The organism is Streptomyces sp. NPDC006430, from assembly GCF_040612395.1.
In the GTDB taxonomy this organism is placed as follows: Bacteria; Actinomycetota; Actinomycetes; order Streptomycetales; family Streptomycetaceae; genus Streptomyces.
The window spans coordinates 1-56656 of record NZ_JBEXQA010000025.1 but is presented as its reverse complement, the minus strand read 5'-3'; the positions used below and the strand labels follow the sequence as shown (position 1 = coordinate 56656).

Genomic DNA, 56656 nt, shown 5'->3' with positions numbered 1-56656 from the left:
GGAGTTCGTGCCGTGCGCGCTCACTTCTGCAGGGCCGCCTTCGCCTTCAGCGGCTCCCACCAGGCGCGGTTCTCGCGGTACCAGTCGATGGTGGCGGCGATGCCGTCCTCGAAGGTGACCTGCGGGGCGTAGCCGAGCTCGGAACCGATCTTGCTGATGTCGATGGAGTAGCGGAGGTCGTGGCCCTTGCGGTCCTCGACCTGCTCGACCATGTCCCAGCCGAGGCCGGCCGCCTCCAGCAGCACGCCGGTGAGTTCCTTGTTGGTGAGCTCGGTGCCGCCGCCGATGTTGTAGACCTCGCCGGCGCGGCCCTTGCGCATCGCCAGGTCGATGCCGCGGCAGTGGTCGGAGACGTGCAGCCAGTCGCGGACGTTGCCGCCGTTGCCGTACAGCGGGACCTTCTTGCCGTCCATCAGGTTCGAGACGAACAGCGGGATGACCTTCTCCGGGAACTGGTAGTGCCCGTAGTTGTTGGAGCAGCGCGTGACGACCACGTCCATGCCGTGCGTCCGGGCGTAGGCCAGCGCCAGCAGGTCGGAGGAGGCCTTGGAGGCGGAGTACGGGGAGTTCGGGACCAGCGGCCACTCCTCGGTCCAGGAGCCCTCGGTGATCGACCCGTACACCTCGTCGGTGGAGATGTGGACGAAGCGGCCCACACCGTGCTTGCGGGCGGCGTCCAGCAGCACCTGCGTGCCCACGACGTTGGTCATCACGAACGGGCCGGCACCGGCGATCGAGCGGTCCACGTGGGACTCGGCCGCGAAGTGCACCACGACGTCGTGCCCGGCCATCACCTGGTCGACGGCCTCGGCGTCGCAGATGTCGCCCTTGACGAACGTGTAACCCGCGTGGTCGGCGACCGGCGCGAGATTGGCTTCGACTCCGGAGTAGGTCAGCTTGTCGAAGACCGTGATCTGGGCCGATGCGTCTGCACCGAGCTGCTGGCGGACGAATTCTGAACCGATGAAGCCGGCGCCGCCGGTCACGAGGATGCGCATAATACGAAGAGTCTAGCCGCTCGTACACCACCGATCCGGCCCGGACCACGGCGCCCGGAAGCTCTCGCATAGGGTTGTCCCCATGCGTGGAATTCTCTTGGCCGGTGGCACCGGATCCCGACTCTGGCCGCTGACCCGGGCAGTCTCGAAGCAGCTGCTCCCCGTCTTCGACAAGCCGATGATCTACTACCCGCTCTCCACCCTGGTCATGGCCGGAATCAGCGAGATTCTCGTCATCACCACGCCGGAGGACCGTGCACAGTTCGAGCGACTGCTCGGCGACGGCTCCCAGTTCGGCATACGGCTGGAGTACGCGGTCCAGGAGCGCCCCGAGGGCATCGCCCAGGCCTTCGTGCTCGGCGCCGACTTCATCGGTGACGAGTCCGTCGCCCTGATCCTCGGCGACAACATCTTCCACGGCAGCGGCCTCGGCACGCGGCTGGCGGCGCACACCGAGTCCAAGGGCGGCCGGGTGTTCGCCTACCCGGTGGCGGACCCGACGGCGTACGGCGTCGTCGAGTTCGACGAGAACGGCCAGGCCATCTCCATCGAGGAGAAGCCGGTCAAGCCCAAGTCCCGTTACGCGGTGCCGGGTCTGTACTTCTACGACAACCGCGTCGTGGAGATCGCCCGCGACCTGAAGCCCAGCGCCCGCGGCGAACTGGAGATCACCGCGGTCAACGACGCGTACCTCCAGGCCGGTGAGTTGAATGTCACCATCCTCGACCGCGGTACCGCCTGGCTCGACACCGGGACCTTCGTCTCGATGGTCCAGGCCTCGGAGTTCGTCCGGGTGATAGAGGAGCGTCAGGGCTTCAAGATCGGCTGCATCGAGGAGGCGGCCTGGCGGGCCGGCCTGATCGACTCCGCGCAGCTGCGCGAACTGGCCCAGCCGCTCCTCAAGAGCGGTTACGGCGACTACCTGCTGAGCCTGCTCGAAGAGGAGACCTCCCGGTGAAGTTCCGCCAGCTGTCCATCGAGGGCGCCTACGAGATCACCCCGCAGCTGCACGGGGACCCGCGCGGCCTGTTCACCGAGTGGTACCGCTTCGACAAGCTGTCCGAGGTCGTCGGCCACCCGCTGAACCTGGCGCAGGCGAACCTCTCGGTCTCCTCGCGCGGTGTGGTCCGCGGCATCCACTTCGCCGACGTCCCGCGCGGCCAGGCCAAGTACGTGACCTGCGTGCGCGGGGCTGTGCTCGACGTCATCGTGGACCTGCGGGTCGGTTCCCCGACCTTCGGCACGTGGGAGGGCGTCCGGCTCGACGACGTGGACCGCCGCGCGGTCTACATCCCCGAGGGCCTGGGCCACGGGTTCTGTGCGCTGAGCGACGACGCCACGCTGTCGTACCTCTGCTCGGAGACGTACAACCCGACCGGCGAGCACTCGGTTCACCCGCTGGACCCCGATCTGGGCATCGAGTGGCCCGCGGACGTCCCGCTGCTGTCCGCCCGCGACGAGGCCGCCCCGTCGTTGGCCTCGGCCATCGAGACGGGTCTGCTGCCCGACTACGCCGTCTGCAACGAGTTCACCGAGTCGCTCCGCGTGAGCTGACCACGGCCGTACGAGCCGTACGCAGGAGGGCCGCACCCCGCCCGGGGGTGCGGCCCTCCTGCCGTTCCGCCCCTGCCGTTCCGCTCCCGCCGTTGCCTGGCCGGACCGGGACGCGGGTACCGCGTCCCGGCTGACCGCTTCACGGTCGCCTTAGACGTATTTGCTGGGCAGTACCGGAAGCGAAAGAACCGTGCCGAACCCCTCCAGCCTCCCACCGGGGGCCCGTAGCTCACACGGGTGAACCGGGCCAACTGGGCTGGCTTTCAAGGGGGTTCGCTGGCATATGCTCGCCGCGACAACCCAGACATACGTCGGCCCCCGGCGGGACTCGCAATCCCGGCCGAGGGCCTGGCCAACCAGGAAGTAGCACCTTCCCGATGGATGCCCCGCAGCCTACCGTCATCGCGCGCGCCTCGGTCCGGAATCCCGACGAGACCCCCCGATCCGGTGTGGTCCACGTCAACGCCCGGCACACCCGCCGCTTCACGGTCGTCGGCAACCACCTCGCCCAGCACCCCGAACTGTCCCTGACGGCCCGCGGTCTGGCCCTCTACATCCAGTCCCTACCGACCGGCGCCCGCATCGGCATCAAGGACCTGGCCCCGCAGTTCCCCGAGAGCGAGCACCGGATCGCCGGAGCCCTGCGCGAGCTGGAGACGTACGGCTACCTGCGTCGCACCCGGGAGCGGCTGCCCAACGGCCGGATGGTCACCCGTACGGTCTCCTACAACCGCCCGGGCTGCCTGCCCGAGGACCGGGAACCAGCCGAACCAGCCGTACCGGCCCCCGTACCGGCGTCCGAGGCAGCTCCCTCGCCACCGCCGCCTCCCCCACTGCCCGAGCCGCGTGACCCCGTGGACCCGTTCCGGCGGCAGGTGGCCGCCGCTCTCCTCGCCGAGCTGCGTCGCGTCGACCACCGGCTCCTGCTGGGCACCGAGGACATCGACCGGCTCGCACCCACCGTCGAGGCCTGGCTGGAGCGCGGAGCCCGGCCCGAATCCGTCATCGCCGTCCTCACGGCGAACCTGCCGCCGCAGATCCGCAACCCCGCCGGTCTCATCGTCCACCGGCTGACCGCCCAGCTCCCACCGCCACTGGAGCCCGTACGCCGCGCGCCGGCCTTCGTCCCGCCCGATCCCTTCCAGACCTGCCAGACCTGCGACCTCGCGTTCCGCGCCCCGGCCCCGGGCCACTGCCAGAGCTGCCACCCCGATCTGAAGGAGACTGCCTAGCATGAAGGTGATGACTCGGCCCCAAGGGACCAGACGAGGAGCCAGCGCCATGACCGTCACGTCGAACGAGGAGCGGCAAAGCTCTCCCCAGTACCGCGCCCTGCGCGACACCGTCGACAGCATGCAGCACAGAGTTCCGGGAAAGTTGGAGATCACTAAGGAAGGGATCGTGCACGACATGATGTCCCCGGGGCGTCCTCACGAGTTCACCGCCGGCCTGGTGAGCCGTCGGCTGGAACGACTGATGCCGGAAGGGACGTGGGCGTTCACAGGGACACCCGACGTGGAGGTCGAGCCAGAAGGCATCAGGCGGCACCCCGACATCATGGTCATCCCCCTGGAGGACATGGAGGGTGAAGGTTCCTTCGACCCCCGCACCCTCATCGCCGCCATCGAAATCGTCTCCCGCTCCAACCCCGACAACGACTGGATCGGCAAGATGCGGGACTACCCGCTCCTCGGCATTCCCGTCTACGCCGTCTTCGATCCGCGTACCGGCAGTGGCGCCGTCATGACGGACATCCACAGCACACCCGACGGCCCCCGGTACGCCACCCGCAAGGACTTCGTCTACGGCGAGGACGTCACCATCGCCGAATGGACCATCTCCACCGAGGGACTCCCCCGCTACGCCTGAGCCGCCCCGGGCACGACGAAGGGCCCCGCCCCACCGCCGAAGCAGTGGGACGGGGCCCTCCCGTCAAACATGGTGCCCGCTCGCGCGAGCTACCAGGTCAGAACACGAATTACTTCGTGATCTTGGTGACCTGGCCGGCGCCGACCGTACGACCACCCTCACGGATGGCGAACTTCAGGCCCTCCTCCATGGCGACCGGCTGGATCAGCGCGACCGACATCTCGGTGTTGTCGCCCGGCATGACCATCTCGGTGCCCTGCGGGAGGGTCACGACGCCGGTCACGTCCGTGGTACGGAAGTAGAACTGCGGGCGGTAGTTGTTGAAGAACGGGGTGTGACGGCCACCCTCGTCCTTCGACAGGATGTAGGCCTGGGCCTCGAACTCGGTGTGCGGCGTGACCGAACCGGGCTTGATGATGACCTGGCCGCGCTCGACGTCCTCGCGCTTGATGCCACGGAGGAGCAGACCGACGTTCTCACCGGCCTGGCCCTCGTCGAGCAGCTTGCGGAACATCTCGATACCGGTGACCGTGGTGGTGGTCTTCTCTTCCTTGATACCGATGATGTCGACGGTCTCGTTGACCTTCAGGACACCACGCTCGATACGGCCGGTGACGACCGTACCGCGACCGGTGATCGTGAAGACGTCCTCGACGGGCATGAGGAACGGCTTCTCGGTGTCACGCGGCGGGGTCGGGATGGCCTCGTCGACGGCGTCCATCAGGCCGAGGAGCTTGTCGCCCCACTCCTTGTCGCCCTCGAGCGCCTTCAGCGCGGAGACGCGGACGACCGGCAGGTCGTCGCCCGGGAACTCGTACTCGGAGAGGAGCTCACGGACCTCGAGCTCGACGAGCTCCAGGATCTCCTCGTCGTCCACCATGTCGGCCTTGTTCAGGGCGACGACGATGTACGGAACGCCGACCTGGCGGGCCAGGAGCACGTGCTCCTTGGTCTGCGGCATCGGGCCGTCGGTGGCGGCGACCACGAGGATCGCGCCGTCCATCTGCGCGGCACCGGTGATCATGTTCTTGATGTAGTCCGCGTGACCCGGGCAGTCGACGTGGGCGTAGTGACGCGCCTCGGTCTGGTACTCGACGTGCGCGATGGAGATGGTGATACCGCGCTGGCGCTCCTCAGGAGCCTTGTCGATCTGATCGAAGGCCGAAGCCGCGTTCAGGTCCGGGTACTTGTCGTGCAGCACCTTGGTAATGGCGGCCGTGAGGGTCGTCTTACCGTGGTCAATGTGACCGATGGTGCCGATGTTGACGTGCGGCTTAGTCCGCTCGAACTTCGCCTTCGCCACGGGGGTCCTCCTGAGAGTGGTTCTGTACGCCTTGAATCATCGGCGCCAGGTGATCTTTGCTGGATAGCCGGTTCCCCCGGGGCAACGGGAGGTTTACTCCTGTTGCCCCAGAGGCTCCGGTGGCAAGCCTAAAGCGTGAACTCGGAAGAGTTACTCGCCCTTGGCCTTCGCGATGATCTCCTCGGCGACGTTCCGCGGAACCTCGGCGTAGGAGTCGAACTGCATCGAGTAGCTGGCGCGACCCGAGGTCTTGCTGCGGAGGTCGCCGACGTAGCCGAACATCTCCGAAAGCGGCACGAGGCCCTTCACGACGCGAGCGCCGTGACGCTCCTCCATGGCCTGGATCTGGCCACGGCGGGAGTTGATGTCGCCGATGACGTCACCCATGTAGTCCTCGGGCGTGGTGACCTCAACGGCCATCATCGGCTCAAGGAGCACGGGAGAAGCCTTGCGCGCGGCCTCCTTGAAGGCCTGCGAACCGGCGATCTTGAACGCGAGCTCGGAGGAGTCGACCTCGTGGTAGCCACCGTCGAGAAGAATGACGCGGACGCCCGTCATCTCGTAGCCCGCCAGGATGCCGAACTGCATGGCCTCCTGCGCACCGGCGTCGACCGAAGGGATGTACTCCTTCGGGATGCGGCCACCGGTGACCTTGTTCACGAACTCGTACGCCGGACCATCGGCGTCCGTGATCGGCTCGATCGCGATCTGCACCTTGGCGAACTGACCGGTACCACCGGTCTGCTTCTTGTGGGTGTAGTCGTGACGCTCGACGCCCTTGCGGATCGTCTCGCGGTAAGCGACCTGCGGCTTGCCGACGTTGGCCTCGACCTTGAACTCGCGCTTCATACGGTCGACCAGCACCTCAAGGTGCAGCTCGCCCATACCGCCGAGGATGGTCTGGCCGGTCTCCTCGTCCGAGTGAACGTGGAAGGAGGGGTCCTCCTCCGCGAGACGCTGGATGGCGACACCCAGCTTCTCCTGGTCACCCTTGGACTTGGGCTCGATGGCGACCTGGATGACCGGAGCCGGGAAGTCCATGGACTCCAGGATCACGGGTGCCTTGTCGTCACACAGCGTCTCACCGGTGGTGGTCTGCTTCAGGCCCATGACGGCGACGATGTCACCGGCGCCCACCGCGGCGATCTCTTCACGCTTGTTGGCGTGCATGCGGTAGATCTTGCCGATGCGCTCCTTCTTGCCCTTGACGGAGTTCAGCACCGAGGTGCCGGCCTCCAGGCGGCCCGAGTAAACCCGGACGAAGGTGAGCTTACCGAGGTGCGGGTCGCTCATGATCTTGAACGCCAGCGCCGCGAGGGGCTCCTCGTCGGACGGCTTGCGCTTCACGACGACCTCGGCGTCCTTGACGTCGTGGCCCTCGATGGCCTCGATGTCCAGGGGCGACGGCAGGTAGCGGACGACGGCGTCGAGCAGGGGCTGAACACCCTTGTTCTTGAACGCCGTGCCACAGAACACCGCAGTGATCGTGGGCTCGCCCTTGCCCTTGCCGGAGCCGAGGATGATGCGACGGACGGCGGCGTGCAGCTGCTCCACGGACGGCTCGTCGCCGTTCAGGAAGAGCTCCATGATCTCGTCGTCGTTCTCGGCGACGGTCTCGACCAGCTTGCCGCGCCACTCTTCAGCAGCCTCGGTGTGCGTGGCCGGGATGTCGACGATGTCGTACATCTCGCCCTTGGTCGCCTCGGCGGACCAGACGAACGCCTTCATCGTGACGAGGTCGACGACACCCTGGAAGTCGGCCTCGGCACCGATGGGGAGCTGCATGACGATCGGAACCGCACCGAGGCGGTCCTTGATCATGTCGACGCAGCGGTGGAACTCGGCGCCGGTGCGGTCGAGCTTGTTGACGAAGCAGATGCGGGGCACGCCGTAACGGTCGGCCTGACGCCAAACCGTCTCGGACTGCGGCTCCACACCGGCGACACCGTCGAAGACGGTGACGGCGCCGTCGAGGACGCGGAGCGAACGCTCCACCTCGACGGTGAAGTCGACGTGACCCGGGGTGTCGATGATGTTGATGGTGTGGTCAACGTCTTCGAGGGGCCAGTGGCAGGTCGTAGCGGCAGACGTGATGGTGATACCACGCTCCTGCTCCTGCTCCATCCAGTCCATCGTGGCAGCGCCGTCGTGGACCTCACCGATCTTGTACGACACACCGGTGTAGAACAGGATGCGCTCGGTGGTGGTCGTCTTGCCCGCGTCGATGTGGGCCATGATCCCGATGTTGCGGACCTTGGCCAGGTCAAGCGAAGTGGTAGCCATAAGGCTTCGGTCTTCTCTCGGTCTCGATGTGGGGTGGGACTACCAGCGGTAGTGCGCGAAGGCCTTGTTGGACTCGGCCATCTTGTGCGTGTCCTCACGCTTCTTGACGGCCGCACCGAGGCCGTTCGAGGCGTCGAGGAGCTCGTTCATGAGGCGCTCGGTCATGGTCTTCTCGCGGCGGGCGCGGGAGTAGCCCACGAGCCAGCGCAGCGCGAGGGTCGACTGGCGACCCGGCTTGACCTCAACCGGCACCTGGTAGGTCGCGCCACCGACACGGCGGGACTTGACCTCGAGGGACGGCTTGACGTTCTCCAGCGCGCGCTTCAGCGTGATGACCGGGTCGTTGCCGGTCTTCTCGCGGAGGCCTTCCATGGCGCCGTAAACGATGCGCTCGGCGGTGGAGCGCTTGCCGTTCAGGAGAATCTTGTTGATGAGCGAGGTCACCAGAGGAGATGCGTAGACCGGGTCGATGATGACCGGGCGCTTCGGGGCGGGGCCCTTACGAGGCATTCTTACTTCTCCTTCTTGGCGCCGTAGCGGCTGCGGGCCTGCTTGCGGTTCTTGACAGCCTGGGTGTCAAGCGCACCGCGGATGATCTTGTAACGAACACCCGGCAGGTCCTTCACACGGCCACCACGCACGAGCACGATCGAGTGCTCCTGCAGGTTGTGTCCCTCACCCGGAATGTAAGCGGTGACCTCGATGCCGGAGGTCAGACGCACACGCGCGACCTTACGGAGCGCCGAGTTCGGCTTCTTCGGGGTGGTCGTGAACACACGCGTGCAGACACCGCGGCGCTGGGGCGAAGCCTCAAGCGCGGGCGTCTTCGTCTTCTCGACCTTGTCCTGCCGGCCCTTACGGACCAGCTGCTGGATCGTAGGCACTACTTCTCCGGTTTCTGTGTGCCGTGTAGTGAAGCTAACCTGGAACTTTGCCGACCCACGCGGTCGGGTGTGTCGGATCCGGCGGACCTCCGCGCAAGCACGGAAACGCATGGATCGCGGTGGCTGATTCGGCTCGCATGCGGCTCATGGACACGCACGGGAGCCCAGGCACACCCCAGGCACAAGGTCTGAGCGTACCTACCGCATCCACTCCGGTCAAAACAAAAGCCCGGGCACGACGACCGGCACATCCCCGCCGGTCATGTGCCGCACGGGCGAGGGCCGGGTGAGGCCGCCCCGACTCGCGCATGTGGTAAGGGCGTGGTACTCGAACCGGGGGAGGCGACCGTCCTGCGCGAACTAAACTGCCCCAGCGATCCACCCCAAACGCCACGACCTTCAGGGAGCGGGACATTGCGGACGGTCACCTCGGAGCCGACGGCGGCGGACACCCCGGTCGGCCCGTCGCCCCGCAGCCGACACCCGCGCCTCCCCCGTCCGTACCCGCGCCTCGGCCGTCCGTACGGGCCCCTGCTGGCGTTCCTCATCACCTCGGGCGCGTTCTGCGCCGCCTGGGTGACGCGCGGCACCTTCCCCTTCGGCAACACCGGCCGGGCCATCAACGACCAGGCCAACCAGTACGTGCCCTTCCACCGGGCGCTGTGGGACCTGGTCCACGGGCAGGCCGCCGGCGACGTGCTCTTCACCTGGCACTCCGGCTTCGGCCAACAGTTCCTGTCCGACTCCTACACCTACCTGGGCAACCCGTTCTCCTGGCTGACCGTCCTGGTCCCGCGCGCCCACGTCGATCTCGCCGTCTTCGCGATCACCCCGATCACGATGGGCACCGCCGCCGCCGTGATGACCGTCTACCTCGGCAAGCTGCACCCCGGACCGTGGTGGCAGCGCGGGGTCCTCGGCGCCTGCTACGGGCTGTGCGGCTGGGCACTCAGCGACGCCTCGTACATCCCCATGTGGCTGTGGGGCCTGGTCGCGCTCCCCCTGCTCGGCATCGCCGTCGAGTGGTGCCTGGAGGAGCGCCGCTGGCCGGGCGTGGCGCTGTTCGTCGCACTCGCCTGGTTCGGGAACTTTTACACCGCGATGATGGCCACCATGGCGGCCTGCGTCCTGCTCGCCGTCCGCCTGATCACCCGGGACCTGACCGGCCGCCAGCGACTGCGCGTCCTGTGGCGGGCATCGACCGCCACCGCCACCGGCGTCCTCCTCACGTTGCCGCTCCTGCTGCCGTCCTTCCTCTCCAGCGGCTCCGCCCAGCCGACCCAGGCCGGCGCCTTCGATCCGGTGCGGATCGAGGTCTTCCTCGCCGGGATGCTCCCGGCCACCCATCTGTGGGGCGGCCGGCCGCGGCTGTACGTGGCCTCGCTGGGCCTGATCCTCGCCGGATCATTCCTGTTCAACGCCGCCATCGCGAAGAAGACCCGCCTGGTGTGGGCGGCGGCGACCCTGCTCGTCGTCGCCTCGTTCCAGTTCCCGCCGACCCAGTACGTGTGGCACGGCCTGGCGGTCCCGAACGGCAATCCGTACCGCGAGACCTTCGTCTTCAGCGGCATGGTGGTGGTCCTCGCCTGGCTGGCCCTGGCCCACCGCCCGCGCCCGCTCCACCTCGGGCTCACGGCCGCCCTGCTGGTGGCCGCCACCTTCCTACTGCGCCACACCGACGACTTCGGCGGCTGGACCTGGCCGGCGGTACTCCTCGGCACAGCGGTCTCCCTCCTGGCCCTGGTCCTGCTCGCCCTGGGCGAGGAGCGCCGGGTCCTGATCCCGGTGGCCGCCGCATTGATGGTCGGCGTGGTCCTCGCCGAATCCACGGTGGCCGCCGCCAACGCGGACGCCCGCCGCTCCCGCGAACGCTGGGCCAAGCCGGTCGCCACCTCGAACCGCTCCATCGGCGCGCACTTCGACGCCGTCCGGGGCGTGGACGGATGGCCCGCGTACCGGACCGATCCGGGCGCGCCGCAGACCTCGTACAACGACGGCATCGCCCTGCGCGCCGAGGGCCCGCAGTACTACAGCAGCTACCTGCCCGAAGCCACCTACCAGGCGCTCCAGCCCCTGGGCTACGGCTTCAAGAACGACGGCCGGACCTTCTTCGGCGCCGACAACCCGGTGCTCGACGCGATCTTCTCGATCGGTGCCCGCGTCCGTCCGGGCACGGCGAAGGACACCTGGACGGGCAGCCGCTTCCCGGCGCCCCCGCTGGTGACGGTCCGCCCGGCGCCCTTCACCTCGCCCAACCCGGCGGACAGCGTCTACGCCCGCCAGGAGAACGTGCTGGGCGCGACCGTCTACCAGGTCCCGAAGCCCACCCGGAGCGGCAGCGCCGGCGAGCAGACGTACACGGCCCGGTGCACGCCCGGCTCCGAGGCGTACTGGTTCTCCCCCGCCCTCTACGGCACCCTCGCGCACGGCGGCGCGGAGCGCCCGCTGCAGGACGAGACGAGCGGGGTCATGAAGCTGGGCCCGGTCCCCGCCGACGGCACGGTCACGGTCACGGTGCGGACCGGCACCAAGGACGCCACGGCCGGGGAACACCCCATCGGCTGCCTGAACCGCGCCGACCTGGACACGGCGGTCGCCCGGCTCAAGGCCACGGGCGCCACGAAGGTCACGGCGGGCGGCCACACCATCGAGGCCACCCTCCCGAAGGGCGCCACCGGCACGGCGGTCTTCGCGATGACCGACGTCCCGGGCTGGCAGTGCACGGCCCCGATCCGCGATTTCCACGGCCTGGTCTCCCTCCCCCTCCCCCCGGGCACGGAGAAGGTCTCCTGCACGTTCACCCCGAAGGGCCTCATCCCGGGCCTGGCAGCCGCCGCCCTCGGCCTCCTCGCCCTCGCCTCGGTCACCACCACCGCCCTCCGCCGCCGCGGTCGCAGTCGCGTCCGGGGGTAATCCGCCTGTTCCAGCGCCGCCCGAACCGACCGGACGTCCTGCAGCTCATCGAACAGTCCCGGCCCACCACGGCCTGACAGGAGCGGGGCCCGGAGCCACCGCCTGGTGACCGGCCTGCGCGGCCGCCTGCTGACTGGACACCCGCACCCCCGCACCCGCCTGCACCACCTCCGCCCGTACCTGTAGTGGCGGTGGTGGCGGCGCCCGGAAACGCCGCAGGGCGGCCACCCTTTCGGGTGACCGCCCTGCGGTTACTGCTCTGGTCCGACTCAGCCGTTGTACGGGCCGTAGTCGTAGTCCTCCAGCGGGACAGCCTGGCCGGAGCCGGTGCCGAAGGGCGAGTAGTCGATGTCGTCGTAGCCGACGGCCGAGTACATCGCTGCCTTCGCCTCCTCGGTGGGCTCGACCCGGATGTTGCGGTAGCGGGCGAGGCCCGTACCGGCCGGGATGAGCTTACCGATGATGACGTTCTCCTTGAGGCCGATGAGGCTGTCGGACTTGGCGTTGATCGCCGCATCCGTCAGGACTCGGGTCGTCTCCTGGAAGGAGGCGGCCGACAGCCAGGATTCCGTCGCCAGCGAGGCCTTGGTGATACCCATCAGCTGCGGACGGCCGGAGGCGGGGTGACCGCCCTCGGTGACCACACGACGGTTCTCGGTCTCGAACTTCGAGCGCTCGACGAGCTCGCCCGGCAGGAGCTCCGCGTCGCCGGACTCGATGATCGTCACGCGGCGCAGCATCTGCCGGATGATGATCTCGATGTGCTTGTCGTGGATCGACACGCCCTGCGAGTTGTAGACCTTCTGGACTTCGCCGACCAGGTGGACCTGGACCGCACGCTGACCGAGGATGCGCAGCACGTCGTGCGGGTTGGTGGCACCCGCGGTGAGCTTCTGGCCCACCTCGACGTGGTCACCCTCGTGCACGATGACCTTGGCGCGCTTCGAGATCGGGAAGGCGGTCTCGTCGCTGCCGTCGTCCGGCGTGATGACGATCTTCTTCGTCTTCTCGGTCTCCTCGATCCGCACGCGACCGGCGGCCTCGGAGATCGGGGCGACACCCTTCGGGGTACGGGCCTCGAAGAGCTCGACGACACGCGGCAGACCCTGCGTGATGTCGTCACCGGCCACACCACCGGTGTGGAAGGTACGCATCGTCAGCTGGGTACCGGGCTCACCGATGGACTGGGCGGCGATGATGCCGACCGCCTCACCGATGTCGACCAGCTTGCCGGTGGCGAGCGAGCGTCCGTAGCAGAAGGCACAGGTGCCGACCGCGGACTCACAGGTCAGGACCGAGCGGGTCTTGACCTCCTCGACGCCGTTGGCGACCAGGGCGTCGATCAGGACGTCACCGAGGTCGACGTTGGCCGGCGCGATGACCTTGCCGTCGATGACGACGTCCTCGGCCAGCATGCGGGCGTACACCGAGGTCTCGACGTCGTCGGCCTTGCGCAGCACGCCGTCCTCGCCGCGAACGGCGATCTTCAGCTTCAGACCGCGCTCGGTGCCACAGTCCTCCTCGCGGATGATCACGTCCTGCGAGACGTCCACCAGACGACGGGTCAGGTAGCCCGAGTCGGCGGTACGCAGGGCGGTGTCCGCCAGACCCTTACGGGCACCGTGCGTGGAGATGAAGTACTCCAGAACGGTGAGGCCCTCACGGAAGGACGCCTTGATCGGACGCGGGATGGTCTCGTTCTTCGCGTTCGACACCAGACCACGCATACCGGCGATCTGTCGCATCTGCATCATGTTTCCTCGGGCACCCGAGTCAACCATCATGAAGATGGGGTTCGTCTTGGGGAAGTTCGCGTTCATCGCCTCGGCAACCTCGTTGGTCGCCTTGGTCCAGATCGCGATGAGCTCCTGCGTGCGCTCGTCCTTGGTGATCAGACCGCGCTCGTACTGCTTCTGGACCTTCTCGTCCATCGCCTCGTAGCCCGCGACGATGGCCTTCTTGGCCTCGGGCACGACGACGTCGGAGATGGCCACGGTGACGCCCGAACGGGTCGCCCAGTGGAAGCCGGCCGCCTTCAGGTTGTCGAGCGTCGCCGCCACGATGACCTTGGGGTAGCGCTCCGCCAGGTCGTTGACGATCTCGGAGAGCTGCTTCTTGCCCACCGAGTAGTCGACGAACGGGTAGTCCTCGGGCAGCAGCTCGTTGAAGAGCGCACGGCCCAGGGAGGTCTTCAGACGGAAGCTGTCGCCCGGCTGGAACTCCTGCTCGCCCTCTTCGGCGACCGGCGGCACCCAGCCGCGCGGCGGGATGGTGCCCACCGGGAAGCGGATGTCGACGGACGACTGCAGCGCGAGCTCACCGGCGTCGAACGCCATGATCGCCTCGGCCGTGGAGCCGAACGCGCGGCCCTCGCCCTTGGTGTCACGGAGCTCACCGTCGGTGGTCAGGAAGAACAGACCGAGGACCATGTCCTGGGTCGGCATCGTGACCGGACGACCGTCGGCCGGCTTGAGGATGTTGTTCGAGGACAGCATCAGGATGCGGGCCTCGGCCTGCGCCTCCGCGGAGAGCGGCAGGTGCACGGCCATCTGGTCACCGTCGAAGTCCGCGTTGAACGCGGTGCAGACGAGCGGGTGGATCTGGATGGCCTTGCCTTCGACCAGCTGGGGCTCGAAGGCCTGGATGCCGAGGCGGTGCAGCGTGGGCGCACGGTTCAGCAGCACCGGGTGCTCGGCGATGACCTCTTCGAGCACGTCGTAGACGACCGTGCGGCCGCGCTCGACCATGCGCTTCGCCGACTTGATGTTCTGCGCGTGGTTCAGGTCGACCAGGCGCTTCATCACGAACGGCTTGAAGAGCTCCAGCGCCATGGCCTTGGGCAGACCACACTGGTGCAGCTTCAGCTGCGGACCGACGACGATCACGGAACGCGCGGAGTAGTCCACGCGCTTGCCGAGAAGGTTCTGACGGAATCGACCCTGCTTGCCCTTCAGCATGTCGCTGAGGGACTTCAGCGGACGGTTGCCGGGGCCCGTGACCGGGCGACCGCGACGGCCGTTGTCGAAGAGGGCGTCGACCGCCTCCTGAAGCATGCGCTTCTCGTTGTTCACGATGATCTCGGGGGCACCGAGGTCAAGGAGTCGCTTCAGACGGTTGTTGCGGTTGATCACGCGGCGGTACAGGTCGTTCAGGTCGGAGGTCGCGAAGCGGCCACCGTCCAGCTGCACCATCGGACGCAGGTCCGGCGGGATCACCGGGACGCAGTCCAGAACCATGCCCTTGGGCTTGTTGCTGGTCTGCAGGAACGCGGAGACGACCTTGAGGCGCTTGAGCGCACGGGTCTTCTTCTGGCCCTTGCCGGTACGGATGATCTCGCGGAGGCGCTCGGCCTCCTCTTCGAGGTCGAAGGACTCCAGGCGCTTCTGCAGCGCGGCGGCGCCCATGCAGCCGTCGAAGTACGTGCCGAAGCGGTCGCGCAGCTCGCGGTAGAGCAGCTCGTCGCCTTCGAGGTCCTGGACCTTGAGGTTCTTGAAGCGGGTCCACACCTCGTCGAGGCGGTCGATCTCGCGCTGGGCGCGGTCACGGAGCTGCTTCATCTCGCGCTCGGCGCCTTCGCGCACCTTGCGGCGCACGTCGGCCTTGGCGCCCTCGGCCTCAAGCTCGGCGAGGTCGGTCTCAAGCTTCTTGGCACGGCCTTCGAGGTCCGCGTCACGGCGGTTCTCGATCTGCTGGCGCTCGACGGAGACGTGGGCCTCCAGCGACGGGAGGTCGCGGGTGCGGCGCTCGTCGTCCACGAACGTGATCATGTACGCGGCGAAGTAGATGACCTTTTCGAGGTCCTTCGGCGCGAGGTCCAGCAGGTAGCCCAGGCGCGACGGGACGCCCTTGAAGTACCAGATGTGGGTGACGGGAGCGGCGAGCTCGATGTGGCCCATCCGCTCACGGCGCACCTTGGCGCGCGTGACTTCGACGCCACAGCGCTCACAGATGATGCCCTTGAAGCGGACACGCTTGTACTTGCCGCAGTAGCACTCCCAGTCCCGGGTAGGACCGAAGATCTTCTCGCAGAAGAGTCCGTCCTTCTCGGGCTTGAGGGTGCGGTAGTTGATGGTCTCCGGCTTCTTGACCTCGCCGTGCGACCAGGTTCGGATGTCGTCCGCGGTGGCAAGGCCGATCCGCAGCTCGTCGAAGAAGTTGACGTCGAGCACTGTGCGTCAATCCCTCTTTCGGGGTCGAGTCTCAATCATGGTCTGAACGGTCCCGGGGATGACGGGGGGCTCTTGAGCGAGCCCCCCGTCAGGCCCGTCAGACCTCTTCGACGCTGCTCGGCTCACGCCGGGACAGGTCGATACCGAGCTCCTCCGCCGCGCGGAAGACGTCCTCGTCGGTGTCGCGCATCTCGATGGACATGCCGTCCGAGGACAGCACCTCCACGTTGAGGCAGAGCGACTGCATTTCCTTGATGAGCACCTTGAAGGACTCGGGAATGCCCGGCTCGGGGATGTTCTCGCCCTTGACGATGGCCTCGTAGACCTTCACGCGGCCGGTGACGTCGTCGGACTTGATGGTCAGCAGCTCCTGGAGGGCGTAAGCGGCGCCGTAAGCCTCCAGCGCCCACACCTCCATCTCACCGAAGCGCTGGCCACCGAACTGCGCCTTACCACCCAGCGGCTGCTGCGTGATCATCGAGTAGGGACCGGTCGACCGCGCGTGGAGCTTGTCGTCGACCAGGTGGTGGAGCTTGAGGATGTACATGTACCCGATCGAGATCGGGTCCGGGAACGGCTCGCCGGAGCGGCCGTCGAACAGGCGCGCCTTACCGGACGGGAGGACCAGCCGGTCGCCGTCGCGGTTCGGGATGGTGTGCTCGAACAGGCCGGCGAGCTCGTCCTCGCGGGCACCGTCGAACACGGGGGTGGCGACGTTGGTGCCGGGCTCGACGCGGTCGGCGCCGATGGCCTTCAGTCGCTCGGCCCACTCCTCGCCGAGGCCGGAGACGTCCCAGCCGCGGCTGGCGAGCCAGCCGAGGTGGATCTCCAGGACCTGTCCCGGGTTCATTCGGGACGGGACACCCAGCGGGTTCAGGATGATGTCGACCGGCGTGCCGTCCTCAAGGAAGGGCATGTCCTCGATCGGAAGGATCTTGGAGATGACACCCTTGTTGCCGTGGCGGCCGGCGAGCTTGTCACCGTCGGTGATCTTGCGCTTCTGGGCGACGTAGACGCGGACCAGCTGGTTCACGCCCGGAGGAAGCTCGTCGCCCTCCTCGCGGTCGAAGACGCGGACACCGATGACCTTGCCGATCTCACCGTGAGGCACCTTGAGCGAGGTGTCACGCACCTCGCGGGCCTTCTCACCGAAGATGGCACGGAGCAGGCGCTCCTCCGGGGTCAGCTCGGTCTCACCCTTGGGCGTGACCTTGCCGACCAGGATGTCGCCGGCGACGACGTCCGCACCGATGCGGATGATGCCGCGCTCGTCGAGGTCGGCGAGGACCTCTTCGGAGACGTTCGGGATGTCCCGGGTGATCTCCTCGGGGCCCAGCTTGGTGTCACGGGCGTCGACCTCGTGCTCCTCGATGTGGATCGAGGAGAGGACGTCGTCCTGCACGAGGCGCTGCGACAGGATGATCGCGTCCTCGTAGTTGTGACCTTCCCACGGCATGAACGCGACGAGCAGGTTCTTGCCGAGGGCCATCTCGCCCTCTTCGGTCGCCGGTCCGTCGGCGAGGACCTGGGACTCGACGATCCGGTCACCCTCGTTGACGATGACCTTCTGGTTGACCGAGGTGCCCTGGTTCGAGCGGGAGAACTTGGCGACGCGGTACGTGGTGTACGTGCCGTCGTCGTTCGCGACGGTGATGTAGTCGGCCGAGACCTCCTGGACCACACCGTCCTTCTCCGCACGGATCGAGTCGCCGGCGTCGACCGCACAGCGGTACTCCATGCCGGTGCCGACGAGCGGGGCCTCCGCCTTGATGAGCGGAACGGCCTGGCGCATCATGTTCGCGCCCATGAGGGCGCGGTTGGCGTCGTCGTGCTCCAGGAAGGGGATCATCGCGGTCGCGACGGACACCATCTGGCGCGGGGAGACGTCCATGTAGTCGACGTCGTCGCCGGCGATGTAGTCGATCTCGCCACCACGGCGGCGGACGAGGACGCGGTTCTCGGTGAAGCGCATCTCGTCGTTCAGCGCGGCGTTCGCCTGGGCGATGACGAAGCGGTCTTCCTCGTCGGCCGTCAGGTAGTCGACCTCGTCGGTGACGACGCCCTCGACGACCTTGCGGTACGGGGTCTCGACGAAACCGAACGCGTTGACGCGGCCGTAGGAGGCGAGCGAGCCGATCAGACCGATGTTCGGGCCTTCAGGGGTCTCGATCGGGCACATGCGGCCGTAGTGCGACGGGTGGACGTCACGGACCTCGAAGCCGGCCCGCTCACGGGACAGACCACCGGGACCCAGAGCCGAGAGACGACGCTTGTGCGTCAGACCCGACAGCGGGTTGTTCTGGTCCATGAACTGCGACAGCTGGCTGGTGCCGAAGAACTCCTTGATGGAGGCGACGACCGGCCGGATGTTGATCAGGGTCTGCGGCGTGATCGCCTCGACGTCCTGCGTGGTCATGCGCTCGCGCACGACGCGCTCCATACGAGCCAGACCCGTGCGGACCTGGTTCTGGATGAGCTCGCCGACGTTGCGCAGACGACGGTTGCCGAAGTGGTCGATGTCGTCGGTCTCGACGACGATCGAACGACCCGACTCACCAGTGGTCTCGGTCTCGCCCGCGTGGAGCTTCACGAGGTACTTGATCGTCGCGATGATGTCGTCGGTGGTGAGCACACCGGCGTCCAGCGGCTCGTCGGCGCCGAGCTTCTTGTTCACCTTGTAGCGGCCGACCTTGGCGAGGTCGTAGCGCTTCGGGTTGAAGTAGAGGTTCTCGAGCAGCGTCTGAGCGGCCTCGCGGGTCGGCGGCTCGCCCGGGCGCAGCTTGCGGTAGATGTCGAGCAGCGCGTCGTCCTGGCCCTGGGTGTGGTCCTTCTCCAGGGTGGCGCGCATGGACTCGTACTCGCCGAACTCCTCGAGGATCTGCTCGGTGGTCCAGCCGAGAGCCTTCAGGAGGACGGTGACGGACTGCTTGCGCTTGCGGTCGATGCGGACGCCGACCATGTCGCGCTTGTCGACCTCCATCTCCAGCCAGGCACCCCGGGACGGGATGATCTTGGCGGAGAAGATGTCCTTGTCGGACGTCTTGTCGATGGAGGAGTCGAAGTAGACACCGGGGGAACGGACGAGCTGCGACACCACGACACGCTCGGTGCCGTTGATGACGAAGGTGCCCTTGTTGGTCATGAGCGGGAAGTCGCCCATGAAGACCGTCTGAGACTTGATCTCACCGGTCTCGTTGTTCGTGAACTCGGCGGTAACGAAGAGCGGCGCCGCGTACGTGAAGTCGCGCTCCTTGCACTCGTCGACCGAATTCTTCGCCGGCTCGAAGCGGTGGTCGCGGAAGGTCAGCGACATCGACCCGGAGAAGTCCTCGATCGGCGAGATCTCCTCGAAGATCTCTTCCAGACCGGACTTGGTGGGGACGTCCTGTCCACTCTCGAGCGCCGACTCGACGCGAGACTTCCACGCGGCATTGCCGAGCAGCCAGTCAAAGCTTTCGGTCTGCAGCGCCAGGAGGTTCGGAACCTCGAGGGGCTCCTTGATCTTTGCAAAGGAGATGCGCAGCGGGGCGGTGCTGGCACCGATGTTCGTATTGGTCGAGGCGTTGCGCGAGGCGGCCAAGAGGGGGTCCTTCCGAGGGCTCGGACTCACTACGCGCGTACCGGTCCCAGCCGACACAGAAGACAGGCCCCCCAATCCGGCCGAAAGGCCAGGTCAGGGCGTATCAATCAAGTGTGCTCGAGCGTGGGCATGCCCCTGGCGACGGGCAGAGGGCAGCTAACAGGCAGCGCAAAGGGTCAGTGTAGCCACTCGGCTCACTGATGTCCAGACCAGGTTTCCGGAAACCGGCAACAGGCCTTCCCTATGTCGCTCAACACTGCATCCAACGCTGCGGCTCTCGTACACAGAGCGCGTATCAGTACTGCCCTCTTCGTAGTCGATCCATGCCTCGGATCTCCGATCCGTACCCGGATCTCGGATCGAGCGGGTCGATCTCACAACGGGTCTGAGAATTGCGCGCCGCGTGCCGTTCGTCAAGGCCCCCTGCTCCGTGCGGATCAGCTCCGGGCCCGGCCGCGGGGCAACGATGATCACCCTACTCCCCAACGAGACCAGGGCAAGTCAGGCACTACGGGTACGCCAAAGGGCGACCACCCTTACGGGTGATCGCCCTTGGTTGGGGCCTCAGGAAGCCCCAGAGGTGTTACTTGACCTCGACGGCCGCACCGGCGCCCTTGAGGGCCTCGGCGGCCTTCTCGGCGGCGTCCTTGGCAACCTTCTCGAGGACGGGCTTCGGGGCGCCGTCAACGAGGTCCTTGGCCTCCTTCAGACCCAGGGAGGTCAGCTCGCGCACGACCTTGATGACCTGGATCTTCTTGTCGCCGGCACCGGTGAGGATGACGTCGAACTCGTCCTTCTCCTCCTCGGCCTCGGCAACCGGGCCCACGCCGGTCGGACCGGCAACGGCGACGGCCGCGGCGGCGGTGACGTCGAACTTGTCCTCGAAGGCCTTCACGAACTCGGAGAGCTCGATGAGGGTCATCTCCTCGAACTGGGCGAGGAGGTCGTCCTGAGAGAGCTTCGCCATGATGGGCGATCCTTCCACTAAATCGGCAGGTGCCGGATGTATATAGAGGCGGGCGTAACGGCCCGCTACGACCCACGCACTAGGCGGCGTGGATCAGTGCGCGAGCCGAATTACTCGGCACCGCCCTGCTCGGCGAGCTTGACGCGAAGCGCTTCCGCAGTGCGGACGAACTTCGACGGCAGCGCCTGGAAGAGCGAGGCAGCCTGGGACTGCTTGCCCTTGAACGCGCCGGCCAGCTTGCTGAGCAGAACCTCGCGGGACTCGAGGTCCGCAAGCTTCTTGATCTCGTCGGCGGTGAGCGCCTTACCATCAAGGACACCCGCCTTGATGACGAGGTTGGGGTTCTCCTTGGCGAAGTCACGCAGGCTCTTCGCCGACTCCACCGGGTCACCGGTGATGAAGGCGACCGCGGTCGGACCAGCGAAGTGCTCGTCCAGCGCGGTGATCCCGGCCTGGTTGGCCGCAATCTTGGTCAGCGTGTTCTTCACCACGGCGTACTGGGCGTTCTCACCGAGGGAACGACGCAGCGTCTTGAGCTGCGCGACGGTGAGACCCCGGTACTCGGTCAGCACGGCGGCGTTCGAGCTCTGGAACGCGTCCGTGAGCTCGGCTACCGCGGCAGCCTTGTTGGGCGTCGGCATAGTGCGTCGGCCTCCTTCCGGGTGATGAGGACCGCTCAGAAGGGGCTGACATGCAAAACGCCCCGGCGCAGGCGCCAGGGCGTAGCTCAACCGGAACGGAATTCCGGGAACTTTCCTCAGTCACCTGCGCAGGACGCCCGCAGCTAGCGGATCCTTCGGCCACTGAACCCTTGCGGGCACAGCAACGACCAGCGGTCTTTGGCTTCTGGGGAAGACTACGTGACCCGGCACCGGTCAGGCAAATCGGTCAGTGGCCGAGCCCCTGCGGCCCTCAGGCCTCAGGTGGAACCGTCCTCAGGCGGCACCCTCGCCCGCGTCCTTCGGTCTCCTCGCCGATCAGCTTGAGGTCCTTCGCCTGGAGCAGCTCGTTCGCCTGTCCCGCGGGTAGCCGCAAGTCCGCGCGATTTCTACGCCGCCGCAGCGCACGCATGGCGCCGAGAACGGGAAACGGGCCCCCCGCCACCCTGTGAAGGGGGCGAGGGGCCCGTTCAGCCACTCGGTTGAGCCGTGGGCTCAGCGTGGGGCTCAGACAGCAGCCGGGTCTTCCTCGACGAGGAGGTTGCGGGTGCGGTTCGAGTCCAGCTGGATGCCGGGGCCCATCGTGGTGCTCAGGGCGGCCTTCTTGATGTAGCGACCCTTGGCGGCGGACGGCTTCAGACGGAGGATCTCCTCCAGCGCCGCGCCGTAGTTCTCGACCAGCTGCTCGTCGGTGAAGGACACCTTGCCGACGATGAAGTGCAGGTTCGAGTGCTTGTCGACGCGGAACTCGATCTTGCCGCCCTTGATCTCGGTGACGGCCTTCGCCACGTCCATCGTGACGGTGCCCGTCTTCGGGTTCGGCATGAGGCCACGGGGACCGAGCACGCGGCCGAGGCGGCCGACCTTGCCCATGAGGTCCGGGGTGGCGACAACCGCGTCGAACTCGTTGAGGCGGTTGCCCTTGGCGATCTCGTTGATCAGCTCGTCGTCGCCGACGATGTCGGCGCCGGCGGCTTCCGCGGCCGCAGCACGGTCACCGGTCGCGAAGACCAGGACCCGGGCGGTCTTACCGGTGCCGTGCGGGAGGTTCACGGTGCCGCGGACCATCTGGTCGGCCTTGCGCGGGTCGACACCCAGGCGGAAGGCAACCTCGACGGTGGCGTCGAACTTGGTGGTGGAGGTCTCCTTGGCGAGACGGACGGCCTCGAGCGGGGCGTACAGCTTCTCCCGGTCGACCTTGGCGTCCGCAGCGCGGAGAGTCTTGCTGCGCTTCACTTCTGCTCCTGTGTTTTGGCTTCAGGCGTGGAGTCGTGGTGCGGACCAGCGCTTGGCCCTACCACTGGTGGTGCTGGGGGTGGGCTGGATCAGCCTTCGACCGTGATGCCCATCGAGCGCGCGGTGCCAGAGATGATCTTCATGGCGGCGTCGACGTCGTTGGCGTTGAGGTCGGGCATCTTCAGCTCGGCGATCTCGCGGACCTGGGCAGCCGTCAGCTTGGCGACCTTGGTCTTGTGCGGCTCGCCGGAGCCCTTCTCCACGCCCGCGTGCTTCAGGATGAGGCGCGCGGCCGGCGGAGTCTTGGTGATGAAGGTGAAGGTGCGGTCCTCGTAGACCGTGATCTCCACCGGCACGACCATGCCACGCTGCGACTCGGTCGCGGCGTTGTAGGCCTTGCAGAACTCCATGATGTTGACGCCGTGCTGACCGAGCGCGGGGCCGACCGGCGGAGCCGGGTTGGCCGCACCGGCCTTGATCTGGAGCTTGATAAGCCCCGTGACCTTCTTCTTCTTGGGAGGCATTGCTCTCTCCGGGTCCTAGTGAGAGTTTTCGCCGCCAATCCGGTCATCCGGATGGAGGCATACCGCACCACGATAACGGGTATCGGAGCGGGGCTAAAAACCGAGCAGGTCAGACCGCCCTTCAGGGGGCGGTCTGACCTGTCCGGAAGCTTTGACTCAGAAGATCAGTTCTTCTGGATCTGGTCGAAGCTGAGCTCGACCGGAGTCTCGCGACCGAAGATCTCGACGAGGCCCTTGACCTTCTTGGAGTCGGGGTTGATCTCGTTGATCGTCGCCTGCAGCGTCGCGAACGGGCCGTCGGTGACGGTGACCGAGTCGCCGACCTCGAAGTCCAGGACCTCGATGGTGCGCTTGACGGCGGGCGCGGGCAGGCCGGCCTCTTCCGCGGCGGCCTTGGCGGCCTTCTCCTGCGCCTCCGGCGCGAGCATCTTGACGATCTCGTCCAGGGTCAGCGGGTACGGGTCGTACGCGTTGCCGACGAAGCCGGTGACACCGGGGGTGTTGCGGACGACGCCCCAGGACTCGTTCGTCAGATCCATGCGGACGAGAACGTAACCGGGCAGCTTGTTCTGCCGGACGTTCTTGCGCTCGCCGTTCTTGATCTGGACGATCTCTTCCTCGGGCACCTCTGCCTGGTAGATGAAGTCCTCGACGTTCAGCGAGACGGCGCGCTGCTCCAGGTTGGCCTTCACGCGCTTCTCGTAGCCCGCGTAGGTGTGGATGACGTACCACTCACCGGGAAGGAGGCGCAGCTCGTCGCGCAGGGCCTGGATGGGGTCGACGGGCTCGGCGGGCTCGACCTCGGCGGCCTCTTCGGCCTCCTCGTCGGCGTCGGCGGCCTCGGCGTCGTCGGCCTCGGCCTCGGCGTCGTCGGCCTCGGCGTCGACCTCGACCTCGTCCTCGACGTGCAGCGCGGCGTCCTCGGCGGCGACACCCGCCTCAGCGTCGGCGTGCTCGGCCTCGTCGGGGTCCACAGCGTCTGCCGCCTCGACGATGTCGAGCTCGTCCTCGACGGACTCGACGGAGTCGTGGCTCGCGTTCAGGTTCGGGTCAGACACGGTGGCTGCTTCTTCCTGGATACAAAAGGTGGTGGAACATGCGAAAACGGGCGGCACCCATCAAGGCGCCGCCCTCCGCGGGGATCAGCCGAAGACGAACTTGATGGCTTCCTGGAACCCATAGTCAATCACGGTCACCAGACCGATCATGATGACGACGAAGACAATCACCACGGTGGTGTACGTCGTGAGCTGGTTACGGGTGGGCCAGACGACCTTGCGGAGCTCCGCGACGATCTGGCGGTAGAACAGCGCGAGCCGGCCCAGAGGACCCTTCTTCCCGCGCTTGCCGCCCTTGCGGGCCTTCTTCTCGCGGGTGTCGTCCTCGGCGTCAGGCATGTCGATGGAGCCCAGGGCGTCCGTCACGTCTCTCACCTGAATCCGGGTCGTGGCCGTAGCCGCGCCCGGTTGCGCCGCACGGCGTTGCATCGAAGTACGTACCTGCGCACACATCCGAGAAGGAGTGTGGAGCAGGGCCGGAGGGACTCGAACCCCCAACCGCTGGTTTTGGAGACCAGTGCTCTACCAATTGAGCTACGACCCTTTGCGTCCCCCAACCTACCGCATCCAGGCGAGTGCACGGAGTGCTCGCGCTCTGGAGTGACCGGCGGGGTCCAACGACAGGTGAGTGTACGTGGTCCGGGCCCTGACGTCGAACAGAGCGCATTTTCGGCTGGTCCGTCCGATGACTGAAACGGTGTGCGGCGCCTCTGGGGCGTCTGGGACGATTGGCCGTATGACCTCTGCAACGCCTTCCTCCGAGCGCCGGGTGTCCGCCCGTATCGGCGCCATTTCCGAGTCCGCCACCCTCGCCGTGGACGCCAAGGCCAAGGCCCTCAAGGCCGCCGGACGCCCGGTGATCGGCTTCGGCGCGGGCGAGCCCGACTTCCCCACGCCGGACTACATCGTCGAAGCGGCGGTCGAGGCCTGCCGCAACCCGAAGTACCACCGCTACACGCCGGCCGGCGGGCTGCCCGAGCTGAAGGCGGCCATCGCCGCGAAGACGCTGCGCGACTCGGGCTACGAGGTCGACGCCTCGCAGGTCCTGGTGACCAACGGCGGCAAGCAGGCGATCTACGAGGCGTTCGCCGCCGTCCTGGACCCGGGTGACGAGGTCATCGTCCCGGCCCCGTACTGGACCACCTACCCCGAGTCGATCCGCCTCGCCGGCGGCGTCCCGGTCGAGGTCGTCGCCGACGAGACCACCGGCTACCGCGTGTCCGTCGAGCAGCTCGAAGCCGCCCGCACCGAGCGCACCAAGGTCGTCCTCTTCGTCTCCCCGTCGAACCCGACGGGCGCGGTCTACAGCGAGACCGACGCCCGCGCGATCGGCGAGTGGGCTGCCGAGCACGGCCTGTGGGTCCTGACGGACGAGATCTACGAGCACCTCGTCTACGGCGACGCGAAGTTCACCTCGCTGCCCGTACTGGTCCCGGCCCTGCGCGACAAGTGCATCGTCGTCAACGGCGTCGCCAAGACGTACGCGATGACCGGTTGGCGCGTGGGCTGGGTCATCGCCCCGCAGGACGTCATCAAGGCCGCGACGAACCTCCAGTCGCACGCCACCTCCAACGTCTCCAACGTGGCCCAGGTCGCCGCGCTGGCCGCCGTCTCGGGCGATCTGGACGCCGTCGCGGAGATGCGCAAGGCCTTCGACCGCCGCCGCCAGACGATGGTGAAGATGCTGAACGAGATCGACGGCGTCTTCTGCCCGACCCCCGAGGGCGCGTTCTACGCGTACCCCTCGGTCAAGGAGCTCCTCGGCAAGGAGATCCGCGGCAAGCGCCCGCAGACGTCCGTCGAGCTGGCCGCGCTGATCCTGGACGAGGCCGAGGTCGCGGTCGTCCCGGGCGAGGCCTTCGGCACCCCCGGCTACCTGCGCCTCTCGTACGCCCTGGGCGATGCGGACCTGGTCGAGGGCGTGTCCCGGATCCAGAAGCTCCTCGCGGAGGCCAAGGCCTGAGCAGCCGGCCCAACCGGCCCCGGAGCGGCGGCACCCCCGGAGGGTGCCGCCGCTCCGGCGTTCCGCGGTCCGCGAGCACACCCCGCCGGGGTCCGGGGCGGCAGCCCCCGGGGAACAGGGGAAGGGCGGGTGGGGGACGGCCCGCAGGCCTCCCCGAGGCCGTTCTCGCGTTCGGGCAAGACCCCGATCGGTAAAACCCCCTCCCGCGGAGCGCAGCGGTACGGCAGGATCACCGGATGGAGCACGTACGCGATCTCACGCTTCTGCCGAAAGCCCACCTCCACCTGCACTTCACCGGGTCGATGCGACCATCGACCCTCCTGGAGCTCGCCGACAAGTACGGCGTGCGCCTCCCCGATGCGCTGACCGCCGGCGAGCCGCCCAAGCTCCGCGCCACCGACGAGCGCGGTTGGTTCCGCTTCCAGCGGCTCTACGACGCCGCCCGCTCCTGCCTGCGCGAGCCCGAGGACATCCGGCGCCTCGTCCGCGAAGCGGCCGAGGAGGACGTCCGGGACGGTAGTGGCTGGCTGGAGATCCAGGTGGACCCCACCTCCTACGCCCCTCTCCTGGGCGGCCTGATCCCGGCCGTCGAGATCATCCTCGATGCCGTGGACGTCGCGTCCCGCGAGACCGGACTCGGCATGCGGGTGCTGATCGCCGCCAACCGCATGAAGCACCCCCTCGACGCCCGCACCCTCGCCCGCCTCGCCGTCCGCTACGCCGACCGCGGCATCGTCGGCTTCGGGCTCTCCAACGACGAGCGCCGTGGCATGGCCCGCGACTTCGACCGGGCCTTCGCCATCGCCCGCGAGGGCGGTCTGCTCGCGGCCCCGCACGGCGGCGAGCTCACCGGTCCCGCCTCCGTCCGGGACTGCCTGGACGATCTGCACGCCGCCCGGATCGGCCACGGCGTACGGGCCGCCGAGGACCCCCGGCTGCTCAAGCGGCTCGCCGACCGGCAGATCACCTGCGAGGTCTGCCCTGCGTCGAACGTCGCGCTCGGGGTCTACGAGCGGCCCGAGAACGTCCCGCTGCGCACCCTCTTCGAGGCCGGGGTGCCGATGGCGCTGGGCGCGGACGACCCGCTGCTGTTCGGGTCCCGGCTCGCGGCGCAGTACGAGATCGCCCGCCGCCACCACGCGTTCACCGATGCGGAGCTCGCCGAGCTGGCCCGGCAGTCGGTGCGCGGTTCGGCCGCGCCGGAGGACGTGCAGGAGAAGCTGCTGGCCGGGATCGACCACTGGCTGGCCCCGTAGCCGTCGGCCGGGGCGTCAGCGCGTGAGCCGCAGGTCGCCCTCCCAGCAGTCGGCCCGTACCCGGTCGCCGTCGGGGAAGCCGATCTCCAGCTGGATGCGCCCGGTCTCGGGCGCCGCGAACTCGGCCACGCTCGCCACCGTGTCGCCGAGGTGGCGCAGGAAGGGGTGGTCGCCGAGGTCCTCGCCGACCTCGATCCGGCCCCATTCCCCCATGTCGTACGGCTCGTGGGGCGGGGCGGACTCGACGATGAGGCACCAGTCGGACCCGGTGGTGATCCTGGTGGAGTCGCCCTCGCTGTCGATCAGCCAGACGTCGAGCGGCGCCTCCGAGCGCTCACCCTCGTAGACGTGCCAGGACGCAACGATCCTGCTGATCGTGCGTCCCACCAGGCGGGTGGGGTCCGTACCGGCCCCGTGCAGTGGACAGAGCATGGCGGCCGGGGCTCCTCAGATGCTGACGCCGACCGTCACCGGCTCGTTGACCAGGGTGACGCCGAAGGCCGCGTGGACGCCTGCGACGACCTCGCGGGCCAGGGCGAGGAGGTCCTCGGTGGTGGCCTCGCCGCGGTTGGTCAGCGCGAGGGTGTGCTTGGTGGAGATCCGCGCCGGACCGGTGCCGTAGCCCTTGGTGAACCCGGCCTTGTCGATCAGCCAGGCCGCGCTGGTCTTCGTACGGCCGTCGCCCGCGGGGTAGGCGGGCGGGGCGGTCTCGGGGCCGAACCGGTCCTGGACGCGGGCGAGGAAGGCGGCGTACGCCTCGTCGCTCAGGATCGGGTTGTGGAAGAAGGAGCCGGCGGACCAGGTGTCGTGGTCGGCGGGGTCGAGGACCATGCCCTTGCCGGCGCGCAGCCGCAGGACGGTCTCGCGGGCGGTGGCGGCGGGGACCCGGTCGCCGGCCTCGACGCCGAGGGCGCGGGCGGTCTCGGGGTACTTGATCGGCGCGGACAGCCCGCCCGCGTCCTCCAGGGCGAAGCGGACGCGCAGCACGACGTACCGCTCGGGCTGGTGCTTGAAGAGGCTGTTGCGGTACGAGAACGCGCACTCGGCGGCGGTCAGCGTGACCGTCTCGCGCCGGGTCCGGTCGTACGCGACGACCTCGGTGATGGTGTCGCAGACCTCCTGGCCGTACGCCCCGACGTTCTGGATCGGCGTCGCACCGGCGGAGCCGGGGATTCCGGCGAGGCACTCGATACCGGCGAGGCCGGCCTCGACGGTACGGGCGACGGCGTCGCTCCAGTTCTCGCCCGCGGCGAGCTCCAGGGTCGTGCCGTCGAGGACGAAGCCGGTGGTCGCGATGCGCAGGGCGGTGCCCTCGAAGCCGCGGTCGCCGATGACCAGGTTGCTGCCACCGCCGATGACGAGGAGCGGTGTGCCGCTCTCGTCCGCGGCGCGCACGGCCTCGACCACCTCGGCGTCGGTGGTCGCGGTGACCAGACGGGTGGCGGGGCCACCGAGGCGGAAGGTGGTCAGGGGGGCGAGGGGGGCGTCGTGGAGTTCCTGCACGTGGACAAGAGTACGGTCCGTACCCCTCGCATCCCTGCGGGGCCACGGACCGTACGTCACGAGCGGGATTCCCGTGCGGCGTCGGCCAGCCGACGCTCGGCTTCTGCCCAGGTGATCGGCAGCTCGGAGGCCGGGGCGCTCCAGAACGTGAAGGCCGATTCCCGCATGGAGGCGGCGGCGGCACGGGAACTGGAGCGGTGCGGCTCGCTGCGGGCGAACCGGTAGAGCGCGTCGCGGTCCTCCCAGGCGGAGAGGGTCAGGAAGGTCCGGCTGAGGACCCGGGCCCGGAGGGCGACGCCGTGGGCGCCGGGGGCCGAGCGGATCTGGCGGATGATGCCGGGCGACTTGAGGAAGAAGCGGAAGGCACCGACCAGGCTGTCGGTCTCGAACCGGGAGGCCATGATGTAGACCTCGGCACCGGGGGCGGGCACGGTGGGGGTGGACCAGGGGATGTCGGGCACGGCGTGCACTCCTTTGCGGCAGGGCGTACGGAGGACGGGGCTGCGCAGGTTCAGCTCGCGGCGGGAACCTTGTCCGGGGCCACGGCCACCCCGGCTCCGGCTCCGGCTGCGGCTGCGATCGGGGCGGGGGTCCGCAGCGCCCGCTTGCTGGGGACCAGGAGGGCGAAGGCCGCGGCCACGGCGACCGCGGCGGCGCCGATCCACAGCGCGGGCACGGTCCCGTCGGTGAAGGTCTGCGGGGATGCGTAGCCGCCCTGGGCCGAGAAGACGGAGGCCAGTACCGCGACACCGAGGGCGCCACCGACCTCGCGCAGCGCGTTGTTGGCGCCGGAGGCCTTGCCCTGGTCGGCGGGGGTCACCGTGGACATCAGGATGTTGGAGGCGGGGGCGAAGTACAGGGCCATGCCGACACCGCTGAGGATCAGGGCCGGGAGCTGGGCGGCGTACGAGACGTCCGTGCTCAGGATCGCGGCGAACCAGCCGAGGCCGAGGGCCTGGAGCGCGAGCCCGGTGGCGACGACGGGACGGCCGCCGATCCGGTCGGAGAGGATGCCCGCGATCGGGGCGACGATCATCGGCATGCCGGTCCAGGGGAGCATGCGCAGCCCGGCCTGGGTGGGCGTGTAGCCGGCGACGCCCTGGAGGAACTGGCTGAGCAGGAAGATCGAGCCGAACATTCCCAGGTACATCAGCAGGCTGGCCGCGTTGATCCCGAGGAATCCGCGGCCCAGGAAGAGCCGCATGGGGAGCATCGGGTTCGCGTGGCGGAAGCCGTGGTGGACGAACGCGCCGACGAGCGCGGTGCCGACGATCAGACCGGTGAGCACGGGGGCGCTGGTCCAGCCGTGCGCATTGGCGTTGACCAGGCCGTAGACGATGCCGAAGAGGCCGCCACTGATGAGGAGGGTGCCCGGAACGTCCAGCCGGGCGTTCGGGGCGGTGGACTCGGCCAGCTTCAGACGGGCGAGCGGGATCAGGGCCAGGCCGATCGGAACGTTCAGCCAGAAGATCCACTGCCAGGAGATGTGCTCCGTGAGGGTGCCCCCGATGAGCGGGCCGCTGGCGACGGCGAGGCCGCCGACGGCGCCGAAGATGCCGAGGGCCATGCCGCGGCGGGCCGGCGGGACTGCCGCGGTGAGCAGGGTGAGGGTGAGCGGCATCATGATCGCGGCGCCGACGCCCTGGACGGCGCGGGCGGCGATGAGCTCGTTGATGCCGGGCGAGAGGGCGGCCACGGCGGAGGCGCCGGTGAACACGGCCAGGCCGGACATGAAGAGCCTGCGCCGACCGAAGCGGTCCCCGAGGGCCGCGCCGAACATCAGGAGGACGGCGAAGGTGAGCGTGTACGCGTTCACCGTCCACTCCAGGTCCTCCAGCGCCCCGCCGAGGTCCTTGCGGATGGCGGGGAGGGCGGTGGTGACGACCAGGTTGTCGAGGGCCGCCATGAAACCGGCGACGGAGGTGAGGACCAGGGCCCAGACCGCCGGGGCGCGGAGCGCGGTGGCTCCGCGAGTGTCTCGGGTGTTCTCCATGCTGTTCACGACTCCCCTTGTTAGTTATTGCTGACTAACTTTCGCTGGCATGAAATTGCGGTTTGCGCGCCGCTCAGAGCGGGCGGCGCACTCGCCCGTCACTCACTCCCCCGGGGCGCCCTTGGCGCGAGCCGAGGGGTACAACCCCTCCCAGACCCGATGTCCGGGCGGGAAGCCCATGGCGGCCAGGGTGTTGATCAACATCCCGTACGCCATGAAGGTCGTGGTCTCGTTCACGTCGCCGCCCAGGGGGACGTGAACCGTGTCCCAGAGCTCCATCCAACCCTTCCGGACGAGCTCGCCGAGCTGATGGTCCCCGGCGGCCTCGGCGGCGGCGACGGTGACGTACATCTGGAGCTGCATCTGGAGCTTGTCCGGGTCTTCCGCAATGAGCCGGGTGTACGCCTCCGCCATGGCGTGCGTGGCCTCCTCCCCCTGCAACCCCTCGGCCGCGGCGGCGAAGACCTCGCGGGTGTCCCGCAGGCAGCGCTCGGCGGCGGCGAGGAAGATGGCCGGCTTGTTGGGGAAGAGACGGAACAGGTACGGCTGGGAGACGCCGACACGCTTCGCGATGACCTCGGTGGAGGTCCCGTAGTAACCGCCACGGGCGAACTCGTGCATCGCCGCGCGGATGACGCTCTCACGTCGCTCGTCTGCGCTCATCCTTGCCATACAGCTAACTTAGTGGCTGATCACTAACTTAGCAACCCCGGCGCGTGGCCCGACGGAAGCCCGGACCGAGGGCCGAGCCCACATGAGGCCATGAGGCCGGGGACCCCGGGGCGCACTCGCCGGTGACCCCCGCGCCGGCCCCGGCCCCGGCCCCGACCCCGGGCCGGGGCTGGGGCTGGGGCTGGGGCCGGAGTCCGTCGAAGTCGGAGCCAGCGGGCCGGGGCCGAGGAGCCGGCGGCCGGGACCCGGGAGCCAAGGGCCCCCGGGTGGGGGTTAGGCCAGGGCGACCACGGCTCGGGACATGCCCAGGACCTTCTGGCCCGCGCTCATCGCCGTCAGGTCGACCCTGACCCGGTTCTCCTCCAGCTTCGCCGCCACCTTGGCCGTGACCTCGATCACCGCACCCGCGTCGTCGTTGGGGACCACCACCGGCTTCGTGAAGCGCACGCCGTACTCCACGACCGCCCCGGGGTCGCCGACCCAGTCGGTGACCACGCGGATCGCCTCGGCCATGGTGAACATGCCGTGCGCGATCACGTCCGGCAGTCCGACCTCCTTGGCGAACTTCTCGTTCCAGTGGATCGGGTTGAAGTCGCCCGAGGCGCCCGCGTACCGCACGAGCGTGGCGCGCGTCACCGGGAAGGACCCCGCCGGCAGCTCGGTGCCGACCTCGACGTCGGCGTACTTGATCTGCGCAGTCATCTCAGGCCTCCTCGGGGGCGCGGGAGACGAGCTTCGTCCACGCCGTCACCACGTGCTCGCCGGTCTCGTCGTGGACCTCGCCGCGGATGTCGATGATGTCGTTGCCCGCCAGCGACTTCACGGCCTCGATGGTGGAGGTCACCGAAAGTCGGTCACCAGCGCGTACGGGCCGGGAGTACGCGAACTTCTGGTCGCCGTGCACGACGCGGCTGTAGTCCAGGCCGAGCTGCGGGTCCTCGACGACCTGGCCCGCCGCCGCGAACGTGATCGCGAACACGAACGTCGGCGGAGCGATCACATCCAGGTGACCGAACGCCTTGGCGACTTCGGGGTCGGTGTAGACGGGATTCGCGTCACCCACCGCAACCGCGAATTCGCGGATCTTCTCCCGGCCGACCTCGTACGGATCGGTGGGCGGGTAGCTCCGCCCCACGAAGGACTGGTCGAGCGCCATGGCTCCCTACCTCCTGTTGAAAGAAATCGGTTACGGAAACGACACGAGGCCGCCCCCCAATGAAGGGGACGACCTCATGACGGTGCCTGTATTCGAGACTTCGCTAGGGTCAGCGGGTCTCGCGGTGCGCGGTGTGCGTGTTGCAGCGCGGGCAGTGCTTCTTCATCTCAAGACGGTCCGGGTTGTTACGCCGGTTCTTCTTGGTGATGTAGTTCCGCTCCTTGCACTCCACGCAGGCCAGCGTGATCTTCGGGCGGACGTCGGTGGCAGCCACGTGAGTGCTCCTTGACGGACTATGGGACGGATGAACGCATAAAAGAGTAGCCGATCGGGAGACCGACCCCGCAATCGGCTACTGTGGGTAGCGGCGACCGGACTTGAACCGGTGACACAGCGATTATGAGCCGCTTGCTCTACCGACTGAGCTACGCCGCTTTGATGTGATCAGCTCCCCACCCGAGGGTGGGGAACCTCTCTCACCAGAGCCCCAATGCGGAATCGAACCGCAGACCTTCTCCTTACCATGGAGACGCTCTACCGACTGAGCTATTGGGGCGAGCGATGAAGACATTACACGGTTGCCGGCCCATCGCCCAAATCCTTTGCGGCGCCTGGCCTCCGAGGAGGCGGGGAAGGGTTTCTTGATCGGCTCCCGAGTGATCTAGAAGTAGATTTCGGGCCCGATTGTGGCCGAGCTCACAAAACTGCCCCGAACCCCGCCCCCGGGACCCGCCCCAGGAGAGCCCCGCGACGCCCACCCCCGGGGACCTGCCCCCCAAAGAGCCCCGCGGCGCCCGCCCCTGTACTTCATGCCCGCCCGCGTGCCGTTACGCCGCCCGCGCCCCACTGAGCGCGGGCGGCGTAGCGGCACGTACGCGGGCCACACCGGTACGACTATTGCGCTCCTCCGTGAAGCGGGGAGCCCCGCGCCCTAGGCTCTGAACACGCTGCGTGATCTTGGGCCGCAAGCCGCGGCCACCCGGCCCAGGAACCGCCCGAGCCACCGCAGGAGCGCGATGTCCGACAGCCAGCCGCAGCAGCCGTCCCCCTCCCCGCGCAAGGGCCGCGGCGAGGCAGGCGACCACGGGCCGCAGCGCCCGACCGACAACGCGAACCCGAGCGCCGCCGAGTCCACCACGCTCCTGCTCGCCGGAGCCCGCCTCACGGACGGCCGTACGGTCGACGTCCGGCTCGGCGGCGGTCGGATCCAGGCCGTCGGCACCGCGGGCAGTCTGCCCTCCCCCTTGCTCTCCCGGGTGGACCTGAGCGGCTACCTGCTGCTCCCCGCTCCCGCCGAGCCGCACGCCCACGGGGACACCGCTCTGACCGCCGACGGAGGGGGGCCCGTCTCGTACACGACCGACGAGGTACAGCGCCGGGCCACCGAGTCCGCCCTGCTCCAGCTCGGTCACGGCGCCACGGCCGTGCGTTCCCACGTCCGGATCGGGGACGTGCACGGTCTCGGCCCGATGGAGGCGGTGCTCCAGGCCCGCCGCTCACTGCGCGGTCTCACCGACCTGACGACGGTCGCCGTGCCCCGGCTGCTGACCGGGGTCGCGGGCGCCGAAGGGCTCTCCATGCTGCGGGACGCCGTGAAGATGGGCGCCTCCATCATCGGCGGCTGCCCGGACCTGGACCCGGACCCGACGGGCTTCCTCGAAGCCGTCCTGGAACTCGCGGCGGAGCACGGCTGCCCCGTGGACCTGCACACGGACGGTGACGATCCCGGCCGCCTGGCCCGGCTCGCGGCCATGGCCGGCGGGCTCCGCCCGGGGGTGACGATCGGCCCCTGCGGCGGCCTGTCGCGGCTCCCGCTGGACGTGGCGCACCGGGCCGCCGACCAGCTGGCCGCGGCCGGCGTACGGGTCACCTGCCTGCCCCAGGGCGACTGTGCGGCCCTGGAACGGCGCGGCCTGCGGACCGCCCCCGTACGGCTGCTGCGGTCCGCCGGGGTCCGGGTCGCGGCCGGCAGCGGGGCGCTGAGGGACGCCGGGAACCCGGTCGGCCGCGGCGACCCGCTGGAGGCCGCGTACCTGCTGGCCTCCCAGGGCGGGCTCCGGGCGGCGGAGGCCTACGCGTCGGTGAGCGGCGAGGCCCGGAAGGTCATGGGGCTGCCGGAGGTCCGGGTGGAGGCCGGGTTCCCGGCGGAGCTGCTCGCCGTGCGCGGGGACCGGATCGCGGGGGTGCTGTCCCTGGCCTACAGCCGGATCGTGATCCACCGCGGGCGGGTGGTAGCCCGGACGAGTGCCGTACGGGAGTACTGCGACTCGGCGGTCGCGGTGGCCCTGGACCTGCCCCGGCAGGGCCGTACGGAGCCCGGCAACTGAACGTTCGCCGGCCCGGGCGGCACACCCGTTCGCGGGCGGCGGCGCCCGGGGCGTCGTACGGTCGGGGCATGCGCATCGTCATCGCGGGTGGACACGGTCAGATCGCGCTGCGGCTGGAGCGACTGCTCGCCGCGCGCGGGTACGAGGTCGCGGGCATCATCCGCGACCCGGCACAGGGCGACGACCTGCGGGAGGTGAACGCCGAACCGGTGCTCTGCGACCTGGAATCGGCTTCGGTCGAGCACGTGGCCGGCATCCTGCACGGCGCGGACGTGGCGGTGTTCGCTGCCGGCGCCGGCCCGGGCAGCGGTGTCGCGCGCAAGGACACCGTGGACCGGGGTGCGGCGGTGCTGTTCGCGGACGCGGCCGAACGGGCCCGCGTACGGCGCTTCCTGATGGTCTCTTCGATGGGCGCGGACGCGTACCACGAGGGCGACGAGGTCTTCGACTTCTACCTACGGGCGAAGGGCGAGGCGGACGACCACGTGCGGACCCGGCTGGGCCTGGAGTGGACGGTCCTGCGGCCGGGCTCGCTGACCGACGACCGCGGAACGGGCCAGGTCCGCCTGGAGGCGGACACGGGCCCCGGTTCGGTCCCGCGCGACGACGTGGCGGCCGTGTTGGCGGAGCTGATCGAGACCCCGGCGACGGCCGGCCTGACCCTGGAACTGGTCCACGGTTCGACCCCGGTCGCAGTGGCGGTCAAGGACGTGGCGGGCAACTGAGGCGCCCTCAGAAATCGGCGGTCAGCCGGTCGTCGGAGCGTCCGACGGAGTCCTGCTGGTACCGGTCCTCGTAGGCCCGCCGGATCCGTTCGATGCGTGCGCTGCGCTCGTCCGCGTCCTTCTCGGGGTACAGCAGCACCACCTCGTACGGAGAACGAACAGGAGACCAGGACGATGCGACCGATGACCGGCTCGGACGTCGAACGGGCCGCGACCGAGATGGTGTCGGTCCTCGGCCCCCGCACCGGTGCGGACTGGCGGGTGCCGGCGGGTTCACTCGACTGGACCTGCTGGACGACAGCGGCCCACGTCGCCCACGACCTCCTGGCGTACGCCGCCCAGGTGGCCGCCCAGCCGTCGGACGCCTATCTGCCCCTCGACCTGCGCGCCCGGGGGCTCGCCCTCCGCTGGCTCCCGCCGGCCGGGCTCTCGGCCCTGGTGCTGGCCCGCCTCTTCCCGGACTCCCCGTCCGGCCCGGCTCCGCAGGTCCTCCTCTGGTCCGCCGGGCGCCTCGCCCTGCCGGACCGTCCCCGCCGCACGTCGTGGTCCTGGCGCGCGGCCCTCGCGCCGTCCGCAACGCCCGCCGCCACCGCCACCACCACCGCGGGTCCGCGGGCCGCGCGCACGGATCGTTGAGGCGCGGTCGAAGCCGGTTCGCGGGCAGGTCGAGGCCGAAGAATGAGGAGCGAAGAACGAAGAAACCCCCGCACATCGCGTTTCCGCAGATGAACGGGGGTTCCACTCGCGTGGCGGCGCCAGGATTCGAACCTGGGTAGGCTAAGCCGACGGATTTACAGTCCGCTCCCATTGGCCACTCGGGCACACCGCCATGGGATGTCGCCGGTGAGGCCGCTTTGGGGCGGTGCTCTGTGGCAACGACGTAAACGATACCCGATGCTCGGGGGTGCTTCGCCACCGGATTGATCAGCGCTGCGGGTGGGTGCGGTGGCTAGGCTTTGCGGAGCGGGCCGGGGATGTCCGGCCGCGCCCTCCGGGGCAATGACAGCCGACTTCAAGGAGCCACAGCACATGGCCGACTCCAGTTTCGACATCGTCTCGAAGGTCGAGCGGCAGGAGGTCGACAACGCCCTCAACCAGGCCGCCAAGGAACTCTCGCAGCGCTACGACTTCAAGGGCACCGGCGCCACCATCGCCTGGTCCGGCGAGAAGATCCTGATGGAGGCGAACTCCGAGGAGCGCGTCAAGGCCGTCCTCGACGTGTTCGAGACGAAGCTGGTCAAGCGCGGGATCTCGCTCAAGGCGCTCGACGCCGGTGAGCCCCAGCTGTCCGGCAAGGAGTACAAGATCTTCGCCTCGATCGAGGAGGGCATCTCCCAGGAGAACGCCAAGAAGGTCGCGAAGATCATCCGGGACGAGGGTCCCAAGGGCGTCAAGGCCCAGGTCCAGGGCGAGGAGCTGCGCGTCAGCTCCAAGAGCCGCGACGACCTGCAGGCCGTCCAGGCCCTCCTCAAGGGCAAGGACCTGGACTTCGCGATCCAGTTCGTGAACTACCGCTGATCACGGGTCACACCTGCCGTCCGGCGGTCCGGCGGTCCTCGCAGGACCGCCGGGCCGCGGCGTTTGCGGGGGCGTGTGGGTCGTTGTGCCCGGCGTGCGCGGCGCATGCGCCGCAGCGGCCTCCGATGACCACTTGGGCAGCGGTGCGCGCGCCCGCCACGCTGGTGGAATCCACCACGGCGTGACAGGGAGGGCTCTCGGATGCCTGGGGTCGACACGTTTCGCGAAGACTTCGGAGCGTCCGTCGTCGTGGCACTCGTCGCGCTGCCCCTCTGCGTGGGCGTGGCCGTCGCCTCCGGTGTGCCCGCCGAACTGGGGATCGTCACCGGGGTGGTGGGCGGGCTGGTGACCGGATGGTTCCGCGGGAGTTCACTCCAGGTGAGCGGGCCGGCCGCAGGGCTCACCGTGCTCGTCTACGAGGCGGTGCAGACCCACGGAGCAGCCGCCCTCGGGGTGCTGGTGCTGGCCGCCGGGATGATGCAGTTGGGCATGGGGGCGCTGCGGCTGGGGCGGTGGTTCCGGGCGATCTCCGTCGCCGTCGTGCACGGGATGCTGGCCGGGATCGGACTCGTACTGATCGCGGGGCAGTTATACGCCCTGGGCGGTGTGCAGGGACCCCACGGAACCCTGGCGAAACTGGGCGCGGTGCCGGGGCTCTTCGGGCGGGTCGACTGGGCCGCCGTGGCGCTCGGGGCCGGGACCATCGCCGTCCTCGTGGCCTGGCGCCGGCTGCCCGCCCGGCTGCGCCTCGTACCGGGCGCGCTCGTCGGGGTGGCCGCCGCCACCGCCGCGTCCGTGCTGCTGCGGCTGCCCGTCGAGACGGTGCACGTGACGGGCGTGCTGGCGGCCGTGGCCCCGCCCGACTGGGAGGACTTCGGGGTACTGGCCTCCTCCGGGGCCTTCGGAACCGTGATCGCCCTGGCACTGATCGCCTCGGCCGAGACCCTGTTCAGCGCGGCTGCCGTGGACCGCATGCACGACGGGCCCCCGACCCACTACGACCGGGAACTGATGGCCCAGGGCGTCGGCAACACCGTCTGCGGACTGCTCGGCGCGCTACCGATGACCGCCGTGATCGTACGCAGTGCCGCCAACGTGGAGGCCGGGGCACGCACCCGGGCGTCCCGGATCCTGCACGGTGGCTGGCTGCTCGTGTTCGCCGTGGCGCTGCCGCAGCTCCTCCAGGTGGTGCCGCTGGCCGCACTGGCCGGGGTGCTGCTGCATGCGGGCTGGAAGCTGCTGCCGGTACGTGCGGTGGCCGGCCTGTGGAAGACGCACCGGGGCGAGGCGGTGGTGCTGGTGGCGACGGCCGCCGCGATCGTGGCCACCAACCTTTTCGAAGGGGTTCTGGTCGGGTTGGGGCTCGCCGTGGCGAAGGCAGCCTGGGAGACCTCGCAGGTGCACATCGAGGGGGTGTGGGAGGGCGGGGAGCTGCACGTGCAGGTCATGGGGAGCGCCAGTTTCCTGCGGCTGCCGAAGCTGCTCGACGAGTTGGACGCACTGCCGACCGGTCAGCCCGTACGCCTCGATCTGAGCGGGCTGCGCCACCTCGACCACGCCTGTCTGACCGCCCTGCGCGGGTGGGAGCAGAACCGGGCGCCCCTGGCCGGTCGGAAGGGCGTCATCTAGCCCAGTTACCCTCCGCCCGTGGACAACGGACTGAGACGCACACTGGGAGTCTTCGACGCGGTGGTCGTCGGGCTGGGCGCGATGGTCGGGGCGGGCATCTTCGCCGCCCTGGCCCCTGCGGCGCGCGCGGCGGGGCCGGCGGGCGGCATGCTCCTCGCCGCCCTCGCGGTGGCGGCCTTGATCGCCTACTGCAACGCGCACTCCTCGGCGCGGCTGGCCGCCCGGTATCCGGCCTCCGGGGGGACCTACGTGTACGGACGCGAACGGCTCGGCCCGTTCTGGGGATACCTGGCCGGCTGGGGCTTCGTCATCGGCAAGACCGCCTCGTGTGCGGCGATGGCGCTCACGGTCGGGGCGTACGTGTGGCCCGGGCAGCAGCACGCCGTGGCCGTCGCCGCGGTGGTGGCCCTGACCGCTGCGAGCTACGGCGGCGTACAGAAGTCCGCCCGGATCGCCCGGGTGATCGTGGCGGTGGTCCTGGCGGTGCTGGCCGGGGTCGTCGTGGTGTGCCTGTCCTCCGGCGCGGCCGATGCCGGACGTCTCGGCGGCGCCGGAGGTACGGGCGGCGGCCCGGCGGGCATCGTCGGGCTGCTCCAGGCCGCCGGGCTGCTGTTCTTCGCGTTCGCGGGATACGCCCGGATCACCACCCTGGGTGAGGAGGTCCGCGATCCGCAGCGCACGATCCCGCGGGCGATTCCGCTGGCCCTGGGGATCGCCCTGTTCGTGTACGCCGCGGTGACGGTGGCCGTGTTGTCGGTCCTGGGTGCCGACGCCCTGGCGGGTTCGACGGCCCCGCTGGCCGACGCGGTCCGGGCGGCCGGGTGGTCCGAACTGACCCCCGTGGTCCGGGTCGGTGCGGCCCTGGCAGCGCTGGGCTCGCTGCTGGCGCTGGTGCTCGGGGTATCGCGGACCACCCTGGCGATGGCCCGGGACGGGCACCTCCCGCGCACGCTGGCCGCCGTACACCCCCGGCACCAGGTGCCGCACCACGCCGAACTCGCCGTGGGTGCGGTGGTCGCGGTGCTCGCCGCGACCACCGATCTGCGGGGCGCGATCGGCTTCTCCTCGTTCGGCGTGCTGGCCTACTACGCGATCGCGAACGCTTCGGCGTGGACCCTCGGCTCGGGCGTCAAGGGCCGGACCGTGGCGGCGGTCGGGCTGTCCGGCTGCATCGTACTGGCCTGTGCGCTGCCCGCGGCGTCGGCGGTCGCGGGTGCCGCGGTACTGGCCGTGGGCGCGCTGGCCTACGGCGTGCGCTCGCGGATCGTACGCAGGACCTGAAGCGCACGCCCGCGGGGATCGCCCGGAGCCTGAGCGCGCCTACGCGTGCGTGTGGGCCTGGGCCTGGGCCTGGGCTGCCGGCTCCGGGTGCGCCGTCAGTTCCCGCTCTCCCGGGGCCCCTTGTCCGCGTCGTCGCGCGCCGAGTCGTACCCGATGAAGTACGTGGGTCGGCGCTGCACGGCGGTGTAGATCCGCCCGATGTACTCGCCAAGCAGCCCGACGCAGATCAGCTGTACGCCGCCGAGGAAGAGCATGGCGACGAAGAGCGAGGTCCAGCCGGGCACGGTCTTGCCGACGAGGAAGATCACCAACGTCACGGCGATCATGAGGAAGCAGACGATGAAGCTGATGACGCCGAGCCAGGTCGCGAGCCTCAGCGGGGCGGCCGAGAAGTTGGTGATGCCGTCAACGGCGAGGCGGATCATCTTGCTCAGCGGGTACTTGGTCTCGCCCGCCACCCGCTCGCCCCGCCGGTACGTGACCTGCCCGCTCGGGAAACCGAGCCACGGCACCAACAGCCGGTAGACCTGGTGCTGGTCGGGGAGGGTCTTGAGGGCCTCGACGGCCTCGCGGCTGAGCAGCCGGAAGTCCCCGGCCTGCGCGGGCACCTGCTTGCCGACCATGCGGCGCATCAGCCAGTAGTAGGCGCCGGCGGTGCGGCGCTTGAAGCCGGTGTCGGTGCTGCGGTCGGAGCGGACGCCGTAGACGATGTCGAGGTTCTCCGACCGGGCCAGCTCCAGCATCTCCGGTATCTTCTCCGGCGGATCCTGGAGGTCCGCGTCGATGCTGGCCACGTACGCCCCGACCGAGCTGTGCAGGCCGGCGCGCAGGGCGGCCTGGTGGCCGGAGTTGCCGCGCAGCCGGACGATGCGGAGTTCGGGCCAGTCCGTGCGGAACTTCTCCAGGAGTTCGGCGGTCCGGTCGGTGCTGCCGTCGTCGACCGCGAGGACCTCGTACGGGACCCCGGTGTCGTCGAGCACCGGCCGCAGGCGGCTCACCAGGGCGGGGAGGGCCTCTTCCTCGTTGTACATCGGCACGATGACCGACAGGGTCGTGGCCGAGCTGGCAGCCGACACTGATTCTTCCTGCCCGTGAGTTCCTGCGATGCTCGGTCGTCTAGCGGGACGCGAACGGCGCGTCGGTCGGGACGATCTCGCGTCCCAGCGGCAGCAGGGACAGCGGAACCATCTTGAAGTTCGCGATGCCGAACGGGATTCCGATGATCGTGACGCACAGGGCGATGCCGGTGACGATGTGCCCGATGGCCAGCCACCAGCCCGCCAGGACCAGCCACAGGACGTTGCCGATGCAGGAACCCGCACCCGCGTCGCGGCGCTCGACCGTGGTGTAGCCGAAGGGCCAGAGGGCGTACACAGCGATGCGGAAGGCCGCGATGCCGAACGGGATTCCGATGATCGTGACGCACAGGAGGCAGCCGGCGAGGCAGTAGCCCAGGAACAGCCAGATGCCGCTGAGGAGGAGCCAGATGATGTTGAGGATGGTCTTCACTGCCTACGGCCTGCCATCTGTTCGAGCCGAGCGATGCGCTCGGCCATCGGAGGGTGCGTCGAGAACATCTTAGAAAGGCCCTCACCCGGGCGGAACGGATTGGCGATCATCATGTGGCTCGCGGTCTCCAGCCTGGGCTCGGGGGGCAACGGGAGCTGCTTGGTGCCGGCGTCCAGCTTGCGCAGGGCGCTGGCCAGGGCGAGCGGATCGCCGGTGAGCTGGGCACCGGACGCGTCGGCCTCGTACTCGCGCGAGCGGCTGATGGCCAGTTGGATCACGGACGCGGCCAGCGGGCCCAGGATCATGATCAGCAGCATGCCGAAGATGCCGGGACCCTCGTCGTCGGAAGACCGGCCGACCGGGATCAACCAGGCGAAGTTCACCAGGAACATGATGACGGAGGCGAGGGCTCCGGCGACGGAGGAGATGAGGATGTCGCGGTTGTAGACGTGACTCAGCTCGTGGCCGAGCACCCCGCGCAGTTCGCGCTCGTCGAGTATGCGCAGGATGCCCTCGGTGCAGCAGACCGCGGCGTTGCGCGGATTGCGGCCGGTCGCGAAGGCGTTCGGCGCTTCCGTGGGCGAGATGTAGAGCCGGGGCATGGGCTGGCGCGCGGAGGTGGAGAGCTCGCGCACCGTCCGGTAGAGCTGGGGCGCCTCGAACTCGCTGACGGGGCGGGCGCGCATCGCGCGTAGAGCCAGCTTGTCGCTGTTCCAGTACGCGTACGCGTTCGTCCCGAGGGCGACGAGGACGGCGATGATCAGGCCGCCGCGCCCGAAGAAGCTTCCGATGAGGATGATGAGTGCGGACAGGCCGCCGAGGAGTACGGCGGTCTTGAGCCCGTTGTGCCGGCGGTGCACGGTACGCCCTCCAAGTGGTGCGGCAGGAGAACCCGGCTGGGGTCTACGGTCCAGTGGACCCTCCCTCCCTGGTCAACGCGAGGTGGGGGCGTCTGGTTCCCAGGACGTGCCGGCCCCGCCGCCCAGGTGTCAGGGGCGGCGGGAGCGCGGCGGGCGTTGCTCCGTACGGGGGGCGCGACGGCTGCGCACGGGGTCCCCGCAGGTCCGGCGGGTCCAACGGGGCCCGCAGCCCGCACGGGTCCTGCACGGCTCTACTGCGGGAACAGGCTGCCCGAGGCGAAGCGCAGCACCAGCTGCGGGGCGCCCGAGATCACCACGGCGGTGACGGCCGTGAGCACGATCGCGGCGGTCACCGGCCACGGGGTCTCGGTACGCGCCTCCGCGAAGGTGACCTCCTGGGCGGGGCCCTCCTGGGCGCGGAAGAGGAGCGCCGTCCAGCGCAGGTAGTAGTAGAGGGCCATGACGACGTTGATCGCCATGACCACGGCCAGCCAGCCCAGCCCGGCATCGACCGCGGAGCCGAAGACGGTGACCTTGGCGAAGAGGCCGACGATGCCTGGCGGCAGGCCCGCCAGGCAGAGCAGGAAGAAGGCCAGCGCGAGGGCGGCGGCCGGGCGCTGCGCGTACAGGCCGCGGTAGTCGCTGATCCGGTGGAGCGGCTTCGTACGGCCGACCAGCGCGGCCACGGCGAAGGCGCCGAGGTTCACGACGGCGTACATGAGGGCGTACGCGACGGTGGAGCCGATCTGGTCGCGCTCGGCGTACGCGGCGGCGGCGATCGGGACCAGCAGATAGCCGGCCTGGCCGACCGAGGACCAGGCGAGCAGCCGTACGGCACTGTGGGGCCGGTCGGCGTCCTGGCTCAGCGCGGCCGCGTTGCCGAGGGTCATGGTGAGCGCGGCGAGGACGGCGAGGGCCGGGCCCCAGACGTCGGAGTACGCCGGAAAGGCGATCACCGTGACGAGGATGAGGCCGGTGAAGCCGACGGCCTTGCCGATCACCGAGAGGTAGCCGGCGATGGGCAGCGGCGCGCCGACGTAGGTGTCCGGCACCCAGAAGTGGAAGGGGACGGCGGCGGTCTTGAAGGCGAAGCCGACGAGGGTGAGCGCGACGCCGACCATGGCGAGGGTGTCGAGCTGGCCGGGGACGTCTTCCAGCCGGTCGGCGACCTGGGCCAGGTGCAGGGTCCCGGTGGCGGCGTAGACGAAGCTGATGCCCATGAGCGACACGGCGGTGGCCGTGACGGAGGAGAGGAAGAACTTGAGGGCGGCCTCGGAGGAGAGCCGGTCGCCGCGGCGCATGCCGACGAGGGCGAAGGCGGGCAGCGAGGCGACTTCGAGGGCGACGATCAGGGTGGCGAGGTCGCGGGAGGCGGGCAGCAGGGCGGCGCCTGCGGCGGAGGAGAGCAGCAGGAACCAGTACTCGCCGGCCGGCATGCGCGCGTCGCGGACGGTGGTGACCGACAGGAGGGCCGTGACCAGGGCGCCGGCCAGCACCAGGAACTGGATGACGAGCGCGAAGTGGTCGGCGGTGTAACTGCACGCGGTGGGGTCGACGGTGAGGCAGAAGGTGGCGCGGTCGCCGGCGCGCAGTGGCAGCAGGGTGGCGGTCGCGGCGGCGAGGCCGGCCACGGAGAACCAGCCGAGCAGCGGCTTGTGCCGCTCCGGCACGAAGAGGTCGGCGACCAGGACGACCAGGGCGACGGCGGCGGTGAGCACCACGGGGGCGATCGCGAGCCAGTCGACCGTCTGGACCAGGGTGGCGGTCTCGGCGGCCGGGGTGGACAGGGCCGTCATGCGTTGCCTCCTGCGAGGAGCTTCTGGACGGCCGGGTCGGTGAGGCCGAGGAGGACCGCGGGCCACAGGCCGGCGAGGACGGTGAGGGCCGCGAGCGGGGTCCAGGCGGCGAACTCGTAGCGCTGGATGTCCGCGAGGGCGAGCGCGGGCTCGGGCTGGGCCTTGGGGTCGCCCATGCAGACGCGCCGTACGACGACCAGCAGGTAGGCGGCGGTGAGCAGGGTGCCGAACGCACCGAAGGCCATGTAGGTGAGGAAGGCGGGCCGGGACAGGCCCTCGGCCGGGTCGAACGCGCCGAACAGGGCCAGCATCTCGCCCCAGAAGCCTGCGAGGCCCGGCAGGCCGAGGGAGGCGACGGCGGCGAAGGCGAGGAGGGCTCCGAGGCGGGGGGCGCGGCCGTAGAGGGCGGCGCCGGTGGCTCCGGCGAGGGTGTCGAGGTCGGCGGTGTTGTAACGGTCTTTGAGCGCACCGACAAGAAAGAAGAGAAGGCCGGTGATCAGACCGTGCGCGATGTTGGCGAAGAGCGCGCCGTTGACTCCTGTGGGGGTCATCGAAGCGATGCCGAGGAGGACGAAGCCCATGTGGCCGACGGAGGAGTACGCGATGAGGCGCTTGAGGTCGCCCTTGTTTCCCTTGCGGGCGAGCGAGAGGCAGGCGAGGGATCCGTAGACGATGCCGACGGCGGCGAAGGCGCCCAGGTAGGGGGCAAAGGTCGCCATGCCGTCGGGGGTGACGGGGAGCAGGATGCGGACGAACCCGTAGGTGCCCATCTTGAGCAGGACGCCGGCCAGCAGGACGGAGCCGACGGTGGGCGCGGCCGTGTGGGCGTCGGGCAGCCAGCTGTGCAGCGGCCACATCGGGGTCTTCACGGCGAGGCCGATGCCGATGGCCAGAACGGCCAGCAGTTGGGTGGTGTGGGTCAGTTCGCGACCGTTGTCGGAGGCGAGCGCCACCATGTCGAAGGTGCCGCTGTTCAGCCCGATCAGCAGCAGTCCGAGGAGCATGACCACGGAGCCGAGGAGGGTGTACAGGATGAACTTCCAGGCGGCTGCCTGCCGCTGGGCACCGCCCCAGCGGGCGATGAGGAAGTACATCGGGATGAGGACCATCTCGAAGGCGAGGAAGAACAGCAGCAGGTCGAGGACGGCGAAGGTCGCGAGGGTGCCGGACTCCAGGACGAGCAGCAGTGCGACGAAGGCCTTGGCGGAGGGGCCCTCGGGGAGCTTGAAGTAGCTGTAGACCGCGCAGAGGAAGAACAGCAGCGCGGTCATCAGGAGGAGGGGGAGCGAGATGCCGTCGATGCCGAGGTGGATCCGGACGTTCAGCGCTTGGATCCAGCTGATGTCCGTCGTCGCCTGGAAGCGGGACGGGGCGTCGCGGTCGAAGCCCAGTGCGAGGGCGATCGCCGCGGCGAGGATCACGCCGGTCACGGTCACGCCGTGGCGCAGCACGGCCTGTTCGGGGCTCTTGCCCTTGAGTCCGGGCGGGGGTGGCAGGAGGGCCGCGGCGGCGCCGAGGAGCGGTGCGGCCACGACGAACGCCAGAAGGAACTGCATCACGGACGGGCTGATATCAATCACGGCTGACTCACGGCTCACGATCCGGCGTTGACGTTGGCGAGGACGGCGGTGGCGATCGCCAGGACCACGGCGCCGGCGAGCAGGGCGCTCAGGTAGCTCTGCACGTTGCCGGTCTGGGCCCGGCGCACGAGGCTGCCGAGCAGCCGGGGGCCGGTGCCCGCGCCACGGACGTATGTGTCCACGACCTCGCGGTCGAGGAAGCGGACGAGGCTCGCGGCCGCTCGGACGGGCCGGACGAACAGCCGGTCGTAGACGGCGTCGAGGTGGAATCCGACGGCCGCGTGGCGGTGGAGCGGTCCCAGTAGCGCGCGACCGGGGTCGGGTGCGGTGCCGGCCGGGACGGCGGGGTGGTCGTGGGTGACCTCGGCGACCTCGGGGGTCTCGGCGGCGGACTCTGCGACGGCGAGGGACACGGACACGCCGACTCCGTACCCTTCCGCGGCGGCCTTGGCCGTGGCGCGCTGCCACAAGGCGTAGGTCAGCAGGCCGCCGATGACGGCGGCGCCGGTACCGAGGACCGAGGTGGTCAGTGTCGGGGTGAGCTTCCTGCCGTCGAACCAGTCGGCGATCGGTCCGGCAGCGAGACCGAAGCCGATCGACGGGATCGCCAGCAACCACAGCACCCCGGTCATGGCGACGGGTTCCTTGCCGTGGTCGGGTGCGGCGGCGCCCCGGCCGCGGAAGGCCATCAGCCACAGGCGGGTGGCGTAGGCGGCGGTGAGCAGAGCGGTCAGCACGCCGGCGACCAGCACCAGCCAGCCGGCGGCGCCGGGCACGGACTCCGCGTGGCCGCCGGCGGCGTGCTCGGCGGCGACGAGGACGGATTCCTTGGAGAAGAAGCCGGCGAAGGGCGGGATCGCGGCGAGCGCGAGGAGCGCGATCGTCATGGTCCAGAAGGCGTCGGGGATGCGCCCCGCCAGGCCGTCCATCCGGGACATGGCGGCCAGGGAGTTCGTCCCGGCGGCGTGGATGATCACGCCCGCACCGAGGAACAGGAGTGCCTTGAAGGCACCGTGGGACAGGAGGTGGAAGACGGCGGCGCCGCGGTCGCCGACGGCCAGGGCCCCGGTCATGTAGCCGAGCTGGCCGATCGTGGAGTAGGCGAGGACGCGCTTGATGTCGTCCTGGGCCAGGGCCGCGAGACCCGAACCGACCATCGTGATGGCTGCCATGGCGGCCATCACCACCAGCGCGGCCTGGGAGGCCTCGAACACCGGGAGGAGGCGGGCGACGAAGTAGACGCCGGCGGCGACCATGGTCGCCGCGTGGATCAGCGCGGAGACCGGCGTGGGGCCCGCCATGGCGTCCGGGAGCCAGGTGTGCAGCGGGAACTGCGCGGACTTGCCGGCGACTCCGGCGAGCAGGAGCAGTGCGATCAGCGTCGGGTGGTCGAGTCCGCCCGCGGCGACGGTGCCGAGGATCTTGGTGATCTGGAAGGAGCCGGCATCGGTGGCGAGGGCGAACAGGCCGATCAGGAAGGGGACGTCGCCGAGCTTGGTGACGAGGAAGGCCTTCAGGGAGGCGGAGCGGGCCGCCTCGGTCTCCCAGTAGTGACCGACCAGGAAGTACGAGCAGATGCCCATGACTTCCCAGCCGACCAGCAGCACCATCAGGTCGCCGGAGTAGACGACGAGCAGCATCGCGGAGGTGAACAGGGAGACCAGGGCAGCGTACGAGGGGTAGCGCGGGTCCTCGCGCAGGTACGCCGTCGAGTACAGCTGTACGCAGGTGGCGACGACACCGACCAGGACGGCGACGAGCGCGGCGAAGCCGTCGATGTAGAGCGAGAGGTCGATCGGTACGGAGCCGGTCGGGGTCAGCTCGGTCGCGGTTTCGATCGCCTTGCCGCCGCCCTGCCGGACGGCGACGAGGACGGCCAGAACGGCTGCGGCCAACGCGGGCAGCACCGCGAGCGGCCGGACGAAGCCGGGCGCGCCGCGGCCGAGGAACAGTCCCGCCACCGCACCCAGGAAGGGCAAGAGCGGGACGAGGACGGCGAGGGTCGTGGTGCTCACGCGGCGACCTCCGGCCGTGCGGTGCTCGGGTCGGTGTGGGGGTCGGTGCTGCGGCCGGGCTCATGGCCCTCGGCGGTGTCGCGGAGCCGGTCGACGTCCGAGGTGCCGCGGTTGCGGTACACCATCAGCACGATCGCGAGGCCGATGCCGATCTCGGCGGCTGCGATCGCGATGGTGAAGAGGGTGAGGGCCTGGCCGGCGTGCAGCGTGTCGCGCAGCCAGACGTCGAAGGCCACCAGGTTGAGGTTGACGGCGTTCAGCATCAGCTCGACGGACATCAGGACCAGGATGGCGTTGCGGCGGGCGAGCACTCCGTACAGGCCCGTGCAGAAGAGGAGCGCCGCGAGCACGGCGGGGTAGGCGAGGTGCATCAGCGCTGCTGCCCCTTCTTGTCGGCGGGTTCGCCGGCGGCGGCGTCCTTGCGGGAGAGCACGATGGCTCCGATCAGGGCCGCGAGGAGGAGGACGGAGAGCGCCTCGAAGGGCAGCACCCAGTGCTGGAAGAGGATCTCACCGGAGACCTTGGTGGAGCCCTGGACGGGTCCGTCGAGGTCGATCCAGGTGGTGCGGAAGGCGTCGACGACGACCCAGACGAGCGCGGCGGCCGCGCAGAGCGCGACGCCGAGCGCGACCCAGCGGTTGTTCGAGTCGGCGTCCGGGGAGCGACCGATGGGGGCCTTGGTGAGCATCAGTCCGAAGAGGAGGAGGACGACCACCGAACCGAGGTAGATCAGGACCTGGACCCAGGCGATGAACTCGGCGGTCAGCAGGAGGTACTCGACGGCGATGCCGCCGAGCGCGACGACCAGCCAGAGGGCGGCGTGCACCAGTTGCTTGGTGGTGACCGTGATCACGGCCGCGCCGAGGGTGGCGAGGCCGACGAGGACGAAGGCGATCTCGACGCCGGTCGGGGAGAGGAACCCGTTGCCCGTCGCCGCGGCGGCCAGGGCGGTGGCTGCGGGGGTCACGCGTCTCCCTCCGGGGTCGTCGGCGCATCGGTGTCGTGAGCGGTGCCGGGCTCGGCAGCCGCCGCGGCAGCTGCCGCTGCCGCCGCTGCTGCCACGGCCTCGGCCTTCTCCACCGCCTTGCGGGCGGCGGCGATCTCCTTGGGTTCCTCGGCGGCCGGGTCCAGGGCGGGCGGGGCCGGGACGGTCCACATCCATTCGCGCAGCTTGTCGCGCTCGTGGGTGAGTTCGAGGATGTCGGTCTCCGCGTACTCGAACTCCGGCGACCAGAAGAGGGCGTCGAAGGGACACACCTCGATGCAGATGCCGCAGTACATGCAGAGCGAGAAGTCGATGGCGAACCGGTCGAGGACGTTGCGGCTGCGCTCGCGACCGCCGGGGGTGGCGGCCGGGACCGTCTCCTTGTGGGAGTCGATGTAGATGCACCAGTCGGGGCACTCGCGGGCGCACAGCATGCAGACCGTGCAGTTCTCCTCGAACAGACCGATGACCCCGCGGGTGCGGGGCGGGAGCTCGGGCTGCGCGTCGGGGTACTGGGCGGTGTGCGCGCGCTTCGTCATCGTGCGCAGGGTGACGGCGAGGCCCTTGGCGAGGCCGGATCCGGGGATGGGCATTACTGGATCGCCACCTTCACGATGCCGGTGAGCGCGATCTGCGCGAGCGCGAGCGGGATGAGCGTGGTCCACGCGAGCTTCTGGAGCTGGTCCTCGCGCAGCCGCGGATAGCTGACGCGCAGCCAGATCACGACGAAGGCGAGGACGGCCGTCTTGAGGAGGGTCCAGACCCAGCCGTCGGCGACGGGCCCGTGCCAGCCTCCGAGGAAGAGGACGGTGGTGAGCGCGCAGAGGACGACGATGCCGGCGTACTCGGCGAGCAGGAACAGTGCGAAGCGCAGGCCGGTGTACTCGGTGTACGCGCCGAAGATGATCTCGGAGTCGGCGACGGGCATGTCGAAGGGCGGCCGCTGGAGTTCGGCGAGGCCGGCGGTGAAGAAGACCAGCGCGCCGACGATCTGCCAGGGCAGCCACCACCACTGGAACGAGTCGAGGATGCCGGGGAGGGACACGGTCCCGGCGGCCATGGCGACGGAGGCGGCGGCGAGCAGCATGGGGAGCTCGTACGCGAGGAGCTGCGCGGCGGCGCGCAGGCCGCCGAGCAGCGAGAACTTGTTGGCGGAGGCCCAACCGGCCATCAGGCTGCCGAGGACGCCGACGCCCATGACGGCGAGCACGAAGAACAGCCCGGCGTCGATGACCTGGCCGACGGCGCCCTCGCCCGGGCCGATCGGGATGGCGACGAGGACGAGGAGGTACGGGAGCAGGGCGACGGCGGGGGCGAGCTGGAAGATGCGGCGGTCGGCGCCTGCGGGGACCACGTCCTCCTTCTGCGCGAACTTCACGCCGTCGGCGACGAGCTGGGCCCAGCCGTGGAAGCCGCCGGCGTACATGGGGCCGAGGCGGCCCTGCATGTGCGCCATCACCTTGTGCTCGGTCTGCCCGACGACGAGCGGGAGCACGAGGAAGACGGCGAAGACGACGATCAGTCGCAGGGCGACGTCGAGGACGTCGTTCACGCGTCGCCTCCGTTGTCGGGTTCGGTGGTGTGGGTGGTGGGGCCTGAGCCGGCTTCGCCCTCGCCGGAGCGCGAGGTCCCGGCCTCGCCCTCCGGACCGCGCTCGGGCGCGGGCTCCGGACCGGCCGCGGACTCGGGACCGGATGCGGGCTCCGGACCGGGCTCGGGCTCGGGCTTGCGCTCGGGCTCTTCGAAGGCGGGCTTCGGGTTGTGCCAGGGCGCGTCCGTGCTGCGGGGGGCGGGGCGCCTGCCCGGTGCCACCAGGCCGCCGGACCCCGGCCCCGGCTCGGGTGCCGGGCTCTGGCTGACGGAGCCGTCGCCGGCGGAGCGGGTACGGCGGGCCGGGCGGGGCGCGGCCGGGGACGGAGGCGGGCCTTCGGTCGGCGGGGTGGCGGGCGTGGCTCCGGTGTCCGCCGGCGTCACCGCCTGGCTCGCCGAGCCGTCCGTCACCGAGCGGGTACGGCGGGCCGGGCGGGGGGTGGCTTCGGCTTCGGCGGCCTGGGTGGCCGAGCCCTCCGCCGCCGTGCGGGTACGGCGGACCGGGGCGCCCTCGCGCGGCGTGCGCGCCGGGGCGCCCTCGCGCGGAGCGCGGGCCGTCCGGGCCGGGCGGGAGGGCGCCGGCGGCAGCTGGCCCTTGAGCGGGCCCCAGTCGTTGGGGTCCGGCACGCCCGGCGGCAGCATCTGGCGGCGCTTCGGGGCGTCCGGATCGTGGGCCTCGCCCGGTTCCTTGGCTCCGGGCCAGGCCTTCGCAACGCGCGCGGCCAGGACGAAGTCCTTGCGCAGCGGGTGTCCCTCGAAGTTCTCCGGGAGCAGGAGCGGCACCAGGTGGGGGTGGTCGGTGAAGCGCACCCCGAACATCTCGAACGTCTCGCGCTCGTGCCATTCCGCGCCCGCGTAGATCGAGACCGCGGAGGGGAGGGAGGGCGCGCCGTGCGGGACCGTCGTCCGCAGCAGCAGGCGGCGTACGCGGTGGTTCTCCAGCGATACGACGTGGGCGCAGACGCGGAAGCCGGTGCCCGGCTCGTCCACCGCGCTCAGCCAGTCGAAGTAGGTGCAGCCCAGCTTGTCGCGGGCGATCTCCAGCGAGGGGATCCAGCTTCCGACCGGGACGTCGACCGTCAGGACGTCGTACGCGTGCTCGGCCACGGCCTCCGCGCCGAAGATCGTCGCAACGGCGCCGGGGAGCGAGTCGTAAAGGTTCATGCGCCCGCTCCCGGCGCCGACGGGGGTGTGACCAGGCCGCTGGTGAGCTGGGAGACCGAGGGGCAGGTGGCGTAGCGCTCCGCCAGCGACTCCCGAGCGATCTTCTCCTGGAGTTTGAGGATGCCCTGGAGCAGCGCTTCCGGGCGCGGCGGGCAGCCGGGGACGTAGACGTCCACCGGGATGATCTGGTCGACGCCCTTCGTGACGGAGTACGAGTCCCAGTACGGCCCGCCGCAGTTGGAGCAGGCTCCGAAGGAGATGACGTACTTCGGCTCCGGCATCTGCTCGTAGAGCCGCTTCACGGCCGGGGCCATCTTGTCCGTCACGGTGCCCGAGACGATCATCAGGTCGGCCTGGCGCGGGCCGGGCGCGAAGGGGATGACGCCGAGCCGGATGAAGTCGTGGCGCGCCATCGACGCGGCGATGAACTCGATCGCGCAGCAGGCGAGGCCGAAGTTGAAGACCCACAGGCTGTAGCGGCGGCCCCAGTTGAGGACCACCTTCATCGGTTCCGGGGCCAGCCGTGAGAGGACCCCCAGCCTCTTGGGCTCCGGAAGCAGTTGGCCCTCGGCGGTGGTCACAGCCGGTGTCACGTCCATTCGAGGACGCCCTTCTTGTACGCGTAGAGCAGGCCGACGGCCAGGAAGCCCAGGAAGACGAACATCTCCACGAGCGTGGTGGCGCCGTAACCAGCGGCGGCGAACACCGTCGCCCACGGGAAGAGGAAGATCGAGTCGACGGCGAAGATCACGTAGAGGAACGCGTAGACGTAGTAGCGGACCTGGGTGTGCGCCCAGCCCTCGCCGACCGGGTCCACACCGCATTCGTACGTCAGCAGCTTCTCGGGGGTCGGGACCACCGGTCTCAGCAGGCGGCCCGCACCGAACGCGACGGCCACGAAGAGCACACCGACGACGGCCAGCAGGCCGACGACCGAATAGCTCTGGAAATAGTCCGCTGCGAGCACGGTTACGGTCGATACCGTTGGGTCGGGCACGTCCGTTCCTCGCTCCTTGGCCACTGTCGACGATCTGGTACGGACGGGAGTCTAGGGCCTGGTCCACACAGGGTGGGGTTATCCCCCGTTTACCGCGGCCCGGCTGCCCCATGGCATCCACGGGGCCGTATTGGCAGGCTGGGGCGCATGACCGCGCCCATTCAAGTCTCCCACCCAGGCCCCGACAACGACCGGCCTCCTCCCGTACGCCCGGCCCTGGGCGCCGTGACGTGGCAGGAGATCGCCCATCTGTTGAGCAATCTTCCGCTGGCGCTCGTCGGGTTCGTCTACACCGTGGTCATGGTCTCGACCGCAGGTGGCCTGTCCGTGACCGCGATCGGTCTCCCGCTGCTCGCAACCGGTCTGTTCGGGTCCCGACAGCTGGGACGGATCGAACGGGCGAGGGCGCGCACCCTGCTCGGCGTACGGGTGGAGGAGCCGACTCCGCTGCCCGGGCCGCGGCGGGCCGGCGGGTTCTTCCCCTGGTTGTGGACGGCCCTGAAGGACCCGGTGGCCTGGCGGACCGTGCTGTACGAGCTGGTGCGGCTGCCGTGGGGGGTGCTCACCTTCACGGTGACGCTGGCCGGGCTGTTCGTGCTGTGGCCGGTGCTGCCGTACGTATCGCGCTGGTTGTCGAACGTGGACCGGCTGATGGTACGGGGGCTGCTCTCGCCCTCGGACGAACTGGAGCGGCGGATCGCGGAGCTGGAGTCCGACCGCGGGGTGGTCGTGGACACGGCAGCCGCCGACATGCGGCGCATCGAGCGGGACCTGCACGACGGGGCACAGGCGAGGCTGGTGGCGCTGGCGATGGGGCTGGGCCTGGCCAAGGAGAAGCTGTTGGAGGACCCGGACGCGGCGGCGGCGATGGTGGACGAGGCGCACGGCGAGGTGAAGCTGGCCCTACAGGAGCTACGGGACCTGGCGCGCGGCATCCACCCGGCGGTCCTGACCGACCGCGGGCTGGACGCGGCGCTGTCGTCGGTCGCCGCCCGGTGCGTGGTGCCGGTGAAGGTCGCGGTGGACCTGCCCGAGCGGCCCGCCGCCGCGATCGAGGGAATCGCGTACTTCACGGTGTCCGAGCTGCTGCAGAACGTCAGCAAGCATGCGGGGGCGCAGAGCGCGAGTGTGGAGGTGTGGCGGTCGGGGCCCCCAGGCGGGTCGGGGGGCCGGCTGCTGATCCGGGTGTCGGACGACGGGCGGGGCGGGGCCGACGCGGTGGGCGGGTCGGGGTTGGCGGGGCTGGTGGAGCGGCTGGAGGCCGTGGACGGGGTGTTCGTGGTCAACTCCCCGGAGGGAGCGGGAACGGTGGTGACCGCGGAGTTGCCGTGGCGCGGGCGCGGTTGAACCCGACCTCCACCTGACCTCCACCCGGGCGACGTGACGGCCGGGCCGCCGCGACGCCCGGCCGTCGTGCACGAAGGGGGTGGGGTTAACCCCCCGGTGGAAACGCCCACCCGCCCGATGGTTCGGGCGGGGTCGGGGCGGGAGGGTTGGGACAGCTCACGGAAACGTTGAAGGGGCGGGTCGGGACATGGGTATCAGTGGGGTGTTGCGGGCTCCCGTGGAGGGGCGGACCTGGCGGGAGTTCGGGTATCTGGTGCTCGGGCTGCCGCTGAGCCTCCTGTACGGATCGCTCACGATCACCGGGATCAGCCTCGGCGCCGGGCTGCTCGTCACCTTCCTCGGGATACCGGTGCTCGCCGGTGTGCTGGCCATGTGCCGCGGGTTCGGACGCATCGAGCGGGCGCGGGTGCGCGGCCTGCTGCGGGTCGCCGTCGCCGAGCCCGCGCCCGTCAGGGCCCAGAAGCCCGGTGCGTTCGCCGCCATGGGGGCACTGCTCAAGAGCGGCAGCGCCTGGCGGCACGTGCTGTACTCGGTGGTCCACTTCCCGTGGGCCGTTTTCGCCTTCTGTGTGTCACTGGTGTTCTGGGCGTACGGATGGGCCTTCCTGCTGTACCCGGTCTGGTTCTGGGTCTTCCCGACCTATACCGATCAGCCGGGGCTCCAGCTGTTCCAGAACGACGACTACTCCTTCTTCCTCGATTCGCCCGGGGAGATCGCCCTGACCTGCCTGACCGGTCTGGGGTTCACCCTCGCCACGCCCTGGGTGGTGCGCGCGCTCACCACCGTCGACCGCGTCCTCGTCGCCGCGCTGCTCGGCCCGTCCCGCCTCGACCACCGCGTGACCGAGCTGGAGTCCGACCGCGGGGTGGTGGTCGACAACGCCGCCGCCGACCTGCGGCGGATCGAGCGGGACCTGCACGACGGGGCGCAGGCCCGCCTGGTGGCGCTGGCCATGGACCTCGGGCTGGCGAAGGAGAAGCTCGCCGAGGACCCCCGAACGGCCGCCCGCATGGTGGACGAGGCGCACGGCGAGGTGAAGATCGCACTCCAGGAGCTGCGCGACCTGGCGCGCGGCATCCACCCGGCCGTCCTGACCGACCGCGGGCTGGACGCGGCACTGTCCTCGGTCGCCGCCCGGTGCGCGGTGCCGGTGCGGGTGGCCGTGGACCTGCCGGAGCGGCCGGCCTCCGCGGTGGAGGGGATCGCGTACTTCACCGTCTCCGAGCTGCTCCAGAACATCAGCAAGCACGCGGGGGCCCGGACCGCGGCCGTGGACGTGTGGAGGTCGGGGGGCCGGCTGCTGATCCAGGTCGCGGACGACGGGCGCGGCGGCGCGAGCGCCGCTGGCGCGGGCGCGGGCACCGGGCTGGCGGGGCTCACCGAGCGGCTGGACGCCGTGGACGGGGTGCTGGTCGTGGATTCGCCCGCCGGTGGCGGCACCACCGTGACCGCCGAGCTGCCCTGGCGCTCCCGCTGACCCGCCGACCCGCTGACCCGCTGAGACCGCCGTAGGGGAAATCCGCGCGTCTGCGGAACACCGACCCGACCGTCGTACGTTGATCCAATCTCGCCTCCGTCCCGGCCTCCGGGCTGGGATGCTGGCCGAGTCAGGGACATCGGGGAACGTATGGACGCGGGAGCTGCTGGATCGTGGAAAACAGGGTGCGGGTCGTCATCGCCGAGGATTCAGTGCTGCTGCGCGAGGGCCTGACCCGGCTGCTGACCGACCGGGGGCATGACGTCGTCGCCGGCGTCGGGGACGCGGAAGCCCTGATCAAGACGGTGGCGGAGCTGGCGGCCGAGGACGCGCTGCCGGACGTGGTGGTCGCGGACGTACGGATGCCCCCGACGCACACCGACGAGGGCGTCCGGGCCGCCGTGCGCCTGCGCCGCGAGCATCCCGGGATAGGCGTGCTGGTGCTGTCGCAGTACGTGGAGGAGCAGTACGCCACCGAACTGCTGGCCGGATCCAGTACCGGAGTGGGGTATCTACTCAAGGACCGGGTGGCCGACGTGCGGGAATTCCTGGACGCCGTCGTACGCGTGGCCCGCGGGGGGACCGCCCTGGACCCCGAGGTGGTCGCCCAGCTGCTCGGCCGCAGCCGCAAGCAGGACGTCCTGGCGGGGCTGACCCCACGCGAGCGCGAGGTGCTGGGCCTGATGGCCGAGGGCCGGACCAATTCCGCGGTGGCCAAGCAGCTCGTGGTCAGCGATGGCGCGGTGGAGAAGCACGTCAGCAACATCTTCATGAAGCTCGGCCTGTCCCCGAGCGACGGGGACCACCGGCGAGTCCTGGCCGTTCTCACCTACCTGCGGTCGTGATCCCTTCCTCGGGGCATTGATCAAAACCTTGATCAACTGACACCCTGTCAGGTATGGCGTTACCGCATCCGGCCGCTGGGGCTCGCACTATTTCCTGCACGGAACGAAATCTCGGAATCTCACGGAATCTCACGGAATTCTCTCGACAGACCGCCGTGCCCGGCGGTCCAGAATGCGAGCGTCCCCTGAGGAGGCCACTCCTACAGTCGTAGGGTTGACCTTGGGAGCGGGAACGCCACCTCGAAGGAGGTCCAGTTCAGTGACCAGCCAGGTCAGTAGTCCAGCCGAGCAGGCCGACGGGGCCGACGGGGCCGTAGTCGGCGAACAGCGGACGCCCCCGGGCCCGGGCGGCAAGGAAGTGCGCCGCCTCGACCGGGTGATCATTCGTTTTGCGGGTGACTCGGGTGACGGCATGCAGCTCACCGGTGATCGTTTCACGTCGGAGACGGCGTCGTTCGGGAACGACCTGTC

52 protein-coding genes, 4 tRNA genes and 1 pseudogene (1 of these 57 cut by a window edge) are annotated in these 56656 nt (G+C 69.7%); 17 read left to right on the top strand and 40 right to left on the bottom strand.

Going from position 1 to position 56656, the window contains the following annotated elements:
- Nucleotides 1-24: the 5' end (the start) of a dTDP-4-dehydrorhamnose reductase gene (gene rfbD / locus ABZZ20_RS27865; protein WP_356874189.1), read on the bottom strand. The gene continues 906 nt to the left of window position 1, outside the view; only the first 24 of its 930 coding nucleotides appear in the window; it begins with the start codon at nt 22-24; its stop codon lies beyond the left edge, outside the window.
- Nucleotides 21-998: a dTDP-glucose 4,6-dehydratase gene (gene rfbB / locus ABZZ20_RS27860; protein ID WP_356874187.1), complete on the bottom strand. Its 978-nt coding sequence runs from the start codon at nt 996-998 to the stop codon at nt 21-23. Before rfbB ends, rfbD begins: the two co-directional genes overlap by 4 nt.
- Nucleotides 999-1080: 82 nt before the next feature.
- Between rfbB and rfbA the strand changes: the two genes are divergently transcribed.
- The 4 genes from rfbA to ABZZ20_RS27840 all read left to right on the top strand — a co-directional run bounded on the left by rfbA (nt 1081) and on the right by ABZZ20_RS27840 (nt 4421).
- Nucleotides 1081-1956 carry a glucose-1-phosphate thymidylyltransferase RfbA gene (gene rfbA, locus ABZZ20_RS27855; RefSeq protein ID WP_356874185.1) on the top strand — a complete coding sequence of 292 codons (876 nt, stop codon included), beginning with the start codon at nt 1081-1083 and terminating at the stop codon, nt 1954-1956.
- Nucleotides 1953-2552 (top strand): dTDP-4-dehydrorhamnose 3,5-epimerase, encoded by a 600-nt coding sequence (gene rfbC, locus ABZZ20_RS27850; RefSeq protein ID WP_356874183.1) that lies wholly within the window; start codon nt 1953-1955, stop codon nt 2550-2552. Before rfbA ends, rfbC begins: the two co-directional genes overlap by 4 nt.
- Before the next feature lie 377 nt (nt 2553-2929).
- Nucleotides 2930-3784 carry a helix-turn-helix domain-containing protein gene (locus ABZZ20_RS27845; RefSeq protein WP_356874181.1) on the top strand — a complete coding sequence of 285 codons (855 nt, stop codon included), beginning with the start codon at nt 2930-2932 and terminating at the stop codon, nt 3782-3784.
- Nucleotides 3785-3833: 49 nt separating this feature from the next.
- A complete protein-coding gene (locus tag ABZZ20_RS27840; RefSeq protein WP_356874179.1) occupies nt 3834-4421 on the top strand; it encodes a Uma2 family endonuclease in 588 nt (195 codons plus the stop codon).
- 109 nt (nt 4422-4530) lie between these two features.
- Here the strand turns inward: ABZZ20_RS27840 and tuf are convergent, their stop codons facing one another.
- The 4 genes from tuf to rpsL form a co-directional block, all read right to left on the bottom strand.
- Nucleotides 4531-5724, bottom strand: a complete 1194-nt coding sequence (gene tuf, locus ABZZ20_RS27835) for an elongation factor Tu (RefSeq protein ID WP_356874177.1) — start codon at nt 5722-5724, stop codon at nt 4531-4533.
- A 150-nt stretch (nt 5725-5874) separates the two neighbouring features.
- Nucleotides 5875-8007 (bottom strand): elongation factor G, encoded by a 2133-nt coding sequence (fusA, locus tag ABZZ20_RS27830; RefSeq protein WP_356874175.1) that lies wholly within the window; start codon nt 8005-8007, stop codon nt 5875-5877.
- Between the two features lie 39 nt (nt 8008-8046).
- Nucleotides 8047-8517, bottom strand: a complete 471-nt coding sequence (gene rpsG / locus ABZZ20_RS27825) for a 30S ribosomal protein S7 (RefSeq protein WP_007265894.1) — start codon at nt 8515-8517, stop codon at nt 8047-8049.
- A 2-nt stretch (nt 8518-8519) separates the two neighbouring features.
- Complete coding sequence (gene rpsL / locus ABZZ20_RS27820; protein WP_007265893.1) at nt 8520-8891, bottom strand: 30S ribosomal protein S12; 372 nt, start codon at nt 8889-8891, stop codon at nt 8520-8522.
- Between the two features lie 414 nt (nt 8892-9305).
- On the opposite strand from rpsL, the gene ABZZ20_RS27815 reads away from it, so the two are divergent.
- The gene (locus tag ABZZ20_RS27815; protein WP_356874173.1) at nt 9306-11804 is read left to right on the top strand and encodes a YfhO family protein; all 2499 of its coding nucleotides are present in this window, start codon (nt 9306-9308) and stop codon (nt 11802-11804) included.
- A gap of 269 nt (nt 11805-12073) precedes the next feature.
- Here the strand turns inward: ABZZ20_RS27815 and ABZZ20_RS27810 are convergent, their stop codons facing one another.
- The 9 genes from ABZZ20_RS27810 to ABZZ20_RS27770 all read right to left on the bottom strand — a co-directional run bounded on the left by ABZZ20_RS27810 (nt 12074) and on the right by ABZZ20_RS27770 (nt 24541).
- On the bottom strand, nt 12074-15973 hold the full coding sequence (locus tag ABZZ20_RS27810; RefSeq protein WP_356874171.1) for a DNA-directed RNA polymerase subunit beta': 3900 nt from the start codon (nt 15971-15973) through the stop codon (nt 12074-12076).
- A 97-nt stretch (nt 15974-16070) separates the two neighbouring features.
- Nucleotides 16071-19553 (bottom strand): DNA-directed RNA polymerase subunit beta, encoded by a 3483-nt coding sequence (rpoB, locus tag ABZZ20_RS27805; RefSeq protein WP_356874170.1) that lies wholly within the window; start codon nt 19551-19553, stop codon nt 16071-16073.
- A 583-nt stretch (nt 19554-20136) separates the two neighbouring features.
- Complete coding sequence (gene rplL / locus ABZZ20_RS27800) at nt 20137-20520, bottom strand: 50S ribosomal protein L7/L12 (RefSeq protein WP_356874168.1); 384 nt, start codon at nt 20518-20520, stop codon at nt 20137-20139.
- A 110-nt stretch (nt 20521-20630) separates the two neighbouring features.
- Nucleotides 20631-21161: a 50S ribosomal protein L10 gene (gene rplJ / locus ABZZ20_RS27795; RefSeq protein WP_356874166.1), complete on the bottom strand. Its 531-nt coding sequence runs from the start codon at nt 21159-21161 to the stop codon at nt 20631-20633.
- Between the two features lie 525 nt (nt 21162-21686).
- A complete protein-coding gene (gene rplA, locus ABZZ20_RS27790) occupies nt 21687-22415 on the bottom strand; it encodes a 50S ribosomal protein L1 (protein WP_356874164.1) in 729 nt (242 codons plus the stop codon).
- An 89-nt stretch (nt 22416-22504) separates the two neighbouring features.
- Entirely contained in the window at nt 22505-22939 is a 435-nt protein-coding gene (gene rplK, locus ABZZ20_RS27785; RefSeq protein ID WP_356874162.1) for a 50S ribosomal protein L11, read from the bottom strand.
- A gap of 164 nt (nt 22940-23103) precedes the next feature.
- Nucleotides 23104-23997: a transcription termination/antitermination protein NusG gene (nusG, locus tag ABZZ20_RS27780; RefSeq protein ID WP_356874160.1), complete on the bottom strand. Its 894-nt coding sequence runs from the start codon at nt 23995-23997 to the stop codon at nt 23104-23106.
- A gap of 84 nt (nt 23998-24081) precedes the next feature.
- Nucleotides 24082-24363 (bottom strand): preprotein translocase subunit SecE, encoded by a 282-nt coding sequence (gene secE, locus ABZZ20_RS27775; protein WP_030298162.1) that lies wholly within the window; start codon nt 24361-24363, stop codon nt 24082-24084.
- A 105-nt stretch (nt 24364-24468) separates the two neighbouring features.
- Nucleotides 24469-24541, bottom strand: a tRNA-Trp gene (locus ABZZ20_RS27770).
- A 192-nt stretch (nt 24542-24733) separates the two neighbouring features.
- Between ABZZ20_RS27770 and ABZZ20_RS27765 the strand changes: the two genes are divergently transcribed.
- Together ABZZ20_RS27765 and ABZZ20_RS27760 are read left to right on the top strand one after the other, a co-directional pair.
- The gene (locus ABZZ20_RS27765; protein ID WP_356874158.1) at nt 24734-25960 is read left to right on the top strand and encodes a pyridoxal phosphate-dependent aminotransferase; all 1227 of its coding nucleotides are present in this window, start codon (nt 24734-24736) and stop codon (nt 25958-25960) included.
- A gap of 236 nt (nt 25961-26196) precedes the next feature.
- Nucleotides 26197-27216 (top strand): adenosine deaminase, encoded by a 1020-nt coding sequence (locus ABZZ20_RS27760; protein ID WP_356874156.1) that lies wholly within the window; start codon nt 26197-26199, stop codon nt 27214-27216.
- 15 nt (nt 27217-27231) lie between these two features.
- On the opposite strand, the gene ABZZ20_RS27755 is transcribed toward ABZZ20_RS27760, so the two are convergent.
- The 10 genes from ABZZ20_RS27755 to ABZZ20_RS27710 all read right to left on the bottom strand — a co-directional run bounded on the left by ABZZ20_RS27755 (nt 27232) and on the right by ABZZ20_RS27710 (nt 33096).
- Nucleotides 27232-27648, bottom strand: coding sequence for a hypothetical protein (locus tag ABZZ20_RS27755; RefSeq protein ID WP_356874154.1), 417 nt, complete (start codon nt 27646-27648; stop codon nt 27232-27234).
- A 15-nt stretch (nt 27649-27663) separates the two neighbouring features.
- A complete protein-coding gene (locus tag ABZZ20_RS27750; protein WP_356874152.1) occupies nt 27664-28779 on the bottom strand; it encodes a UDP-N-acetylmuramate dehydrogenase in 1116 nt (371 codons plus the stop codon).
- On the bottom strand, nt 28776-29180 hold the full coding sequence (locus tag ABZZ20_RS27745) for a DUF3291 domain-containing protein (protein ID WP_356874150.1): 405 nt from the start codon (nt 29178-29180) through the stop codon (nt 28776-28778). Before ABZZ20_RS27745 ends, ABZZ20_RS27750 begins: the two co-directional genes overlap by 4 nt.
- A gap of 50 nt (nt 29181-29230) precedes the next feature.
- Nucleotides 29231-30712 carry a DHA2 family efflux MFS transporter permease subunit gene (locus ABZZ20_RS27740; protein WP_356874148.1) on the bottom strand — a complete coding sequence of 494 codons (1482 nt, stop codon included), beginning with the start codon at nt 30710-30712 and terminating at the stop codon, nt 29231-29233.
- 102 nt (nt 30713-30814) lie between these two features.
- On the bottom strand, nt 30815-31384 hold the full coding sequence (locus ABZZ20_RS27735) for a TetR/AcrR family transcriptional regulator (RefSeq protein ID WP_356874146.1): 570 nt from the start codon (nt 31382-31384) through the stop codon (nt 30815-30817).
- A gap of 273 nt (nt 31385-31657) precedes the next feature.
- Nucleotides 31658-32086 (bottom strand): MaoC family dehydratase, encoded by a 429-nt coding sequence (locus ABZZ20_RS27730; RefSeq protein WP_356874144.1) that lies wholly within the window; start codon nt 32084-32086, stop codon nt 31658-31660.
- A 1-nt stretch (nt 32087) separates the two neighbouring features.
- Nucleotides 32088-32540 (bottom strand): MaoC family dehydratase N-terminal domain-containing protein, encoded by a 453-nt coding sequence (locus ABZZ20_RS27725; RefSeq protein WP_356874142.1) that lies wholly within the window; start codon nt 32538-32540, stop codon nt 32088-32090.
- A gap of 109 nt (nt 32541-32649) precedes the next feature.
- Complete coding sequence (gene rpmG / locus ABZZ20_RS27720; RefSeq protein ID WP_028433836.1) at nt 32650-32814, bottom strand: 50S ribosomal protein L33; 165 nt, start codon at nt 32812-32814, stop codon at nt 32650-32652.
- Nucleotides 32815-32902: 88 nt separating this feature from the next.
- Nucleotides 32903-32975 (bottom strand) — tRNA-Met (locus tag ABZZ20_RS27715).
- A 48-nt stretch (nt 32976-33023) separates the two neighbouring features.
- A tRNA-Thr gene (locus ABZZ20_RS27710) sits at nt 33024-33096 on the bottom strand.
- Nucleotides 33097-33556: 460 nt separating this feature from the next.
- On the opposite strand from ABZZ20_RS27710, the gene ABZZ20_RS27705 reads away from it, so the two are divergent.
- Both ABZZ20_RS27705 and ABZZ20_RS27700 read left to right on the top strand, forming a co-directional pair.
- Complete coding sequence (locus ABZZ20_RS27705; RefSeq protein ID WP_356874140.1) at nt 33557-34867, top strand: amidohydrolase family protein; 1311 nt, start codon at nt 33557-33559, stop codon at nt 34865-34867.
- Between the two features lie 68 nt (nt 34868-34935).
- Nucleotides 34936-35592 (top strand): SDR family oxidoreductase, encoded by a 657-nt coding sequence (locus tag ABZZ20_RS27700; RefSeq protein WP_356874138.1) that lies wholly within the window; start codon nt 34936-34938, stop codon nt 35590-35592.
- 7 nt (nt 35593-35599) lie between these two features.
- Here ABZZ20_RS27700 and ABZZ20_RS27695 read toward each other — a convergent pair whose 3' ends face one another.
- Complete coding sequence (locus ABZZ20_RS27695; RefSeq protein WP_356874136.1) at nt 35600-35869, bottom strand: DUF3574 domain-containing protein; 270 nt, start codon at nt 35867-35869, stop codon at nt 35600-35602.
- Between ABZZ20_RS27695 and ABZZ20_RS27690 the strand changes: the two genes are divergently transcribed.
- Nucleotides 35776-36228 carry a hypothetical protein gene (locus ABZZ20_RS27690; RefSeq protein ID WP_356874134.1) on the top strand — a complete coding sequence of 151 codons (453 nt, stop codon included), beginning with the start codon at nt 35776-35778 and terminating at the stop codon, nt 36226-36228. The two genes, ABZZ20_RS27695 and ABZZ20_RS27690, sit on opposite strands and share 94 nt — an antisense overlap.
- A gap of 111 nt (nt 36229-36339) precedes the next feature.
- Here ABZZ20_RS27690 and ABZZ20_RS27685 read toward each other — a convergent pair.
- Nucleotides 36340-36421 (bottom strand) — tRNA-Tyr (locus tag ABZZ20_RS27685).
- A 200-nt stretch (nt 36422-36621) separates the two neighbouring features.
- Here ABZZ20_RS27685 and ABZZ20_RS27680 point away from each other — a divergent pair.
- The 3 genes from ABZZ20_RS27680 to ABZZ20_RS27670 all read left to right on the top strand — a co-directional run bounded on the left by ABZZ20_RS27680 (nt 36622) and on the right by ABZZ20_RS27670 (nt 40020).
- A complete protein-coding gene (locus tag ABZZ20_RS27680; RefSeq protein ID WP_030298135.1) occupies nt 36622-37110 on the top strand; it encodes a YajQ family cyclic di-GMP-binding protein in 489 nt (162 codons plus the stop codon).
- A gap of 201 nt (nt 37111-37311) precedes the next feature.
- Nucleotides 37312-38739, top strand: coding sequence for a SulP family inorganic anion transporter (locus ABZZ20_RS27675; RefSeq protein ID WP_356874132.1), 1428 nt, complete (start codon nt 37312-37314; stop codon nt 38737-38739).
- Nucleotides 38740-38757: 18 nt separating this feature from the next.
- Nucleotides 38758-40020, top strand: a complete 1263-nt coding sequence (locus ABZZ20_RS27670) for an APC family permease (RefSeq protein WP_356874130.1) — start codon at nt 38758-38760, stop codon at nt 40018-40020.
- A gap of 95 nt (nt 40021-40115) precedes the next feature.
- Here ABZZ20_RS27670 and ABZZ20_RS27665 read toward each other — a convergent pair whose 3' ends face one another.
- The 13 genes from ABZZ20_RS27665 to ABZZ20_RS27605 form a co-directional block, all read right to left on the bottom strand.
- Entirely contained in the window at nt 40116-41096 is a 981-nt protein-coding gene (locus ABZZ20_RS27665) for a glycosyltransferase family 2 protein (RefSeq protein ID WP_356874128.1), read from the bottom strand.
- 40 nt (nt 41097-41136) lie between these two features.
- A complete protein-coding gene (locus tag ABZZ20_RS27660) occupies nt 41137-41529 on the bottom strand; it encodes a YccF domain-containing protein (protein ID WP_356874126.1) in 393 nt (130 codons plus the stop codon).
- Complete coding sequence (gene htpX / locus ABZZ20_RS27655) at nt 41526-42389, bottom strand: zinc metalloprotease HtpX (RefSeq protein WP_356874124.1); 864 nt, start codon at nt 42387-42389, stop codon at nt 41526-41528. Before htpX ends, ABZZ20_RS27660 begins: the two co-directional genes overlap by 4 nt.
- A 251-nt stretch (nt 42390-42640) precedes the next feature.
- Nucleotides 42641-44185, bottom strand: a complete 1545-nt coding sequence (locus ABZZ20_RS27650) for an NADH-quinone oxidoreductase subunit N (RefSeq protein WP_356874122.1) — start codon at nt 44183-44185, stop codon at nt 42641-42643.
- Complete coding sequence (locus ABZZ20_RS27645; RefSeq protein ID WP_356874257.1) at nt 44182-45741, bottom strand: NADH-quinone oxidoreductase subunit M; 1560 nt, start codon at nt 45739-45741, stop codon at nt 44182-44184. The genes ABZZ20_RS27650 and ABZZ20_RS27645 overlap by 4 nt, the downstream gene beginning before the upstream one ends.
- Nucleotides 45742-45779: 38 nt before the next feature.
- The gene (locus ABZZ20_RS27640) at nt 45780-47780 is read right to left on the bottom strand and encodes an NADH-quinone oxidoreductase subunit L (protein ID WP_356874120.1); all 2001 of its coding nucleotides are present in this window, start codon (nt 47778-47780) and stop codon (nt 45780-45782) included.
- Nucleotides 47777-48151 (bottom strand): NADH-quinone oxidoreductase subunit NuoK, encoded by a 375-nt coding sequence (gene nuoK, locus ABZZ20_RS27635; RefSeq protein WP_356874118.1) that lies wholly within the window; start codon nt 48149-48151, stop codon nt 47777-47779. Before nuoK ends, ABZZ20_RS27640 begins: the two co-directional genes overlap by 4 nt.
- Complete coding sequence (locus ABZZ20_RS27630; RefSeq protein WP_356874117.1) at nt 48151-48747, bottom strand: NADH-quinone oxidoreductase subunit J; 597 nt, start codon at nt 48745-48747, stop codon at nt 48151-48153. Before ABZZ20_RS27630 ends, nuoK begins: the two co-directional genes overlap by 1 nt.
- On the bottom strand, nt 48744-49358 hold the full coding sequence (locus ABZZ20_RS27625) for an NADH-quinone oxidoreductase subunit I (RefSeq protein WP_356874115.1): 615 nt from the start codon (nt 49356-49358) through the stop codon (nt 48744-48746). The genes ABZZ20_RS27630 and ABZZ20_RS27625 overlap by 4 nt, the downstream gene beginning before the upstream one ends.
- Nucleotides 49358-50317 (bottom strand): complex I subunit 1 family protein, encoded by a 960-nt coding sequence (locus ABZZ20_RS27620; RefSeq protein WP_356874113.1) that lies wholly within the window; start codon nt 50315-50317, stop codon nt 49358-49360. Before ABZZ20_RS27620 ends, ABZZ20_RS27625 begins: the two co-directional genes overlap by 1 nt.
- Nucleotides 50314-51519: an NADH-quinone oxidoreductase subunit C gene (locus ABZZ20_RS27615; RefSeq protein WP_356874111.1), complete on the bottom strand. Its 1206-nt coding sequence runs from the start codon at nt 51517-51519 to the stop codon at nt 50314-50316. Before ABZZ20_RS27615 ends, ABZZ20_RS27620 begins: the two co-directional genes overlap by 4 nt.
- On the bottom strand, nt 51516-52118 hold the full coding sequence (locus ABZZ20_RS27610) for an NADH-quinone oxidoreductase subunit B family protein (RefSeq protein WP_356874109.1): 603 nt from the start codon (nt 52116-52118) through the stop codon (nt 51516-51518). Before ABZZ20_RS27610 ends, ABZZ20_RS27615 begins: the two co-directional genes overlap by 4 nt.
- Nucleotides 52109-52516: an NADH-quinone oxidoreductase subunit A gene (locus tag ABZZ20_RS27605; protein ID WP_356874107.1), complete on the bottom strand. Its 408-nt coding sequence runs from the start codon at nt 52514-52516 to the stop codon at nt 52109-52111. Before ABZZ20_RS27605 ends, ABZZ20_RS27610 begins: the two co-directional genes overlap by 10 nt.
- Before the next feature lie 147 nt (nt 52517-52663).
- Between ABZZ20_RS27605 and ABZZ20_RS27600 the strand changes: the two genes are divergently transcribed.
- From ABZZ20_RS27600 to ABZZ20_RS27585, 4 genes and pseudogenes are all read left to right on the top strand, one after another.
- Nucleotides 52664-53863 (top strand): sensor domain-containing protein, encoded by a 1200-nt coding sequence (locus ABZZ20_RS27600; protein WP_356874105.1) that lies wholly within the window; start codon nt 52664-52666, stop codon nt 53861-53863.
- 187 nt (nt 53864-54050) lie between these two features.
- On the top strand, nt 54051-55340 hold the full coding sequence (locus tag ABZZ20_RS27595; RefSeq protein ID WP_356874103.1) for a sensor domain-containing protein: 1290 nt from the start codon (nt 54051-54053) through the stop codon (nt 55338-55340).
- Nucleotides 55341-55525: 185 nt separating this feature from the next.
- A complete protein-coding gene (locus tag ABZZ20_RS27590) occupies nt 55526-56185 on the top strand; it encodes a response regulator transcription factor (RefSeq protein ID WP_030161942.1) in 660 nt (219 codons plus the stop codon).
- Between the two features lie 259 nt (nt 56186-56444).
- Nucleotides 56445-56656, top strand: a pseudogene (locus ABZZ20_RS27585) (2-oxoglutarate ferredoxin oxidoreductase subunit alpha); the annotation flags it as partial.

What these genes read in the sequence shown, in the direction of transcription:
- rfbB (WP_356874187.1), bottom strand. Translation starts at nt 998, where the DNA reads ATGCGCATCCTCGTGACCGGCGGCGCCGGCTTCATCGGTTCAGAATTC.
- ABZZ20_RS27840 (WP_356874179.1), top strand. Translation starts at nt 3,834, where the DNA reads ATGACCGTCACGTCGAACGAGGAGCGGCAAAGCTCTCCCCAGTACCGC.
- ABZZ20_RS27595 (WP_356874103.1), top strand. Translation starts at nt 54,051, where the DNA reads ATGGGTATCAGTGGGGTGTTGCGGGCTCCCGTGGAGGGGCGGACCTGG.
- ABZZ20_RS27765 (WP_356874158.1), top strand. Translation starts at nt 24,734, where the DNA reads ATGACCTCTGCAACGCCTTCCTCCGAGCGCCGGGTGTCCGCCCGTATC.
- ABZZ20_RS27650 (WP_356874122.1), bottom strand. Translation starts at nt 44,185, where the DNA reads ATGACGGCCCTGTCCACCCCGGCCGCCGAGACCGCCACCCTGGTCCAG.
- ABZZ20_RS27730 (WP_356874144.1), bottom strand. Translation starts at nt 32,086, where the DNA reads ATGACTGCGCAGATCAAGTACGCCGACGTCGAGGTCGGCACCGAGCTG.
- ABZZ20_RS27760 (WP_356874156.1), top strand. Translation starts at nt 26,197, where the DNA reads ATGGAGCACGTACGCGATCTCACGCTTCTGCCGAAAGCCCACCTCCAC.
- rfbA (WP_356874185.1), top strand. Translation starts at nt 1,081, where the DNA reads ATGCGTGGAATTCTCTTGGCCGGTGGCACCGGATCCCGACTCTGGCCG.
- ABZZ20_RS27725 (WP_356874142.1), bottom strand. Translation starts at nt 32,540, where the DNA reads ATGGCGCTCGACCAGTCCTTCGTGGGGCGGAGCTACCCGCCCACCGAT.
- ABZZ20_RS27680 (WP_030298135.1), top strand. Translation starts at nt 36,622, where the DNA reads ATGGCCGACTCCAGTTTCGACATCGTCTCGAAGGTCGAGCGGCAGGAG.
- ABZZ20_RS27705 (WP_356874140.1), top strand. Translation starts at nt 33,557, where the DNA reads ATGTCCGACAGCCAGCCGCAGCAGCCGTCCCCCTCCCCGCGCAAGGGC.
- ABZZ20_RS27740 (WP_356874148.1), bottom strand. Translation starts at nt 30,712, where the DNA reads ATGGAGAACACCCGAGACACTCGCGGAGCCACCGCGCTCCGCGCCCCG.
- fusA (WP_356874175.1), bottom strand. Translation starts at nt 8,007, where the DNA reads ATGGCTACCACTTCGCTTGACCTGGCCAAGGTCCGCAACATCGGGATC.
- ABZZ20_RS27615 (WP_356874111.1), bottom strand. Translation starts at nt 51,519, where the DNA reads ATGAACCTTTACGACTCGCTCCCCGGCGCCGTTGCGACGATCTTCGGC.
- rpsG (WP_007265894.1), bottom strand. Translation starts at nt 8,517, where the DNA reads ATGCCTCGTAAGGGCCCCGCCCCGAAGCGCCCGGTCATCATCGACCCG.
- rplJ (WP_356874166.1), bottom strand. Translation starts at nt 21,161, where the DNA reads ATGCCGACGCCCAACAAGGCTGCCGCGGTAGCCGAGCTCACGGACGCG.
- ABZZ20_RS27645 (WP_356874257.1), bottom strand. Translation starts at nt 45,741, where the DNA reads ATGCAGTTCCTTCTGGCGTTCGTCGTGGCCGCACCGCTCCTCGGCGCC.
- ABZZ20_RS27845 (WP_356874181.1), top strand. Translation starts at nt 2,930, where the DNA reads ATGGATGCCCCGCAGCCTACCGTCATCGCGCGCGCCTCGGTCCGGAAT.
- ABZZ20_RS27675 (WP_356874132.1), top strand. Translation starts at nt 37,312, where the DNA reads ATGCCTGGGGTCGACACGTTTCGCGAAGACTTCGGAGCGTCCGTCGTC.
- ABZZ20_RS27755 (WP_356874154.1), bottom strand. Translation starts at nt 27,648, where the DNA reads ATGCTCTGTCCACTGCACGGGGCCGGTACGGACCCCACCCGCCTGGTG.
- ABZZ20_RS27690 (WP_356874134.1), top strand. Translation starts at nt 35,776, where the DNA reads ATGACCGGCTCGGACGTCGAACGGGCCGCGACCGAGATGGTGTCGGTC.
- rplL (WP_356874168.1), bottom strand. Translation starts at nt 20,520, where the DNA reads ATGGCGAAGCTCTCTCAGGACGACCTCCTCGCCCAGTTCGAGGAGATG.
- ABZZ20_RS27735 (WP_356874146.1), bottom strand. Translation starts at nt 31,384, where the DNA reads ATGGCAAGGATGAGCGCAGACGAGCGACGTGAGAGCGTCATCCGCGCG.
- ABZZ20_RS27600 (WP_356874105.1), top strand. Translation starts at nt 52,664, where the DNA reads ATGACCGCGCCCATTCAAGTCTCCCACCCAGGCCCCGACAACGACCGG.
- ABZZ20_RS27610 (WP_356874109.1), bottom strand. Translation starts at nt 52,118, where the DNA reads ATGGACGTGACACCGGCTGTGACCACCGCCGAGGGCCAACTGCTTCCG.
- ABZZ20_RS27700 (WP_356874138.1), top strand. Translation starts at nt 34,936, where the DNA reads ATGCGCATCGTCATCGCGGGTGGACACGGTCAGATCGCGCTGCGGCTG.
- rplK (WP_356874162.1), bottom strand. Translation starts at nt 22,939, where the DNA reads ATGCCTCCCAAGAAGAAGAAGGTCACGGGGCTTATCAAGCTCCAGATC.
- ABZZ20_RS27625 (WP_356874115.1), bottom strand. Translation starts at nt 49,358, where the DNA reads ATGCCCATCCCCGGATCCGGCCTCGCCAAGGGCCTCGCCGTCACCCTG.
- nuoK (WP_356874118.1), bottom strand. Translation starts at nt 48,151, where the DNA reads ATGCACCTCGCCTACCCCGCCGTGCTCGCGGCGCTCCTCTTCTGCACG.